We start from the raw sequence: 56,034 nt of genomic DNA on the forward strand, positions 1-56,034 counted from the left end.
CCTCCACCACGCACCCGCCACGAGGCAGGTGCGCCACCGCTTCCGGCTCGACGAATACGGTGCGCATTTTCACGTTGCCGCTCATGCGCACCGTGTGCTCCAGGCCGGCATCGAGCCAGACGCCGCGCGTGGGCGGCACCACCCAGCGTCCGGCGCGCGCCTCGATGATCATCACGCCCTCGATGGCATAGAGCAACTGGGCCCGGCGGTGGCGATGGCGCGGGATCCGAGCGCCCTGGGGATAGTCCGCGGCCAGCACCGCCACGGCGCGCGCGGTCTGCTCGAAAGGGAGATGGATATCGTCAGCGGGGCGCGGAATCATGCGGGGCCTGTCACTTTTACGACAATTCAAGGCATTCTAGCGTGAGACAGACGCCCCGGCAGGCGCGCAGCATGCGGTTTTCCCTCCGCTCGACTCGCCTCATGCCTACGCTTTCCTTTCTCTATCCGCTTGCCGCCATCCTGCTCTGGGCAGGCAATGTCATGGTGTCCAAACTCTCGGCCCGCAGCATCGACCCCCTGGCCATCACCTTCTGGCGCCTGGTGCTGGCCGTGGCGGTGATGACGCTGTTCGTGGCGGGCCCGGCCTGGCGCAACCGCGCGGCCATCCGCCCACAGTTGCACCGCCTGGCGTTCCTGGGTTTTCTGTCCATGGTGTTGTTCCAATGCCTGTCCTATGAGGCGGCCCACAGCACCACGGCGACCAATATGGCCATCATGACCTCGCTGGTGCCCTTGTTGACCATGTTGCTGTCGGTGCTGGTGCTGCGCGAGCCCCCTACCCTGGGCATGCTGGCCGGCGGCCTGCTGTCTTTCCTGGGCCTGGTCTACCTGATCAGCGGCGGCGACCCGGCCTCGCTGCTGGCCGGCGGCGCCCACATCGGCGACATCCTGATGCTGATCGCCAGCCTGGCCTATGCGCTCTACGGCGTCCTGCTCAAACGCTGGCAGGTCGGCCTGCCCGCCTGGCAATCCAACTACATACAGGGCATCGCCTCGCTCATCATGATGGGCCTGCTGACCTTGCGCCTGCCGCCCGGAGCCGCCCTGCCCACGCAGGCCAGCCTGCCGCTCATCGCCTATGCCGGCCTGTGCGCCTCGGTGCTGCTGCCCGTGCTCTGGATGCACGGCGTCAAGCTCCTGGGCCCGAACCGCTGCGCCATGTACATGAACTTCCTGCCCGTGTTCACCGCGGCCATCGCGGTCGGCTTCTTTGGCGAAACCCTGCACATCCACCACCTGATCGGCGGCGGGGCGGCCTTGGCGGGCGTCCTGATGGCGCAGATGTTGCGCCGCCCCCTGCGCGCGCGGCCCGTGCTGGGGGCCGACAGCGCCTGAAGGCCGGATGCCTCTACACTTGGAGGCATGCGCATCCAACTGCTCTCCGACCTCCACCTCGAAGCCAATCCGGACTTCGAGTTCTCGCCCGCCCCAGGCGCCGACGTCCTGGTGCTGGCGGGCGATATCGGCTCCTACCAGGCGGGCTCGCGCCTGCTGGACAATGATTTCGGCCTGGGCCGTTTCGCGCGGGCGCCGGGCCGCGCGCCCGAGATTCTGTTCGTGCCGGGCAATCACGAGTTCGATGCGCTGGGCTATACCGCCACCACCGCCAGGCTGCGCGCGCTGTGCGCGCAGCTGGGCATCCGCTGGCTGGAGCGCGAGACCCTGGTGCTCGATGGCGTGCGCTTTGTCGGCACGACCCTGTGGACCGATTTCGAAGCCCTGGCCAGCAGCCAGGCCACCGAGACCCTACGCCGCCAGCAGCTGGAGAAGGCCTATCGCGCGGCCAACTTCTACCTGAGCAAAAACACCACGCTGGATGACAACGGCCAGCCCATGCTGGCCGAAAGCCTGCGGGAGCTGGGCCTGCAATGCCAGCAATGGCTGCGCGCGGCGCTGGCCCAACCCTTTGACGGCCCCACGGTGGCCATCACGCACTTCGCGCCCAGCCTGCGCAGCGCCGACCCGCGCTATGGCCTGACGCCCGGCACGGCCGGCTTCTGCAACGCGCTGGACGATCTCTTCGCGCGGGCCGATGTCTGGATGCACGGCCATCTGCACTGCCCCAACGACTACGTGGTCCAGGATCCCGCCACGGGCCGCCGCTGCCATGTGATCGCCAACACGCTGGGCTATCAAAGAAAGGGCGAGCAAGAGGGTTTCCGGCCCCATTGCATCATCGACCTGGACCGACCCTAGTGGCCTGGGGCCTGGGCGCCCGGCTTGTCGTGGACGGCAAATCGGCCCACCAGGGTGGCACTGGCCTGGTTCAGGCCAATGACCGTCACCTTCCTGCCCTCGCGCCTGAGCTTGAGCACCGCCTTGTCCAGCGCGCCGACGGCCGAGATATCCCAGAAGTGGGCCGCGGACACATCGAGCACGACATGGTCGACGTCCTCCCTGAAATCAATGGCTCCGGCGAACCGCTCAGTGGAAGCAAAAAACACTTGGCCGCAATAGACATAGCTGCGCGTCCGTCCATCCGGCGACAGTCGCGAGGCGACCGACAATAGCCGCCTCACCTTCCCGGCGAAGAACAGCCCGCTCAGCAGCACGCCCACCAGCACTCCGCGAGCCAGGTCATGGGTCCAGACCACCACCACGACCGTGGCCATCATGACCGCCGACGACTGCCACGGATGCGTGCCCAGCTTGCGCAGGGATGCCCAGCTGAACGTGCCGATGGAGACCATGATCATGACGGCCACCAGGGCCGGCATCGGGATCCGCGCCACCCAGGGCCCCAGCGCAACGATCAGAAAGAGCAGAAAGGCGCCCGCCACAAAGGTGGACAGGCGGCCGGACCCGCCCGACTTCACATTGATCACCGACTGGCCGATCATGGCGCATCCGCCCATGCCGCCCAAAAAGCCCGTCACGAAATTGGCGATGCCCTGCCCTTTGCATTCGCGCCGCTTGTTGCTGGGCGTATCGGTCAGGTCGTCCACGATCTGCGCGGTCAACATCGATTCCAGCAAGCCCACCGCGGCCATGGTCAAAGAATAAGGAAAGATGATGCGCAAGGTCTCGAAGGTGAAAGGCACGTCCGGGAGCCGGAACACCGGCGGGGCGGAAGGCAGCGCGCCCATATCCCCGACGGTATTGACATGCAGTCCGCCCAGGATGGATAACGCAGTCAATACAACGATCGCCACCAGCGGAGACGGCACGGCCCGGGTCAGGCGCGGAAACAGATAGATAATCGCCAGCCCGGCGGCCACCATGGCGTAGGTCACCCCTGTGACCCCGACCAGCTGGGGCAACTGCGCCATGAAGATCAGGATCGCCAAGGCATTCACAAATCCTGTGATGACCGAACGCGATACATACTGCATCAGGAGATCGAGCCGGAGAAAACCGGCAATCACCTGGAAGACGCCCATCAGGATAGTGGCCGCGAACAGATAATCGACGCCATGGCTTTTGACCAGGGGTCCCACGAGCACGGCAACCGCGGCCGTGGCCGCCGAGATCATGCCGGGCCGCCCGCCCAGCAGGGAGATGATCACGGCAATGGAAAACGACGCATACAGGCCCACACGGGGATCGACCCCGGCGATGATCGAAAAACCGATGGCCTCGGGAATGAGCGCGAGCGCGACGACGATGCCGGCCAGAATATCGGCGCGAGGACGAAGCATCCATTCGCGGCGAAACGAAGCAAGAAAAGACATGGGAAAGCTAACTTGAAGTCAGCAAGCGATGCGCCGCGCCGGGGAGCGTTGGGTGTCGGTACCGGGGCGAAGCCAGATCCGCTTGGAGTTTCCGGGGGATAGGCGCCCGGCCGAGCCACCCGGCGCGGCCGGGTCCACCTGAGATCGCCGTCGAGGCGATGCGGCATCCCTTGCGGATGCCGCGGGCCGGATTTTACACAACAAAAAAAAGGCGCCCGACGGCGCCCGCGTGAGACTTGCCGATCCGGCGCCCACTCAAGATCCCGCACAGCCCGCACGGCTGCCGCGGGATATCAATCGATTTTGTAGTCCATCCAGGACGCGACCATTTCGCGCAGGCCGCCGCCTTCGGCGAAGGTCTCGCGGCCGCCTTCGGCCTTGTTGCGGCCCAGCTCCAGGATATACATATAGTCGGAAATCTCGGCGCAGCGGCGCACGTTCTGGTCCACCAGCACCACGGTCATGCCCTCATCGGCAAAGCCCCGGATCAGGGTGTAGATCTCCTTGGAAATCTTGGGTGCAAGCATGGCCGTGGGCTCATCGAGCAGGATGACGGAAGGCTCGATCAGCAGCGCCCGGCCGAACTCCACGAAGCGCTGCTGTCCGCCGCTCATGCTGGAGACCGGGTCATTGCGCTTTTGCGCAAGGATAGGGAAGCGGTCATAGACCGAATCGATCCGCGCGCGCACCCGGGCGCGGTCCTTGCGAAACGGCCAACAGCCCAGCAGCAGGTTGTCATGCACCGACAGCTCGCCGAACAGGCTGCGATGCTGGGGCACGAAGGCCACGCCATGACGGGCCCGCTCGAACGAAGGCTGGGCGCTGATGTCCTCGCCGCGCAGCGTGATGCGGCCCGTGCGCGGCGGCAGAAAGCCGAACAGCGTCTTCAAGACGGTGGACTTGCCCGCGCCATTCGGGCCGATCACGCCGGTGACCTGGCCCTGGCGGGCCTGGACGTTGACGCGGTTCAGGATGGTGATGTCGCCGTGGTAGGCCACGGTGACGTCTTCCAGTGCGAGTATCGCCTTGCTCATCTCAAGCTCCCAGATAGGCCTCGACCACCCGGGGGTCGGCGCGCACGTGATCGGCGTCGCCCTGGGTCAGGATGGCGCCTTCGTTCATGACGATGATGTGATCGGACAGCTGGTAGATGGAGGTCAGGTCATGCGAGACCAGGACCACGGAGCAATCGTGCTCCTGCGGCATCTCGCGGATGATGGAGATCAGCAGCTGGGCCAGGGCCGGATTGACGCCGGCAAACGGCTCATCGAGCAGCACGACCTTGGGGCGCGCCACCATGATGCGGGCCAGCTCCACCAGTTTCTGCTGGCCGCCGGACAGCTCCTCGGCGTAGTTGTGCCGCAGGCGATGCAGCTCGACCTTGTTCAGCCAATACTCGGACTGCGCATAGCGGTCCTCGGCGCTGCGGCCGGTCTGTTGCTGCGCGACCTCCAGGTTTTCCAGCAGGCTGAGCTGCCGGAAGATGCGCGGCACCTGGAAGGTGCGGCCTATGCCCAGGCGCGCCACTTCGTGCGTCTGCTTGCCGGCGATTTCCTGGCCGTCCAGCCTGATGCTGCCCTCGTCGGGCGTGTAGATGCCATTGATGCAATTGAGCATCGTGGTCTTGCCCGAGCCGTTCATCCCGATGACACCCAGGATGGAGCCGCGGGGCACGTCCACATCCACGCCTTGCAGCGCCACCAGCCCGCCAAAGCGTTTCTTGAGATTGCTGACTTTCAACATGGCCGGCTCCCTGTCAGCGCAAGGCCTGGCGGCCGAACAGGCCGCTGGGGCGGATGAAGATCATGGCGACCATGAGGGCGAAGCCGCAGATGGTGGCGATGGACGGATTGAAGAACACGACCGACACCTGTTCGGTGATGGCAAAGAGCAAGGCCCCGACCAGCGCTCCCACGGGATGGCCCAGGCCGCCCAGCACGATGACGATGAAGCCGATCAGCGTGTAGTCATTGCCCATGAAGGGCGAGAAGGCGGGAAACACCATGGCCACCAGCACGCCGCTTGCCGCGGCCAGGCCGATGCCCAGCCCGAAGGCCACCGCCGACAGGCGCTGGGCGTTGATGCCCACGATGCGCACGGCATCGCGGTTCATGATGATGGCGCGCAAGGCCTTGCCCACCTGGCTGCGATACAGGAAGAAGGTCAAGGCCGCGATGATCGCCAGCGCGATGCCCAGGGCCAGCAGGCGCACCGTGGGGATGAGCACCGGCCCGAACTTCAGGAACACGGGCTCCATCTCGAAAGGCAACGACCGCGCATCGGCATCGAAGGCCAGCAGCATGATCGCGCCCAGCATGATGGACACGCCGAACATCAGCAGCAGCGAGCTGATCTCGGGATCCTCGGCCTTGGACAGCCGCGGGATGAGCACGAAATACAGCAGATAGCCCGCCAGGAAGAAGGCGGCGAAAGACAGCGGCAGCGCAATCAGCGGGTTGATGCCCGCATACTCCATCAGGTAGTAGGCAAAGTAGGCGCCCAGCACCAGGAACTCGCCGTGGGCGAAGTTGACCACGCGCAGCACGCCGAAGATCACATTCAGCCCCACGCCGATCAAGCCATAGATGGCACCCAGGATCAGGCCATTGATCAGGCCTTGCATAATCAGTCCGGACATGGCGGTTTCCTCAGGCGATGTAGCGGCGCAATTCGGGCTTGCGCTTGATCAGGCTGCCGACGATGCCGCGCGGCAGGAAGAGCATCAGCAGGACGATGATCAAGCCCAGCAGCAGCAGGTTCACGACGGGAAACTTCTGCCAGATCATGTGGTCGATGCCCAGCAGCGCCAGGGTGCCCACGACCGGGCCGAGAATGGTGCCGAAGCCACCCGCCATCGCGTAGATGATGCTCTTGGCGGTGATGAGCACATGGAAGGCGTACTCGGGGTCGACCACATTGGTGTACCAGGCCTCGATGCCGCCGGCCAGGGCCGGAAACAGCGCCGCCAGCAACCAGGCCTTCAGGCGCGTGTTGGGCACATGGATGCCCACGACGGCGGCCGCGCCGTCATCGTCGCGGATCGCCTTGAGCGCGCGGCCCAGCCCGGATACCGATAGCCAGGTCACCACGGCCAGCGTGGCGGCCATCACGGCCAGCATGGCGTAATAGCTGTGCGTGGGGTTGTTGGCGTTGGACAGGATGATGCCCATGCTGCCGCCCGTGAAGGACTGCGGCAGGTTGGAGATCACCAGCTTGACGATGGTAGCCAGCGCCAGGCTGACGATGCCGAAGTACACCCCGCGCAGGCGCAGCGTGGGCGCCAGCAACATGGCGATGGCCAAGCCCACGCCGCCGGCGGCCAGCAGCGAGGGCACGATGGGCCAGCCCAGCACCTTGTAGCAGATGCCCGTGGCGTACGAACCCACCCCGTAGAACACCACATAGCCAAACGGCAGGTAGCCCGTGAAGCCCACGCAGATGTTCATGGCGCTGGCCATGGTGATCCACAGCATCAGGTAGAACGCGAAGGAAATATTCGACGTCGCCACGGGGACCAGGGCCAGGATTGCCGCCAGCGCGACAAAGACGGTGATGGCGATACGGGTGCGTAAGCGCGTGGCGCGCTGATCCTGCGCGCGGTGCGACGCCTCCGCCAGGGCGGGACTGCTGCTCATATGTCTACCTCCGGGCCGTGTCGGGTGAGATGGCCGCTTTATTTGGAGGCGATTATGACCAGTTAGACCCATAACTGCAAGTTAAGGACTAACCCTTAGCCTAGCCGTTTCCACCCTCCGGAAAGGCGTCGGCCAGCACGCCGCGCAGCTCGCGGATGAACTGCCGGGCGATGGGCGAGGGCTCGCGGTTATTGGCGTAGACGGCCGACACCGTGAGCGGAATCCGCTCCACGAGGGGGACGATCGCCACCTCCGGCAGCGCACCCGGCATCACGGTGAACTCGTCCACGATGGCAATGCCCACGCCCGCGCTGACCAGAGCGCAGGCCAGCTGGCTCCAGGGCACATCGGCGACCATGCGGCAAGGCAGGCCAGCCTGCTCGAAGGCGCCCAGCACCAGCATGCCGTAGGGCATGCGCGTGCCCACGACGATATGCGGATGCGGGGACAGATCCGCCAGCGTCACGCTCGCGCGCGCGGCCAGCGGGTGCGACTTGGGGATGGCCGCCACCATGCGGCCCACGTGCAGTTGCTCCGACACCAGGAAGGGATGCTCGGCCTGCATCACCACCAGCCCCAGCTCGGCCTCGCCCTGCAGCACATCGGCGATCAGGACGGGCAAGGCCGTTGTGTTCAGGCGCAACAGCAGATCGGGCCGCTGCTGTTGGAAGCGTGCGACAGCGCGCGGCACCAGAAACTGGGCCAGGCTGGGGATAGACGCCAGCCGGAGCACCCCGGTGCCATGCTCGGCCAGCGCATCGGCCAGATCATTGACGCGCTGCATCATCCGCTGGGTTTTCTCGATTTCCTCAAACAGGCTCTGCACTTGCGAGGTCGGACGCAGCCTGCCGCGCACCCGCTCGAACAACGCCACCCCCACCGCCTTCTCTGTATGGGCCAGCATCCGGCTGACCGCAGGCTGCGAGATATTGAGCAGCCGGGCGGCGCCGCTGATGGATCCGGCCATGACGATGGCCCAGAGCATTTCAGTTTGTCGGTAGTTCAATTTATTCAAGGCGTGCACTCCATGCCTATTTGTTATACGCTTTGTCGGGTTTTGGGCAATTATGGCTCAAGACCGGGTCCCCGGCTCGTGCTCCGGCAAGTCGACGGCCCGCATAGTTATAACGATTGGAGACCTCCCATGCTTGCCAAATCCTGGCTGTTACGCCTCCCTGCCCTGGCTCTCGCCCTCGCCGCCATGGCGCCCGCCACCTCCCAGACCGCCGACAAGATCCGTGTCGGCATGACGGTATCGTCGACCGGCAGCTTCGCGCTCGCATCGCAATCGGGCGTGCGCGGCGTCGAGCTGTGGGTCAATGACGTCAACAGCCGCGGCGGCATCGAGATCAAGGGCAAGAAGTATCCCGTCGAACTGGTCAAGCTGGATGACCGCAGCGACAAGCAGATGGTCACGCGCGTCTACGAACGCCTGATTGTCGACGAGAAAGTGGACCTGGTGTTCGCGCCTTTCGGCTCGACGCTGACCGCCGCGGCCGCCACGGTGACCGAACGCCTGGGCAAGTACATGATGGTCTGGTCGGCCGCCAGCGACGATCTCTACAAGCAGGGCTTCAAGAACATGGTCTCCGGCACGCAGATGCCGGTGTCGGCCATGCTGCGCGCCAGCATGGAGCAGGCCGCCAAGCTGGGCGTGAAGAAGGTCGCGCTGCTGTATTCCGACGAACCCTTCCCCGCCGGCCTGGCCGAAGGCGGCCGCGAGCAGGCCACCAAGAACGGCATGCAAGTCGTGATGTTCGAAAAATACCCCAAGGGCCAGAAGGACTTCAGCACCATTCTGCAGAAGGCCCGCGCCGCGGGCGCCGAAGCGCTCGTGCCGACTTCCTATGAGGGCGACCTGATCAGCATGACGCGCCAGCTCAAGCAGCTGGACATCAACTTCCCGTACATCTTCATGGTCTATGCCTCGACGCCCCAGTTCCAGGCCATCGGCGCGGACTCCAACTACATCTACAGCCACACCAACTACCATCCCGCCATCAACTGGAAGGTCAACGCCGGCCTGACGCGCGAACAGTTCGCCGCGGCCTATGACAAGCAATTCCCCAAGGCCGAATTCCCGCCCGACTTCCAGACCGCCCTGGCCTATGGCGCCGGCGCGCTCACCGAGGAAATCGTCAAGCAGGCCGGCTCCACCGACGCGGCCGCGCTCAAGAAGGCCTCGCTGGATCTTTCCGGCAAGCTCACCGTCATGGCCGGGCCCTACGCCATCGACGAAACCGGCAAGCAGCTGCAGATGCCTTTCCCCGTGGTGCAACTGCAGCCCGGCAAGGGCATGGTCCCCGTCTGGCCGCTGGATGTCGCCACCGACAAGCCGATCTTCCCCGCCCCTGATTGGAACAAGCGCTGAGCCCGCGGACACCGGCCGCGCGGCGCGCGGCCGGATCATCAACTTGAGGAAAACATGTCTGAAATCGCATTCGCCACGCTGAGCGAACTGGCACTCGGCTTGGCGGCCGGCCAATACAGCTCGGTGGAGTTGGCGCGGCACTTCCTGGACCGCATCGAGCGGGCCAATCCGGCGCTGGGCGCCTATGTCAGCGTGGATCGCGAAGGCGCGCTGCGGCTGGCCGAAGCCGCCGATGCCCGCCGCCGCTCCGGCTATGGGAGCCTGGGGCCGCTAGACGGCCTGCCGATCGCGGTCAAGGATCTGTGCGACATCGAAGGCCAGATCACGACCGGCGGCTCGCAGGCCTGGCGGCAACGGCGCAGCACCGTGACCGCCACCGCCGTCACACGCCTGCTGGACGCCGGCATGGTCATCCTGGGCAAAACCCACATGGTCGAATTCGCCTTTGGCGGCTGGGGCACGAATCCCGTCATGGGAACCCCCCGCAATCCCTGGGATCTGCGGCAGGCACGCATTCCCGGCGGCTCGTCCAGCGGCTCGGGCGTCGCCGTGGCCGCGGGCCTGGCGCCGGCCGCGGTCGGCTCCGACACCGGCGGCTCGGTGCGCATCCCGGCGGCCCTGAACGGCATCACGGGCCTGAAGACCACGCGCGGCCTGATCAGCCTGTATGGTTCCATCCCGTTGTCCACCTCGCTGGACTCCATCGGCCCGCTGACGCGCGACACGCGCGACGCCCTCATGCTGACCGCCGCGCTGGCGGGCCCGGACCCCAAGGACCCGCTGACCCTGCACCAGCCCGCGCCGGACTACCCGGCACGCGCCGGCTCCCTGCGCGGCATGCGCATCGCCGTGATGCCCGCGGCGCAATATCCTATCGACGTCGATCCTGCCACGCTCAAGGTGCTGGAGGACACGCGCCGCACGCTGGCCGGCCTGGGCGCGGACGTGGTCGAAGCGCCCATGCCCTTCGACTTCCACGACATGATGCTGCGCAACGGCCAGATCATCGCCGCCGAAGCCTACGCCCTGCACCGCGACTACATCGAAGACCCCGGCCTGCCCCTGGGCCCCTATGTGCGGGCGCGCGTGCTGGGCGGCAAATCCATCAGCGCGGCCGACTACATCCGCGCGCTCGAGGCGCAGGCCCAGGCCTGCCGGGCCTGGCAAGCCTGGATCGCGGATTTCGACGCCCTGCTCACCCCTTGCCTGCCCATGCCGCCCTGCCGCCTGGAAGAAGTCGATGAAACCGCCACACCGCTGGCGGCCTTCACCCGGCCCGGCAACTATATGAATGCCTCCGGCCTCGCCCTGCCGGCCGGCTTCACGGATACAGGCTTGCCCATCGGCATGCAGCTGATGGGCGCGCCCCACGCCGAAGACCGCCTGGGCCGCATCGGCATGGCCTTCCAGGCCGAGACCCATTGGCATCAGCGCCACCCCGACCTGTCGGCGGCCGGCCTCTAGGCTTTACCCGCCCCTCTCGCCGCGCGGCCCGGCCGCGCGGCGGCCTCATCCAGCCCCAGGTGCGCCAGCACGCTGCGCGCCACCTCATCGCGTTCGTTGTCCACGCAGATCATGTGATAGCTGTCCTCCAGCACTTGCACGCGACAGGGCGCCGCCGTGATACCGGAGGCCAGGAAGCGCGCCGACCTCAGCGAGGTCAGCTCATCCTGCCGGGCGTGAATGATGAGCGTCGGGCAGACAATGCGGTCCAGCCCGCGCTTGACCCAGCCGCGCAGGCGATCGACCTGCTTGACGGCCGCCAGGGGCACCCATTGATAATGGAAGTTCTCGCCGCGCTCGAACTTGGCCTTGATCATGGCGCGCAGCAGGCCGTTCTTGATGCCGAAGGGCTCTTCTTCCATGATGCGTATGCGCCGCGCAAAATAATCGAAGGGATACAGCAAGTGGCGCACGGCGCGATACCAGGGCGTGGACCAGCCATCGAGAAACACCGGCGGCGCCAGCGCGACCAGGCGGCCACGATCATGCCTGACCTGCTTGGCCAGCTCGACGGCCAGCAAGGCGCCCATGCACATGCCGACGATGTGCACGACATCAAACTCCTTGAGCATCTCGAAATACTGCGCCCGGACCGCATCGCACCAATGTTCGGCGCGCACCGGCAGCAGGTCCTCGGGCTGACCGCCATGGCCCGGCAGCGTCAGGGCGCGCGTCGGCACGCCCGCGCGCAGCAGCGCCTTGTGCAGGGATCCCAGGTCGTATCGGGTTCCCCCCAGACCATGCACGAGCAGGATGCCCGTGGAAACCGTCGTCATCGATAGGCTCACAAACCTCGTTCGACATACCTGCGCAACAGACCGGTCACCAGGTAAACCGTGTCGCTGGTATCGGCGATGGCCGACCCGGTATCGGCGACCGTGAGCCATTCATCCTGCCCAAGGCCGAGCCGGTAGATCAGCGCCCCTTCCGCATCGGCTTCGCCGCTGGCGCGCAAGGCCAGCCCCGCCCTGAGCGCTTCCCTGTCCTCAGGATGCACGCAGGACAACAAGCCTTCGAGACTGCCCATCCCGGTGCTCGGACGCCCGAGCACCGAGGCGACCTCGCCCTCCCAGGCGATCCGGCCCGATGCGGGGTCGTAGACATACATGACATGGCGGCTGCCCAGCAGCGCGGCCTCGAAACGCACGCGGCTCTCGCGCGCCTCTTCGACCACGCGCCGGTTATCAGCCATCAGGGTCGACATCAGCAGGCTCAGGATGGCCGCCGCCCCGACATAGCCCTGCACTTCCAGCAGGCCCGTGCGCTGAAAGGCAAACATGCTGCCGAAAGGCCCTTCGCCCTGGCTGGTCTGCACGGCGGCAATCAGCGCCAAGGCCAGCGTCGCCAGGGTCGCGCCTCGCTGATCCCAGGTCAGGGCCACGCACACGACAAACAGCAGGGGCAGATAGGAGAGTTCGTAGCGCGTGCTGCCCAGCACCGCCACCGCCGTGGGGCCATCGAAGGCAATGGTCGCGGACGCCAGCAACAGCGCGAACCACAGCGCGCCACTCAGGAAATTGCGGGTATTGGAGCCCCCGGAACGCTTGGCGCGGAAGCCGGACCAGGCCACCACCAGCGGGGCGCCGACCAGCCCGCCGATGACTTCCGCCGTCATCCAGGCCTGCCAAGTCGACGGCGCGCCCGGATGCAGTAGCGCCAGGCCCAGCGTGCACAGCAGCGCGCCCGCCACCCCGATCACGGCCAGTGACACCAGAAACCAGGCCAGGCCGCGTCCGGTGTCAAGGCCGTGCGGCCCGGGCTTGCCGCGCCGGCGCCACAACAGCGCGCCTAGCGGCAGTACGATGACATCGGTCAGCACATATACCGCGGAGATACCCGCCGAACGGTCGCTATAGATGCCGGCAGCGGCATGCAGCACGGCGGCCACCACGATCAAGAGCGGCCAGTCCCGCAAGCGGCTCACCATGAGGGTGCCCAGCAGGATGCCTGCGGCGGGCCAAAGCAGGCTGGAGTACTCGCCATGGTCCAGCTGCGCCAGGCCATAGAAGGCCAGCACCCCATAGACGGCGGCAAACAGCATCATCCGAAGCAGGCGTGTTTCGTTCATACAGGGCGCGGTGGGGATTGGGGACTGGGCACAAGGCCACGACGGCGGCCCGCCCCGATGGCGGCAGTATATCGCCGGCGCAGGCGGCGGCTCCAACGCCTAAGAAACCTCCAGGAGCGCGAGAAAACGCGCCAGGCCACCCTCTTCTTTGACCACGGTGCGCAGCAGTGCGTCCAGCGGCAGCTCGCCCCAGGCGGCCGCCTGCCTCAGGAGATAGGGAGTCGGGCTATGGGGCTCGATTTCTGCCAGATAGGCGGCGATAAGCCGCAGCTGCGCATAGGCCTGCGCCCTGTCGGCCGGATAGGGCGTCAATGGCGCCGTGGGCACCGCCGGCGCGCTTTCCGGCACCGCCCCATCCGGCACCGCCTCATCCGGCGCCGCCTCATCCGGCGCCGTAGCGGCCGGCCACAGCATGGCCAGGGCGGCCTGCACGCCGCGCCCGGCCTCGCGCAGCGGCTCCAGGCTGGGCGCGGCCGGACCCAGCCTGGCATCGAGCAGACGGCCCAGGCCTTCCCAGGCCTCCAAGGCCTGCGCCAATTCGACGCGCAGCTTGTCCCCGCGCCCCGGATCCGCCGCCGCCAGCGCAACGGCCTGGCTCATATCGTGCGCCGTCTCTTGTGGCGCATCCGGCCCGGACGGCTTGGCCAGGCGCCGCAGCGCATCGACCGTCAGCCAAGCCTCGTCCCGCGACGCAAGCAAGGGCATACGCGCCACGATGACGAGCGGCAGATGCGCCACCAGCCACACAAAGGGCGCCAGGCGGGGCTCCAACTCGCCGTCCTCGATCCGGGGCCAGGCATCGTCCCAGAAGCGCTGTACCAGCCCGGCCAGCAACCCGGCGCCGCGCCCCAAGCCCGCCAGGCCATGCATTTGTGTCCAGGCCTCGCACAGCCAGGCGGCGATCTGGAAATCCTTGCCCTGCTGGCACAAAGCCTGCTCGCACAGCGCGGCCACCTCTTTCCAGTCGGCGCGCCGCAGTGGGTGCTGCCATTCCCCCTGGGGCAGCGAAGCATCGTCCTCCCGCCGCAGGGCGCCGATGCGGGCCGTCACCGCGTCGTAGCGCAACGGGCGTCCGGCACGCTCACCGGGCAGATCCTGCAGCAGCGGGTCGATCATGGCTGCCCCCAGGCGGGCGCGGCCTGCGGCAACACGCCAGGCCATTTGAGTGGCTGGCCATCGGCGGCCGAATAAAGGCTCAGGCCGGCAAAGAAACGCAGCTGCTGCGCCGCGGGCAACTGCCCCAGGTCGTTCAGGCTGCCCACCATCACTGGGACATCAAAGCGCAGCGGCGTGATGTCGCCACCCGTCCCGTGGCCCTGCCACCCCAGCAGGGAGAACAGCGCCCACGGGTCGTTGAATGTCCAGCGCACCTGCGGCCCTTCCACGGCCATACGGGGCTGCCTGGGATCCGGGCGCGGGATCAGGGGCGCGTCCTTGGCCAGGCGCACCGTCAGGGTGATGGGCTGGCCCACATTCCAATGCAGGCGTTCGCTTGGCGTGCCGCTGCCGATGGACGCCGAACCCACGGACAAAGTCCAGTCGATGATCTGGTTACCCGCCACCTCGGCTTGCCGGTTGATGCGGAAACGCCATGCGATGGTGTAACCCGCCTGCCCCGAGGCCGGCCAGAGCGCCTGCAGCATGTCCGCCCAGGCGGAGAAGCGGCGCGCGAAACCCGCCACGGCCCCCTCCCCCGCGATGGGCTCCCCTTTGGCCGGCCACACTGCCCGGAAGGCATCAACCAGCTCTCGCACGGTCTGCGGCGCGGCGGCGGACCGGGGCAAGGCCCCGCGCGAGGGCGCCACGGGGTCGCCGACCGGCAAACGCCCGGCCAGCCGCGCGTTGTAGTCCCCGGCGAACGTCTTCCAGCCCGTCTCCAGCTGGACGCTGCCCTGCCCCTGACAATAGCCCCGCAGCGTGGCCGCCAGCCTGGATTGCTGCAAGCCGAAGTACTCCGACGCACCACCCGGAGCCAGGCGCAGGGAGGAACAATCCGGCGCCTGCACCACCCCGCGCAGCCATTGCTCCAGCCGCAACAGGCCGCTGTTGGGATTGCGCAGGGCATAACGTTCCAGGTCGTGGCCAATGGCGCGCCAGCGCTGTGCCACCACCGACCGCGCATCGTCGCGATCCAAGGCGGCCAGGTAGATGGCGGCCTGGCCGGCCAGCTCCTGGATCCTGGACGCCTGCTGCGCCAGGTACTCGTCGAAACCCGCCAGATCCGCCACGCCGAAAGCCCCCAGCAGCGATACGCCGCCCATGGGCAGATCCGTCTGGACGCCATAGAGATCCGCGGTGCGCAGGGCCTCGTCGAGCCGCCTCAAGGCGGCCAGCGCGCTTTGGGACAACAGGTCCAGCAGGCCGCGCTGCAGCGGCGCGGCGCCCTGCTCTCCCAGGGCGTCGGCGATGCGCCTGACGCGCCCCGCGACCCCATCGAAGTCCGGCAACGGCGCGGCCGGCCCGGATTCCACCCGGATGGCCATCACGGCCCGGCGATAAAGCGCCTGCGCCGCCTCGGCATCCATGGCGCGCAGCACGGCCGGACGGTAGTTGGCCGGTATTGCGTTCAGCCCTTGGGCCAGGAAGGCGGTGCGCGCCGAGACCTGCGCCAAGGCCTGGTCCAGCACGGCCACATCCCAGCGCGCCAGGCGCGTGGGGCCGAGGTCCGGCATATTGACCGGCGGGGGCACCTGCATGAAGGGCTGGGCCAGCAGCCCGACCAGGCTGTCACGCAAGGCTAGCCTGGCGTCGGAGAGAACATAGCGGTTCTCCTGCTGTTGCCATCGGAGGCCAGCCCCCGAAGTGTACTGGGCCAGCTGCGTGCGTAGGACGCGAAATGCCTCCCGAAGCGTCTGCCGGCTCTGCTCGGCCACGGCATCGCCCAGCAGGGGAAGGCCAGCCGCCACGGTCAAAATCCGCGTGACGGTCGCGTCCGGCTCAAACACCGCCTCATGCAACCACGCCGACGGCCCGCTGGACAGCAGCTCCTGCTGGGCCGAAATGGCGCCGACCACTGCGCGCAAGTCGTCGGCGCGGTTGTCTCCTTCGCCGATCGAGCTCAAGGCGCTCACCACGGCCCGCTCGGACTGCAACAGCGGATTATCGATGAACAAGGCGTCGGCCAACTGCCGGATCCCCTTGTCATAGCTACACCGGAAGGCTTCCGCATAGACGTGCTGCCGGGCCGCGTCGCGCGGCGCCGGCAATCCGGTCAGCAGGCGCAAGGCGCCCTCCCCGGCCTCGGCGCCCAGCGCATACTGGACCACATCCCGCATCGACGACAACTCCCCCGCTTGCTGCCAGCCCTGCCAGGCTCGCGAAAAGCGCTCGACATGCAGAACATAGGCCAACATGGCCCGCACATCGGCGCGGCCCTCCAGGGCCAGCCCGCTGGCCGCCTGGGCCACGCCTTGCGGCGCGGCGCAAGCCGCGCTGGCCGTATCGACGCCGCCCGCGCCCAATGGCGCCGAGGTCAGGGCCGCCGCGCGCTCGGCGAAAGCCTGGTCGATCGCGGGCACCACGATGGCGGCGAATTCGCGTGCCAGCGTCTGGCGCAATGTCGTATTCAGATCGTCGAACACGGACCAGGACCCCGGCAGGAAAACCGCCAGGCCCGGGCTGGCACGCAGGACATGCTCCAGTTTCAGCAAGCTCAACGCCTGGCGCCGGTACCACTGCGCAGGAGGATCCTCGGCGCGATCCTGGAATTCCGCCCGGCCGCGCTCCATTTCGTGGATGTCGCGCAAGGCCGCCACCTGCCTGGGCGCGCCGCGCCCGGTCTCCGCGGCCACCAGCACCATGCCCAGGGTCCATCCCCCCAGCACGGCCACCGCCGCCACCCGCAGGCTTTTATGCAGGAAGGGCCGCGCCAGCGAAGCGTTGCGCGCGGGGCGGGTCAGGCCATACTCCAGGAAGATCTTGCGCTCGAAGACATCGCGCAGAAAGGCCGGCTGTAACAACGGTGTCAGGCGAGCATCCTCGTCCTGCGCCGCTTCGCCATGCAGCGCGCTCAGCTCGCCGCTGTCGCCGGTCAGGTAGATACCGCGCAGCAGAAACGGCTCGTGGTAGACATTCGGCCGCATAAGTTCATCCAGATAAATCTGGAGTTGCGGGGCCAGCTCCCTGACCCGGGCCGTGAGCGCCAGCATGTCGGCCGCTGCCACGTTGCGCGACACCAGCACCTCGGCCACGGTATCGTCCACCGTGGCCGCGATTTCGCCCACCGCCATCGGCACCCACGCCGACTGGTAGGCAATCGAGGGTTCGTAGGGCGAAGACCAGCCCAGCATGCCGGCGCGCATGGCATCAGGCAGGGCCCGCGCGAACGCGCTGAAGCCGTCCATGGCCTCGCATTCGGTCACCAACACATAGACCGCCAGCCGCATGGCGAAGCGATTCTGCGCCAACCACAGGCGGCGGTGCATGGCGCCTGCGCGCCGAGCGATCTCGTGACGCGCCTGGGGATCGAGCAGCATGGCCGCCGGGATGGTGAGCACCACGCCGTCAAACGGACGCTGGGGCCGGTAGCCGCGGCACAAAGCCAGGAACTGGTCCCAGGGGCGCTCCGAGCCCTGCGCCTCGCCCTCCAGGCCCTCGACGTCAATATCGACCACCACGCCGCGCTCGAAGAACTCCCAGCGCAACTGCTTGGACAACGCCGGGCCGCTGCCATGCACGCCAGGCATGCCCGTGTGCGCCAGTGGCAGGCGGCCGTGGCCGCCTTCGTCCATGACCAAGATCCAGGGAATGCTGTAGCGCTCGGCGCGCGAGATGAGGTTGGCCTCTATCGTGTCCACGGCTTGGTGGAAGCCGGCGCGCATCGCATCGGCCGACCAGGTGGATACCGCCGGCTTGTGCTGTGCGGCTTCGCCCGCCGGCCGGGTCGCGAAGTACAGGACCACGCCGATCCCCAGTGCCGCAGCGGCGAGCAGGACCAGGATGGAGACCAGGAAGAAGCTATTGCTCAACAACATCGTGCCTGTCCTGATCAGTGTCCCAACAGCCTGAGCTCGGTGCGGATCGGCCACGATTGCCACAGCCAGGCAATCTCGGAGACGGCCAGCAAGGCCGCCGCAGCCAGGATGAACAATAGGGACCAGCGACTGAACGTCACCAGGCGGCGCGGCGAAAAATGCGCGAGCAGATTCGCATAGGCCCTGGGTGCGACGACCCGTCCCAAGCTGTCGAGATCCGGCCTGCGCTGGAACACGAACTCGAAAAGCTCGGCGCGATACTCCCGCAACCTGGCCTCGGATTGCGTGCCACGGTACTTGCCCTCGTAGCCCATGGCGAGCGCGTACAGGAACAAACGCGCCAATCCGCGCCGCGATGGCTCGCGATCGCGCAGTATCTGCTCGATCTGCTCGAATATCCGGTCGCCGGCGATATTGCTGCGAAACAGCGCCGACTCCAGCAGATACTCGGTCCAGCAAGCCTGGCCCGGCCACACGGTATGCAGCAGCAGTTCATCAGCCAGCGCGGCCTTCAGGTAGCGCGCATCCGCCAGGTTCTCGATGTCAAAGCGCGTGCTCCCGCGCCGGGCCTCCAGCGTCTGGACCTCCAGCGCATCCAGCAGGCGAGCGCTCAGACGCCGGGCTGCCTCGCAGGGATCCTCCTGGGTTTCGGCGCGCATGCCATGCAGCAGCATTTCCACATAGTTCACGAACTGGCCGAGCATGACATCGTCCGTGGACGGTCCCAGGTCGTCGTGCGCGGCGGGCAAGGATTCAGCAATCATGATTCTCCCTTCACGAACAAAACGATCTCGTGCGGACGGCTGGCGGATTCGCCTTCATTGGGATTGGCGATCTTGAGCAGATCGCCCGCCTTGAAAGTCGAGGCGTCGATCTCGAACAGGCTATAGCCGCCGCCCAGACCGCCCTCGGCTACGGCGCGTCGCTCGGCGCCCAGCACCCTGCGCCCGCGCAGTGACGCGAACTCGGCTTCCGTGCCGATGATGGCGCCCGCGATCCAGCTGCGCGCATCTCGTTCCGAAGGCCCGCTGACGCCGATAATCAGCCTCCCTTCGAGAAACCCGGATTCCATGCCGAGCACGAAGGCCCCATCGACCAGCAGGAACTTGCTCAAGCGATAGCTCTCGTTGACCTCGACGGCCATCTCGCGGAGAAATCCCAGCAGCGACTCCAGGGCCTGCTGCGGCCGCTCCTGGGAATAATCCGGCGGCATAGGTGCCACCTGGCCGGGACGCAGCAACGCCATGGCACCGGACAGCCGGACCAGCGCCAGGTAGAGATCCCAGGGATGGACCCGGGGCCCGCGCATCAACGCCTCGGCCTCGGGCAAGCTGGTCATCAGCGCCGCTAGCCGGGCCCGCAGTTCAAGTTGCGCCAGGCGGCCCTCGAGGTCAGAGACCGGCAGTACCACCTGCCTGGCCAGATAGACCGCCTTGGCACGCATCAACGCCAACAGCTGCATGGCCTGGTTCCACAGGCCGCTATCGCGCGGAAGGCACAACAGCGGTCCCAACCGATTGCCGCGCTTGACGGTGCTGCCCTCCTGGATAAAGTCGCCCAACAGCAGGCTGATGCGCTCCGGGCCGGGATAATCGCCGGCCGCCAACTGCAAAGCGGGCAAGGACTGCGGGATCTCCACGGCCGGCGCATCGGACACCATGTCCTCCACCAGCCGGACACCGGCCGCCACGAAACGTCCGGCGCCCACGGCCAGTGTCAGGTAGACGTCCAGGCCACCGTCCTGCAGCGCATCCTGGAACGGCAGGAGGTCGAGCTCCAGGGCGGCCGCGCCGGTTCGCTGCGCCTCGTAGCTGACCAGGGTGCCATCGGGCAGGATGGCATCCAGCGCCAGTACGCGCAGCCGTCCGGCCGGCAGCAGATGCTCGTCCAGCACCAGGCGCCCCAGGCCCCAGGCCACGGGCCTGGCCGCCAGGACCTGCGCGGCGACCAGGCTGTCCATCCTGGCGCAGAGCTGCTGCAAGTGCTGCGGCACCAGCAACATACCCTCGTGCCAGGCAATCCGCTCCACGGGCGGGCTATCGAATCCCATTGATGATGCTCCGGATGATACGGACGATGAACAGCCTCAGCGCGGCGGCAACACGCTGGCCTGCTGGCTGTCGAAATACAGACGCAGACGGCCGTCGCGCTGCACGATACGCAAGCGATGCGGGCCTTGGCGCCAATAATGCGCAAACAGATAAACGGCCACCGCGCGCCCCGAAGGCAGCGCCGCGGCCGACACCTCGACCTGCTGCCCTGGAACGATTTCCCAGCCCGCCACCTTGAGCTCGGACCCATACGCAGCCATCAGCTCGGCGCGCTTGTCGAACCACTGGACCGCGCTCATCGAGGCCAGCTGGCGAGCTAGGATGGGCTCCTGCACGAGCAGCAGGTCCACGGCCAGTGCGCTGTTGTCGTTCATGTCGGCCGATGCCGTCAGCACCGCGCCCTGCCAGCGGACGCGCTCGCCGGGAACACCCACGCAAGCTGCGGCCAGACCCGACAAGGCGATCGCAACGAGCAGTAAACGCAACTTCCTCATCCCTGCCCTCCGAGACCCAACCCCAGAAGAAAAACCAAGCCGCCACAAAGCAGCACGCCCACCGCGACCACCCCCAACTGCACGGCCGACAGCCGCAGCACCCATGGGCCGCCCCCGGCCTCCTGTTCCACCGCCTCGAAGGTCTCGCACATCCAGGCCACGAGCGCGCACACGCCGATCAGGTTCAGCAGATTGCGTATCCCATCGCACAGCGGGTCCAACGTCAGCGCCACGATCAAAGCCATCTCGATGGGCAGCCCGAGGTAGAACACCGCCAGGCGGAACTGCCAGGGTGCGAAGTTTCCCTGAGTGTCTGCCGACATCAGGGCCGACAGCGCGAATACGCCCACCACCCCGACGATCTGCCAGGCCGATAGAGATAGGCCATACAGGGCGACGACAAAGATGCTCACCATGGCCAGATAGACCGCCATGCCAGGCCGCAGGCCAATGGCGCCCAGCGGCAAGGTCAACTCGGTGATACCGCGCTGGCAACCCAGCTTGGCGCTCATGGCCTCGATCGCCAAGGACACCGATGCAATGGGATTGCCCGTCACCAATGCCACCACGGCCGGCTCCTTGAGGGCTGCCAGCACGCGCAACAGGGGCTGGCGGGTTCTCCAGGCGATGAATTGCAGCGCCACCAGGATCAATAGGGCCGCCACCGCCGTGAAGGCGGCCAGCAAACCGCCCAGTGCGCGTATCCCGGCGCTGCCCACCAGCGGCGCCAAGGACATTGCCACGCCGAAGACCACCAGCGGCAGCAAGAGGTTCAGCGCATCAATCACGCGCGACAGGGCGCGATACGTGGCTTCGACGACGGTATCGAAAGTGTGCGTCGATTCGCGCTCCAGCCTGGCCACCGCCAGCCCGACCAGCAACATGGCCAGCATTCCTGGCAGCAACAGGCCGTCGGCCAGGGCACCGTAGACACTGGCGGGCAGGCGAGGCCCGTCCGGGTCGGCGGGTAGGCGCATGGCATCAAGCAGGCTGCCAAGCCCGGCTTGTTGCTCCGGCGTGAGCATCTGCGCCGGGAACAGCAGAAAAGCCAGCACCAGCCCCGCCAGGGACGCCAGCAGCATCATGCAAAAAGCATAGGCCAACAGGCGCCCGAGCCGCCTGGCGGGCGCGGCGAACTGGCTCCACTGCCGCAGCGAGAACAGGATGACCATCAGCACCAGCGGCATCGCCGTTGCGTGGACCAGGGAGAAATAGGCATCGCGCACATAGGCCAGGAACAGAAAGGCTCGAGGTGTCCATGCACCTGCCATCCAGCCCAGGACAGCCGCGATCAGCAACGACGGCCAGCCCAGCATCCACCGGCGGCTGCGCATGATGGCTCCCGGCCGGACCGGCATGGCTAGATGCGCAAGGGTCGTGGACATATGGCGGCGACGACGGCGGTGTTCCCGATCACCAGCAGCTGCGTGCGCAAGATGTCGCAAACGGGATCGATGGCCAGGAACAGGAGAAAGGCCGCCTCGAAAGGCAGACCCAGATAACTGCAGGCGATGCCGATCAGCGAGACCGTCAGGATGCCGGTGGAACCGGCCGACGCCAGTCCTGCCAGGATGGAGGCCGTGATCACCACCGCCAGATCGCCAAGGGACAGGGCGGTGCCGTAGAGCTGGGCAATGAATAGCGTGGCGCAGACGTAGTAGGCGGTAGGGCCCAGCCTCAGCAGGGAAATCGTCAGCGGCACCAGCAGCTCGACCATCAGCCTCGAATAGCCCAGACGTTCGGACAGTCCCTCGATCATGGCGGGCATGGCCGCGGCGCTGTTGCGGGTCGCCAGCGCCATGGAGAAAGGGTCGCGCAACGCCCGTAGCGTACTAGCCAGGTCGACTCCTGAACGCCGCCAGATGATAATCACCGCCAGCACCAGCAGCAACACGCTCACCAGACCGAATACCGCCAGAAAGCGCAGCATCGCCAGCATGGGCTCCAGGCCCGACGCGGCGATCTGCGCGGCGCTCATGCAGAAGAGGATGATAGGCAACGGCAGGCTCAGGGCCTGGATGATCTTCTGGCAGGCGTGATACACCGTCTCCAGCACCATGCTCAGGCCGGCGGCGGTGCGCTCCGGCACGCACCCAACCGCCACGCCGAAAAGCAAGGCGAAAATCAGCGCCTTAAGCGAGTCGCCGGCGGCCAGCGCGGCGAAAATATTGGTCGGGATCAGGTCGCTCAGCAGGCTGGAAAGGCTAGGGCCCGAGGCCTCGACATCGGGACCGTACATCATCACGTGCGTATCGCTGCTGGCGCCGCCATCGACATAGCTGCCCAGCGAGTGCAGCACCGCGCTGGGCAGCTCGCTGCCTGGCCGGGCGAGCACGGTAACGACGGTGCCCAACGCCGAGACCATGGCCAGCGCCACAACGAACAGCAACAGCAGGCGCAAGAACAGCAAGGGCGTGCTTCCGACACGGAACAAGCGCTGCAGGCTGAAGATGACAGCCGAAATCATGAAAGGCAGGGTGGTCATCTTCAGCAGGTCGACATATACGTCGCCGACCACGGCCAGATGCTTGCCAAATACCGGAAAGGCCGTCCCCACGGCACTGCCGGCCAGCAGGCAGAAAATCATCACCGAGGGCCTGAGAGAGAAGGCCTGCACGGATTTGATGAAACGGCTGTTCATGCCAAGACGCCTATCGGGAGGCTTGGATGACGTCATTGATGTCGAGAGGCTCACCGCGCATTTCCAGATAGAGATTGACGTAGTTCAAGAGGGCCGGCGCATTCAGGTTGATGGCCACCGAAAACCGGTCGAAGACATCGTCCAGCGTGATCATGCGCAGGCGCAAGGCTTTGGCCGGTTCGGCGGCGAGTATCTTCTTGATCTCGTACTCGTCGCGATAGGCGGCTTCGATCTCCCCGGCCTCCAGGGCGTCGATGACCGCGTCCCAGGAGGCGTAGCGGCGCACCTCGGCATGAGGAAACTGCTTGGCGACATAGTTGGCATAGGAGGACTGCTCCCACACGCCTATCTTTCCCTTGTAGCCGCGCACGGCCTCGCCCACGGATTGCCTCTGCGTGCGCTTGGCGAAGGCAACGCGGTCGACCAGCAAGGCCTGGTTCAGGCTGAGATAGGGCTGGCTGAAAACGACAAACCCCGCGCGGCGCAACGTGCGGGAAAGCTTGCTGATCGCCAGGTCGGCCTTGCCTTCAGCCAGCACGTCGAGCACCTGGTCGAAGGTCCTGGCGCTGCGATCGACTTCCAGGCGCACGCCGAGCCCGGCCGCCAGCTCCCGGGCCAGGCCCACGTCCAGGCCGGCAAGCGTGCCGTTCTTCTCAAAGAAATAAGGCGGCTGGTCGACCCCCAGGATGGCCACGATCAGCGCGCCGCGGCGCTTGATGACGTCTATCTCCGGGGCCAGCAGGCTGCCGTCGACCTGCCGGATCAGGCCTGTCGGGCTGCGCCCGGGCGCGATGCCGGCGGCCGCGCCCGGCGTCTGCGCCATGGCGGCGCTCACCGGCATGAGCAGGGCCAGGAGCCAATTCGCCAGCCGCATCCGGCTCATTGGGCCTCCTTTGCCTGGGCGGGCGGCGCCGCATACCGGCTGCCGACCTGCAGGCCCAGCACGAACAGCAATATGGAGACCACCGCCAGGCACACCACCAGCAAGGTCAGCATGCGGCGCGTCAACGTGAAAACCATGCTCATGGACAAACGCTCAATCCAATAATGTTTGAAATTGCGAAGGCACCACGATGCGTATGGCGCCGCCCCAGCTACAGTTAAGCAAGGCCGTCTCGGGCAGGCTGGGCCGTCCCGACAGCAGCACGGCGAAGGCGCCGGGCATCCAGGGCGCGGGCGTCACGGGAATGCAGGGTGCCGGCGTCAACACGCCCAGGGCGGCCGCGGTCGCGGCGGCCACCGCGGGGTTGCCCGGGCAGGCGCACATGCCAAAGGGCGGGATATTCAGACCGGGCACATGGTCCGTGATGGTCCCTGCCGGCATGCCGCCCACCAGGATCGAGGAGGGGCTGGCATTGAAGACCGATGGCGCAAGACCGAAAGAGCAAGCCAATGTCGCGCCCGTCGTGATCTGCCGTGTCACTTGCCCCCCCTTACCCAGCGCTCCAGACGCGAGGGCGGCTCCGCCGGGGGCGGGGCCGGCAGCGACGTCCAGGGCTGCTCCGCCCGGCCGTCGCGATAGATTCGCTCGGAGAGCAGCTGGCCATCGGGACCGTAGCGCCGCGCCACGCCATGCGGGCGGCCTGATACATAAGGCATGGACTCGATCAGGCCATCCGGACCGTAATGCCGCCATTCGCCCTGCGGCAGGCCGCGATGGAAAGCCCCCTCGCGCAGCAGCACACCCTCGTGAAACCATTGCCCCGGCCCCTCCAGGCGCCCGTTGACATAGACCGTGCGGCTGCTCAGCTGGCCACCGGCATCGAAGGTTTCGCAGACGCCGTGCAATTGCCCGGCCACATAATGGCGCAGTACCACCAGGCGTCCCTGCTCATACTGCCGGCACTCGCCGTCGAGCCGGCCATCGACGTACTGGGCTTCATAGAGGGGTTGGCCGTTTTCCGACAGGCGCAGCAGACCATGCAGGCGCCCGTTCGCCAGCATGGCTTCAACCTGCTCTTGCGGCGCAAGACCGTCGACCTCGCCATCCGCTTGCACCCGCTCCAACCATTGCATCAGTTCACCTTCACCAGACCACCCTTGACCCGCAACAGCCCGCCACCATCCAGGGTCTGTGTGGCCGTCGCGCTTTGTTCGATCGATAAGCCCTTGACGCTCACCGTGGCGGCGGACTCCAGGCTGTAACCTCCCATTGTCTTTATGGTGAGCCCGCCGCGCACATCTATCGTCAAGTTCCCGGACACAGTGAGCACGCAATCCCCGGAGACGTCGCGCCGGAACCGGGCGGCGTTCACATGGGCCTCATCGCCGCTGACCCGCACTTCGCGGCTGCCCTGGACCTCATGCCGCTCATTGCCTTCGGCCACGCGGACCAGGCGATCACCCTTCTCGATGCAATGGGTTTCGCCCTGTCCGGCGAGCGTGGACAGCAGCGCCTGGACTTCGACCTTCATGTCCTTCTGCGCCCGCAGATACAGCTCCTCTTCACCACTGCGGTCATCCATGCGCAATTCATTGCCGGCCTGGCCCTGGCGCGTCGAGCGGGAACGCAGCAGCGTCTGCGCCTGCTGCGCCGGCAGATCCAGCGGCAAGCCCTGCTTGAGGTTGTAGACGGTGCCTACGACCATGGGCCGGTCCGGGTCGCCATCGACGTAGGCTACGACCACCTCTTGGCCCACGCGCGGCAGGAACCACGCGCCCCAACCCTGGCCGGCCAGCGGCTGGGATACCCGCATCCAGCAAGACGCCTGCTCGTTCGCGCCAGGTCCATCATCCCAATGGAACTTGACCTTGACTCGGCCATGGTCATCGGTCCAGATCTCCTCGCCCGCCGGCCCGGCCACCACGGCGGTATGCACGCCTGACACCTTGGGCCAGGGCGTCGATGGCAAGGGACGGAAAGCCAGCGACTCCGGGAAGGCCTCGATACGATTGCCATACGCGCCCTGATGCAGATCGTGCTCGACCACTTTCACGACATAAGACTGATCATGACGGGCGTCCGGATGCCCCTGCAACCGGAACCTCACGCCTGCCCGCAGGTGTTCGCATTCGCTTTCGGCCGACACGGCCACGCTTTGCACGCGCAGGGCCGCAGCCAGGATGTCCGCCCTGCGCTTGCCGTCCGCAGGTTTCTGGTATTTCCCGGGGTAGCGATAGAAACGCCGCCCCGGCCCACCGCCCGTGTGCAGGCCGTTTGCATTCAGATCATCATGGTCGGCCAGCACGGGCGCGGGCGCTTCGATGTGCCACGCGGCCTCGAAACGCGAAAATGCCGCCCGTCCGGGATCCTGGCGGGCATACGTCAGTACCGGTGCCTGCTCACAATCCGGGTGCGCCGACGGCGCATCGGCCAGGACGAGCAAATGGCCTCGTTCCGAGAATTCGAAGAAGTAGAAGATCCCTTCTTCTTCCATGAGGCGGGAGACGAAATCGAAGCCGCTCTCGTCAAACTGCACGCAGTACTCGCGCACCGGATAGTCTCCCGCCGCCAAACGGCTCGACACCACGACACCTTGCTCGCGCAACAGAGCCAGCACGATGTCGGGCGCGCTCATGTCCTGGAAGATGCGCCGATCGCGTCCGGACGCCATGGCGCACATGCCCGGCTGCAGGCGCGCCTCATACCAGGCGTTGCGCGCATCGGCGCCCTGGCAGGAAAAAAAAGTCACCACGCCATGGAAGAATCGCGGCGCGCCACCCCGGCGCTGCACCCGCAGCGTCATGGCGCTGCCTATCATGGCGGCGGGGTCGACATCCCGCCGCGCCGAACGCAGGCACAACCGGAAATCAAACAGTTCAGACAAGGCCTCGCGGCCTCGCATGGACTCCAACAGCAGGACATCCCGACCCAGGGCGGAGTCCACCTTGCCCAGCCAGCCGTCCTGGCGGTCAGCATGCCGAGCCGTGTTCATGGCCGCTGCTCGCCGGGCAGATCGAACAGGAAACCCTGCCTGTCATCGACGCTCATACGTATCGCCGAGAACACGCGGCCCGTGGACAAATGGTCCAGCACGCGCTCGGCGATCTCGGGCAGAACAGCATGGGTCAGGATATGGTCGACATTGCGCGCGCCGCTGTCGACCTCGCGGCAGCGTCGGGCGATCTGGGCGACTACGTCCGGGGTCCACTGGAAAGCCACCGCGTGGTTGAGCCGGATACGCTCGGCGATCTTGTTCAGCTTGAGCTTGACGATGGTCTCGATTTGCGAGTCGCCGAGTGGGTAATAAGGCACCACCACTGTGCGGCCAAGAAATGCGGGGCTGAACTGACGCGCCAGAACGGGACGCAGCCGCTCGCGCAGACTCTCGGGATCCGGCCGGCCGCCCGACAGGCAAGCGTCCGTAATGACATCCTGGGCGGCATTCGTGGTCAGGATGATCAAGGTATTGCGAAAATCGATGGCCACCCCTTCGCCGTCTTCCATCTCGCCTTTGTCGAAGACCTGGAAGAACAACTCCAGCACATCGGGATGCGCCTTCTCGATTTCATCGAGCAGCACTACGCTGTAGGGCCGGCGCCTGACGGCTTCGGTCAGCACGCCGCCTTTGCCATACCCCACGTAACCCGGCGGCGCGCCCTTCAGGCCCGACACACTATGCGCCTCCTGGAACTCGGAAAGATTGACGGTGATCATGTTGCGCTCCCCGCCGTAGAGAATGTCGGCCAGCGCAGCCGCGGTCTCGGTCTTGCCCACGCCGCTGGGGCCCGCCAGCAGGAATACCCCCACCGGCTTGCGGGGATCGTCGAGATCGGCGCGGAAGGTGCGCACGCGGCGGGCGATCGCGTCCAGCGCGGCATCCTGGCCGACCACGCGCTCGCGCAAACGATCCTCCAGATTCAACACCGTATGCAATTCATCGGTCAGCATGCGACCGACGGGAATGCCCGTCCAGCTCGAGATGACGCGCGCCACCGTGGCCGAATCCACGCAGCTGGGCACCAGCGGCTCCTCGCCCTGCAGAACCTCCAGCCCTTTTTCCAGGCGGACCAGATTTTCCGTCATGCTGGCCAGGCCCGGCTCGTCCTGGCCAGACGCCACGGCTTCGTCGATGCGCGCGCGCCAGGCACGAATCTGTTGCACCGCCTGCCGCTCGGCCGTCAGCCGTTCCGCCAACTGCGCCTGCTCCTTCCCGAGCGCGGCAAGGTGCTGGTCCAGCGCCGCTTCCTGCGCCGGGTCGCCCTGGCCGTTAGCCGCCTCGCGCCGCAGCACGCGCCGGCGTTCGCGCGTCTGCGCGAGCCGGCGATCGAGTTGTTCCACGGCTTGCGGCGGCCCGTTCTGCGCCATGGCCACATAAGCGCAGGCCGTATCCAGCACGCTCACGGCCTTGTCCGGCAGCTGGCGCCCGGACAGATAGCGATGCGACAACCGCACCGCATCGCGCACCGCGCTGTCCGGGATGTCGACCCCGTGATGCTGCTGTAGACGCGGCACGACGCCACGCAACATCTCCACGGCCGTTTCCTCGGACGGCTCGTCCACCTTGACGACCTGGAACCTGCGCACCAGCGCCGGATCGCGCTCAACGTAACGTTTGTACTCGGCCCAGGTGGTGGCCGCGATGGTGCGCAGCTCGCCCCTGGCCAGCGCCGGTTTGAGCAAATTGGCCGCATCGCCCTGCCCTTCGGAACCGCCGGCGCCGATCAACTGATGCGCCTCATCGATGAACAGGATCACGGGCCGGGGCGAGGCCTTGACCTCGGCCATCACCCCCTTCAGACGATTCTCGAACTCGCCACGCACGCCGGCGCCAGCCTGCAACAAAGCCAGGTCCAGGGCGCAGATCTGCACATCCTTGAGCGCGGGCGGAATCGTGTCCAGCGCGATACGCTGGGCCAGGCCCTCGACGATGGCGGTCTTGCCCACGCCGGCCTCGCCCGTCAGGATGGGATTGTTCTGCCTGCGCCGCAGCAGAACGTCGATCAGTTGCCGGATCTCGGCATCCCTGCCGATGACCGGGTCCAATCGCCCCTGCCGGGCGAGCTCCGTCAGGTTGACCGTGTACTGTGCCAACGCCGCCGAACCGGCCGCGGCCTGGGGCAGGCCCCCTGCCGGCACGCTACCTTCCGGTCCGGCCGGCAGCAGCCGGGTCAATGCCTCCCGCAACGCGGGGCAACGGACATTGAACAACAGCGGCGCGCTCATCAGAATGCCCTGGCGCAGATCGTCTTTCTCCAGCAACGCCAGCAACAAAGTCCCGGAGCGGATCTGCTGCTCGCCCAGCAGCGAACTTTGCAGCAGCGCCTCTTCGAACCATGAAGAAAAATAAGGTGACAGCGCGGGCGTATGCGGGTTTCCCCGCTTGAAGCCATCGACGGACCGCTTGATCTGCGCCGTCAAAGCCTCGCTTGCCACGTTCGTCTCATCCAGTAAGACCGCCAGGTCCGGCGCCCCCACTTGCAGCAAGGCCAGCAAGAGGTGTTCGATTTCGACGCTCTGATGCGTCTGCCTGACGCACAACTGCGCCGCCTCTTCCATTGCCGTCTTGCAGACCGGGTTCAGACGACCCAGCAGTGCACGTATATCCGTGGTCATATCCCTTTCTCCAGCTAAGAAAAAACGGGGGGTTGTTCCGCGCGCAATCGGAACCTGGGCGATTGCCGAGACGCGCTGCCCAACCAGCTAGACCAGCCCAGGCGGCAGCGCGGGATGGGGCCGACAGTCGGCGCGAGCCGGACCTCGACCTCGAGCGCGGTCCCGGCATAGCTGTGCAGGCATCGCGCCAGCAAGCCATGCTGCTCGCCGCCCGGCACCAGCGCCTCGCGCCGCGCGTCGCTGAATCCACGGCCGTCTCGGGGAGCCAGCGACAAGGCAATGCCAGCCGCCGGATCCCAGGCGCGCGGGCCCAGTGACTGCTGTCCATCCAGGGTGGCCGCGCCCAGCCGGCATTGACGCCCCGTGCTCATCCAGCCGCCCCGCATAGCCTGGGCCGTCACGCGCAAGTCCAGGCGAGACGCGATCAAGGTCTGCAGGCCGGCCAGGGAACGATTGCGCATGATGAACAGCGCCGCGGCTTCCGGCCCCAAAGCCCTCGAACCGGCATCCAGCTCCAGATGGGTCAAGGCGCGCAGGACTTGCCACACGGGCCGGTCCGCGCCGCTGTCCAGCAGGGCGGGATGCAGTCGCCGGCGGGCCTGGAACAGCGCGGCCATGAGGCGATGGTTGAAAATATCGAGAAACGCCACCGCGGCGCCGTCGCCGCGCGCGCGTAGCTGGATCAGCAACTCCGTATAGGGCAAAGGCAGTGGACCACTGGCCCCCGCGATGGCCAGCACATTGCTGGTCAGACCATAGTGGCCCGAGCCCGCAGAGACCGCCAGCACATCGCTGGCGTCAAACGCCAGGTCCGGGCGGGTCCGGAACCGCAACGTCCCTTCCGGGCCCGCCGCTTTTTCGAGCAAGTACGCCGCCTGGAAGAAATCGAACTGTTGCGGCCGCGCCAGCAGGTCCGGTTTCAAAGGATGGCCTCATAGCCTGTCATTGCCGGCCAGCTGTGCCAGACCCCGTCGCCTTGCCGCACGGTCGTGCGCACGAAGGCATTGACCACGGTGGTCAGCGCGAAGTAGCGCGCCAGGACGGCAGCCAGGAGCAGTGGGGAGCTGCCCGCGTAGGCGTCCGGATCGAACTCCAGCACCACGTCGCTGCCCTGCAGATAGCCCCGCCAACTTCCCTGCCGCGCCGGCAGGCTGGTCCGGGTGGCCCGCGCATGGAGCAGCCCCTGTATCATGCCGATCTCGCGCGGTGAATCGCCCGCGAACAGGCGCAGGACTTCCTGCAGGCGGCGGCTGCTGCCGTCCGACTCGAACAGCGATTGCTGGTGCGTCGTCACAAAGCCCGCCAATTGCCAGAGTTGCTCACCGCCCAGCGGCGGATCGCGCTGTGCCGTAGGTTCGTATAGACACACCGCGTCCAGGTTCGCACGCACCTTGTCGAAGTAAAGCTTGGCGCCGGCGGGCACTTGCTCGGCCAGGCGGCGATTGCTACACCACAGGCGCGCATAGGCGACCGGCGCGCCAGGCCGCGCCAGGCGACTGGTGACATCCACAAAGCCGATTAAGGTGTCGGTGCCTCCATAAGGCCGCAGACTCGCCTGGCGGCGGCTGGTCCAGAACATGGGCGGTGCGACGGCCTGCTGGTGATGCACAGCCGCAAAGTGCGGAATGGGAATCGTGCGCTCGGCCATGGGATCGGAGAGATAGACCCGCTCGACGCTCAGGATCTCCACCGTTGCCGCATCCGGCCAGCTGGCGGCCAGGGGATACTCATAGGTTTTTCCGTCCAGCGTCAGGGGTTCGCTGGTCAAGGCGAAACGGTTGATGACGGGCACGCAGCCCAGGCGGAAACTCCCCTCGCCCACGCCCTTGTGGCCGCGCAAGGGCTGCCGCATGGTAAGCCGCATCTCACACCGTTCTTGAAGGAAAGGCAGCCCCTGGGGTAACTCCAGCTCGAAGAAATGGAATTTGCGCGGAAAGGCAAAGAGTTCGCGCAGCAGGGTATGGGCCGGATGTCCGTATCCCTCAAGGCGCAGGACATCCTCGTCCGCCTCGAAGCCCAATTCGCGCCAGTCGCCCGCCTCATGGCGCGAAGTCTCGCCGACCAAGCTGGTGCGCAACACGCCGGCGACCAGCCATTCGTAGAGGGGTGCGGCCTCCATCCAATCGCCACTGACGTGCACGCGCAAGCGCCGTATATCCAGCTCAGACAGCCGCGCGCCGGCCTCCGAGCACAATTCCAGCGATAGCGTCTGCTCGTCCAGCAGGCGCGCCTGACCCAGCCTCAAAGGCCAAAGCTCGCTGTCCCAGGCCGTCTGGAAGCGGCAGGTCTGCCCGCCGCTGGCGCGCGCCACCAGCTCGGTCCCCCGGGCTAGCGGAAAGCCCGCCGTCACCTTGCCCTGACTTGCGTCCAGCCGCAGCTGCACCACGGACATCGAAGGCACGGCTTGGGCCAGCGCGGGGCAGAGATTTTCCAGCAAGGCTGTCGCCAGCTGCGGAACGGCCTGGTCAATCTCGCGATGCACCCGGGCCGACAAAAAAGCAAAAGATTCCAGCAGCCGCTCGACGTGCGGATCAGGCGACTCGCCGCCGTGCAGCAGCAACCCGCCCGCCACCTTCGGGTAACGCTGCGCGAAGTCCGCCGCCTGCTGCCTAAGATAGGCCATTTCTCGCCGGTAGTACCTGAGGATGTCGTCACTCTGCATAGATCTGTAGGCCACGCCGCGTCACGCCACAGTGCTCAAGGCGATCTCGAACCTCACATGCGGCGCTTGCGACTGCGCGATCAACCGTCCGGAGACCACGAAATGGCCGCGCCGCACATCGTCATCCGGAAAGGAAAAAACGACCTCTACATCGGCCAGCCTGGGCTCGTAGCGGCGAACCGCGTGCGCCACCCGCGCCTCTATTGCCTCCCGCTCGTTCTGCGAGCGCAACATCTGGCTGGAAAAGTCCGGTATGCCATAAGCTTCCCAACCGTCGTCTGGCGCCATGTCGCTTTCCAGCGGGCGGGAGGAGCGCGTCGTGAACAGACGCTCGAGCTCCCTGACCAGAGAGGCATGCAAAGCTTCCTGCCCCACCGGATCAGGAGCGTCGGCCGAGAGCCGATCCAGCAAGGGAAGAAAGTAGCGCGACACCGCTTGGCGCACACCGTCAAAGCGGCTTGTTGGCGGCGAGGTCCCAGCCCATGGACGCATTGCCTAGCTTCTCGCCGGTGGGCCCCTGCTGCGTGTACTCGTACTTGATGCTGGTGAACGAGATGGTGAAGCTGTCGGTCTCCATGCCGCCGCCACCGCTGACGTCATAGCTGGAGATGATGCCGTTGCCCATTGTGATGATCATGCGCCCGAGGGATTTGTCATCGGCATTGCGCGAGACGATCAGCTCGATCTCGCCCAGCTTCTTCGCGCCAGCGCAGGCGCCCATCAGGGCGGGGCTGGATTGATCGGCCTGCTTGGCGCAGACCAACTGCCGGAAATCGGGTCGGCCCAGCGTGCGTTCGGAGTTGCCGACATCCAGTGTCATCGGCTGGGATACTCCAAGGGAGAAGCTTTCCAGGACGATGCACCCTTCGTACGGGTCGACCGAGCTGTTGCCCTTGATGTCCTTGATCTTCAGGTAAATGTTCATGGGGGGATTCCTAGGGGCCGTGCGAGGCCATCACGTAGTCTTTGAGATTAGGCCGCCGCGGCGGGCAGGTCGGCCACCAGGCGGATGGACGCGGTGAGCTCTTCCATCTGGTAATGCGGCTTGAGAAAGCAGGTCGCGCGATAGGCGCCGGGCCGCCCCGCGACTTCGGTGACATCCACCCGTGCTTCGCTCAACGGATAACTGGCCTTTTGCTCATGCGAGGCCGAAGGATTGATCAGGACGTAATCCGCGATCCAATTATTGAGGTAGCGCTCGACATCGGCGCGCGACTGGAAGCTGCCGATCTTGTCGCGCATGATGACCTTGATATAGTGCGCGAATCGCGACGCCGCCAACACATAGGGCAGCCGTGCGGACAGCTGGGCATTGGCGTTGGCCGCGGGCGTGTTGTAGACCTTGGGACGGTTGACAGTCTGGCTGCCGAAGAACGTCGCCTCGCCGCTTCCCTTGGCATTGACCAACGCGACGAAACCGAGGTCGCTCAGCTCTTTTTCGCGGCGATCCGTAATCGTGACTTCGGTGGGGCATTTGATCGCGACATCGCCCTCGCCGGTCTTGTAGGCATGGGCGGCCATGCCTTGCACGCGGCCGCCGCCTTCGACGCCGCGTATGGCGGTGGCCCAGCTGTACTGGGCAAAGGCCGAGGTAATTCGCAGACCGAGCTGGTAGGCCGCATTGGCCCACAAGTATTTGCCGTGTTCGGCATCCTGCACATCTTCCTCGAAATTGAAGGACTCGACCGGCTGCTGCGCTTGCCCATAGGGCAGCCTCGCTGCATAGGAAGGAAGGACGAGGCACACATAACGCGAGTCCTCGCTTTCGCGGAAGTGCCGCCAAGCGGCCAGCTCGGCGCTCTCGAACACCTTGGACAGGTCCCGCGTCACACCCATGTCCGTGAAGGACTTGAGGTCGAACAGGCTGGGCGACACGCCGGAGACAAAAGGCGCGTGCGCCGCCGAGGCCACGCGAGAGATCCGCTCCAGCAGCGCGATGTCCTTGGGGTGGCGGCCAAACTGGTAATCGCCGATCAGAAGGCTATAGGGAATGCCGCCGAAGGTGCCGTACTCGTCCTCGTATACCTTCTTGAACAGCACGCTCATATCGTGGTCGACCGCGTTCTCAAGATCCTTGAGCAGGTCTTTCTTGCTGACATTGAGCAGCCTCAGCTTCAGGCGTGAGCTGGTCTGCGTGCCGAACACGAAATCATGCAGGCCCGTCCATGCCGCCTCGAGCTGCTGGAAGGCCGGATCGTGCATGATGGCATTGAGCTGATCCGACAACAGCGCGTCGATTTCCGCGATGCGCTCGTGGATCATCGCCACAACGGATTTGTCCGGACTGGTACGCATGCCCTCGTCCAGGATCTGCGTGGCGAGTTGCCCGATCAACTGCTTGGCGTAGCCGCTCTGGGAAGGCTCGACCGCCATATTGCCTTCGAGGACGATGCGGTCCAGCAGGGGAAGCTCGGCTGTTGCGGGCGCTGCCGCGAGAGTCGGCGCATCGGCCGTGTCCGGCGTATTTTCAGTAGCCATGGATTTACCACCTTGATAGGAAACGGGGGACGGGGGTCGCCGTATCAGCTCGGTTCGGCGCCGCTGGCCGGCGCTTCGGCGGGCGAGGCAGCATCGGACTGCGCAACCTCGTCATGCAAGACCTTGAGCTCTTCGGTGCTGCGCACCACGCGGTCCAGGATGGAATCGAGCTCGTCATTGCCATCCAGCTTGGCCAGCAGGTCGCGCAGCTGGTGGCGGGCCTCCAGCAGGCGCTTCAGGCGCGGCACCTGCTGCACCAAGCTTTCAGGATGGAAGTCGGCAAACCGGGAGAATTCGAGCACCACCCGCAGATTGCCCTGCCCCTTGGCCGTATCCGGCACGCTCAGGTCCAGCCGGGGGCCGATGCGGGCAAGAATCTCGTCGAAGTTATCGCGGTCGATCTCGACGAAGCGCCGCTCCTTGAGTTTGGGCAGGGGCGAGGCGGGATGGCCGGACAGATCGGCCATGACGCCGACCACCATGGGCAACTCGCGTTTTTCGATGGCCCCGCCGTTTTCAACGTCGTAGGTGATCTGAACACGAGGCGCCCGATTGCGCCCCACCCACTTTTGTAAACTGCTCATCGGATCTCCCATGATCGCCAGATATCGATCAGCCGTTGCGGCTTGCGATCTAAGGTATCAATGAAAATCCGGGCCCACAGCCGTCAATGAATCCGAAAAGCGTGGCGCGGCCAGGCCCGCCCCGGCAGGCCGCTCACAAGCGCACAGGAAACACAGAAACGGCCTGCATGCCGCTACGCCAGCCCATGGGCTGGCCGCGCGGACGCAAAAAAGCCGGCAGCGCATGGGCGGTGCCGGCTCTTGCCGATGGGTGCGGCGGCGCCACACCCTGAAACTACTGAATTGACCGTTGAAGATTGGTCGGGGCGAGAGGATTCGAACCTCCGACTCCTGCGTCCCGAACGCAGTACTCTACCAGACTGAGCTACGCCCCGATTTTCTATCAACTCCTCGCTGAAGCGTCCACGGCTACCGCTAGGGCCACCGCCACTGCTTCAGCGACGCTTTCGCAATTTTCGCATGCGCCTCGGATCTAGCGATCTCTGTTCACCGCGAAAGCGCAGAATTCTAACAGAGATTTTTGATAAATGGAAACCGGGTAGACGGAAATCGCCTCGCGCGCTTTCTGGGCCTCGGCTTCGGCGGCCCGGCGGGCATGGGCCAGCGCGTCGGTTTCCTGGATGGCCACGGCCACCGCGGCGAAGTCGGCATCGCCGGTCTCGATGGCCTTGCGGATCAATTCCTGCTGCGCGGGCGTGCCAACCTCCATGACGCGGATCAGGGGCAGCGTGGGCTTGCCCTCGCGCAGGTCATCGCCCACGTTCTTGCCCAGCGCCAAGGCATCGCCGCTGTAGTCCAGGACGTCGTCGATGAGCTGGAAAGCCGTGCCCACATGGCGGCCGTAGGCCGCGGCGGCGGCCTCCTGCTCGGGGGTGGCGCCGGCCAGCACGGCGCCCACTTGGGCGGCGGCTTCAAACAGCTTGGCGGTTTTGTAGCGCACGACCTGCAGATAACGCTCCTGGGACACATCCGGATCGTGGACGTTGAGAAGCTGGAGCACTTCGCCCTCGGCGATGACGGTGGTGGCTTCCGAGAGGATCCGCATGATCCGCATGGAATCGGCCTCGACCATCATTTCGAAGGAGCGCGAGTACAGGTAGTCGCCCACCAGCACGCTGGCGGCATTGCCGAACACGGCATTGGCGGTCTGGCGCCCGCGGCGCAGGTCGGATTCGTCGACCACGTCGTCATGCAGCAAGGTGGCCGTGTGGATGAACTCGACCACGGCGGCCAGCAGTTGATGATGCGTACCCTGGTAGCCCAGGGCGCGGGCCACCATGAGCACCATGGCCGGCCGCATCCGCTTGCCCCCCGCACCGATGATGTAGTCACCGATGGTGCGGATCAGCACGACATCGGAGTTCAGCCGCTCGCGGATAACCGCATCGACGGCTTTCATATCGTCAACAATGGGGGCAATGAGCGCGGGGAGATTCAAGACGTATCCGGATTGTGAAACGAGCCGTTTGGAGGGCTCTTACCGCCAGGCCACCGCCAGGGGCAGTGGATTTCCGGGGGATTATACGGGCTGTCCGAGACGGGCCGCCCGAGCGGGAAGCGGCTCCCGAAAGCTGGGGACCGCCCCCATTTTATCGACGGTGTGCCCGGGACGCGACGCCTAAGCCCTTAAGCCAAAAGCGATTTTTTGACATCCCCTAGGTCACGGGCTAGAATCATGGGCTCGGCTTTGGAATTTCGAGGCCGATCAGGGATGGCTGACATCCTGCTCTTTCTTTTAAGGAAAACCCCATGTACGCGGTCGTAAAAACCGGTGGCAAGCAGTATCGCGTTGCCGCTGGCGAAAAACTCAAGGTAGAACAGATACCTGCTGACATTGGGCAAGAAATCACCCTGGACCAAGTGCTGTCCGTGGGCGAAGGCGACCAGCTGAAAGTTGGCACGCCTCTCGTCGCCGGCGCTGTGGTCAAGGCTACGGTTCTTGCGCATGGCCGGCACGACAAGGTCAAGATCTTCAAGATGCGCCGTCGCAAGCACTATCAGAAGCGTCAGGGCCACCGTCAGAACTACACCGAAATCCGCATCGAAGCCATCACGGCTTAATGGATTCACGGTTTTTTAGCAGGAGCTAAAACATGGCACAGAAAAAGGGCGGCGGCTCAACTCGCAACGGCCGCGACTCAGAATCGAAGCGCCTGGGCGTCAAGGTGTACGGCGGCCAGCAAATCCTGGCTGGCTCGATCATCGTGCGCCAGCGCGGCACCCGCTTTCACCCCGGCGTGAACGTGGGCGTGGGCAAGGACCACACCCTGTTCGCCCTGGCGGACGGCAAGGTCAAGTTCGGCACCAAGGGTGCGCTGAACAAAGCCACCGTCTGGGTGGAAGCCGCCAACTGATCGGCGCTCCGACCAGAACGCGAGGGCCCTGCCGCAACCCGGCAGGGCCTTTTGTTTTCAGGCAGAATATTCCCCATGCCGCGCGGCACCGCGCCGGCTTTCTATCCGTGTACACGCACCATGAAATTCGTTGACGAAGCCACCATCGAAGTGATCGCCGGCAAAGGCGGCAATGGCGTGGCGAGCTTTCGCCGCGAAAAATTCATCCCCCGCGGCGGCCCGGACGGCGGCGATGGCGGCCGCGGCGGCAGCATCTTTGCCGTGGCCGACCGCAATATCAATACCCTGATCGACTTCCGCTATGCGCGCCTGCATCGCGCCAAGAATGGCGAGAACGGCCGCGGCTCCGATCAGTATGGCGCGGCCGCGCCCGATATCACGCTGCGCGTCCCCGTGGGAACGGTGGTGCATGACGCCGATACCGGCGAAGTCCTGTTCGACCTGAACCGCCATGGCGAGCAGGTCACGCTGGCCGCCGGCGGCCAGGGCGGCCTGGGCAATATCCATTTCAAGTCCAGCGTCAACCGCGCGCCGCGCCAGTGGACCCCGGGCAAGGAAGGCGAGCAGCGCCGCCTGCGCCTGGAGTTGAAGGTCCTGGCCGACGTAGGCCTGCTGGGCCTGCCCAATGCGGGCAAATCGACCCTGATCAGCCGCATTTCCAATGCGCGCCCCAAGATCGCCGATTATCCCTTTACGACGCTGCATCCCAATCTGGGCGTGGTGCGCACCTCGCCGTCGCGCAGCTTCGTGGTTGCCGATATCCCGGGGCTGATCGAAGGCGCCTCCGAAGGCGCCGGCCTGGGCCATCTCTTTCTGCGCCACCTGGCGCGCACCCGCGTGCTGCTGCACCTGGTGGATGTCTCCAGCCCGGATCCCGATGCCGATCCCGTCGACGCCGCGGTGCACAATGCCCGCGCCATCGTCGAGGAACTGCGCCGCTACGATCCGGAACTGGCCGCCAAGCCGCGCTGGCTGGTCCTGAACAAGCTGGACATGGTCGCCGATCCGGTGTCCATGAAAAAGCGCTTCTGCGAGGCATTCGGCTGGACGGGACCGGTATTCGGCATTTCCGGTCTCAACGGTGAAGGCACCCAGGAATTGATCTGGGCATTGCAGGACTACCTGGACGCCGAGAAGCAGAAGGACCAGATCGACCAGGACAAGGCGGACGGCAGCTACGTGCACGAGGACCCGCGTTTCGATACGACGCGCGGCCTGCCGCCTGGCGGTGACGAATAAACTCCGTCCCGCGTCAACGGCCGCCGGCGCGGCCAGCCCTCGAAACCTCCCTGGTCATCACCATGACTGCCACCCCTATCTCGGTAATTGCCTCGGCCAACCGCCTGGTTGCCAAAGTCGGATCCTCTCTCGTCACCAATGAAGGCCGCGGCCTGGACCGCGCGGCGGTCAGCCACTGGGCGGCCCAGATCGCGGCCCTGCACAAGCAGGGCAAGCAGGTTGTGCTGGTTTCCAGCGGGGCCATCGCCGAAGGCATGGCCCGCCTGGGCTGGCGCAAGCGCCCGTCGGTCATGCACGAGCTGCAGGCTGCCGCCGCGGTGGGCCAGATGGGCCTGTGCCAGGCCTATGAAGCCGCCTTTGCCGAACACGGCCTGCGCACCGCGCAGATCCTGCTGACCCACGAAGACCTGGCGGACCGCCATCGCTATCTGAACGCGCGCTCCACGCTGTTTGCACTGCTGCGCATGGGCGTGGTGCCTATCGTCAACGAGAACGATACCGTGGTCACGGATGAAATCCGCCTGGGCGACAACGACACCCTGGGCGCGCTGGTCACCAACCTCATCGAGGCAGATTCCCTCATCATCCTGACCGACCAGCGCGGCCTTTATGAGGCCGATCCCCGCAAGAATCCCGACGCCCGTTTCATCTCGCATGCCCAGGCGGGCGATGCGACCCTGGAAGCCATGGCCGGCGGCGCCGGCAGCGGCGTGGGCACGGGCGGCATGTTGACCAAGATCCTGGCGGCCAAGCGCGCCGCCCATAGCGGCGCCCATACCGTGATCGCTTCAGGGCGGGAACGCAATGTCCTGACCCGCCTGGCGCAAGGCGAATGCATCGGCACCGAACTGCAGGCGGCCCTGCCGGTGTGGTCGGCGCGCAAACAATGGCTGGCCGATCACCTGCGCCTGCGCGGGCGCCTGGTGCTGGACGAAGGCGCCGTGCGCGCCCTGCTCAATGAAGGCAAGAGCCTGCTGCCCATCGGCGTGACCGAGGTGCAGGGCGAGTTCGAGCGCGGCGACGTCGTGGCCTGCGTGGACGCGGCGGGCCGGGAATGCGCGCGCGGACTGGTCAATTATTCGTCCTCGGATACGCGCCGCATCATGCGCCATCCGTCATCGCAGATCACGCACATCCTGGGCAGCATGACGGACCCGGAGCTGGTGCACCGTGACAACCTCGTAATCACCGAATAGCCCCGGTTCAGGGCTGTTCGGTCAGTTCGGACAGGAAGATATACCCCCAGTGGCGCACGGCGCGCAACGGCAGGTCCACGCCGGCCTGCCGCGCCTTGCTGCGCAGCCGCGAAACCAGCACGTCCAGGCGGCGGGATTGCATACCTTGAGCATTGGCGCTGCGCCGCACGCAACAGCCAGGCGAGGCAAACAGACCGGCCAGGAACTTGCCCTCGATGGGCGTCAGCGGCAACGTGACGCCCTCCGGCCCGAACAGCGTGCGCCGCGTGTCGCTCAGGCTCCAGCCCCGCGACAGACCCAGGCTGCGGGAGCGGCGCGCCGCCTGGACCACGGCCAGCAGTTCGGCCGCCAGCCATGGACCGCCCGTGTCGGTCAGGCTGAAGCAGAGGTCCGCCCCGGCCTTGAGGGCGGCGATGCGCAGGCCCGGCGCAACGTCGCCGTACTGCACTGCCACGCACACGCCCTGCCCTCGCTCTTTCACCAGTCTGATAATGTGCGTAACGCAGGCGGTCCCGGCGGCCCCGCTGCGCACCAGCAGCACGTCCGGCGTGAGTTCGCCGAGCTTGAGCTGCCAGTCGCCGTCGATGGCTATGCTGTGCACCAGCCAGCCGCCGCGCCGAAAGGCCGTCTCCAGGTAGTCTTGATCGCTGGTGGACAGTGCCGCTCCCTGGCAGTTGACCAGCGCCAGGACCGGGGTCCTCAGCACACGGCCATCCGCGCTGTCCACTTTCCAGAATGATGGCTGTCCTGCATCCATATCTCGAGAAGATTGCATCAGGGTGGGTAGGTTCAAGTGACGTTATCCAAACCACATAAGTGGTTTAATTAATCACCAAAGTAATTTAATCCCACGATTCAATCAGCCTGTGAAGACTTTTTCAGACCGATTGAGACAAGCGCGTGCATTGCGGGGTTACACCCAGCAGGATCTCGCACGCGCATGCGGTTTGTCGCAAAGCGCCATCGGGAGCTACGAAACCAGCCAGCGCCTGAGCAGCCGGTCTGTCCGACGCCTGGCGCTGGTGTTGAATGTCAGCCTGGACTGGCTCGAAATGGGCCGAGGCCCGATGGATCCCGGCGCCTCGCTGGCCGAGCCCCCGCCCGAGATGTCGGGCGGCAACGCGCCCTGGCCTTTCCGGACGGTGACGCCGGCGCACATCGCCGCGCTGTCCAAGCGCGACCAGCGCCTGCTGGAAAACACGGTGCGCAGCTTTATCGAGGCCTGCCAGGCCGAACCCAGCCAGCCTTCCCGCCCTGCCCGGCCCAGAAAAGCCCGCTGACCCTGCGGCCCGTCGACTGTCGCTACTACGCTGCGTCCGGCTCACCCGCGCTTCTACCCCCGCCAATCACGTAGGTGCTTGATTTGAACACCAAGGTAAGCGTGGCTCACGCTTCAATCCCGGCGTGAACACCTTTTCAGACAGATTGAGAGAAGCTCGCGTATTGCGGGGTTACACGCAGCAGGCCCTGGCGCGTGTGGCGGGCCTTTCACAAAGCGCCATCGCCAGCTATGAATGCGGACGCCGACATAGCAGCCGCGCGACGCGCCGGCTGGCGCGGGCGCTGCACGTCCACCTCGATTGGCTGGAGACGGGCGCCGGCCCGCGCGATCTCAGAGGGGTGGTGGAGCTGCAAGAGCCCGCCCCACAGGCGCCGGCCCTGCATCCCCGCGACCAGTTCATTCTGGACCGGCTGATCCACACCTACATCAGGGCCTGCCTGGAATGGCCGCCGGAGGAGGCCGCCATGAAAAAGCCCGCCGGCAAGGGCGGGCCTTGAGGCGATGACGCCTTGCCTTAGCGCTTGGGCGCGCCCGGCACGGAAGCCGGCGCCGGCGCCGCCGCGGGCGCGGCGTCGCCGCGGATCCTGGCGGCGATGGAAGTCGCGGCATTGGCCGTGGGCACGCCGAAGGCCAGCACGCCCTTGTTGAGAGGCTCGGCGATGCGCGGCGCGGCGATGAGTTCGCGGTCGATGACCAGCACCAGCATCTTGCCCACGTTCTGCGTGCTGACTTCGGTCAGCTTGCGCGTGCCGGCTTCGCTAAAGCGCAGGCCGACGAAGTTCTGGCCCTGGCGATCCACGAGGGCCTGGGCCTCGGTCAGGTCGGCGCGCGTGAGCACCGGCATACGCTGCAGATACAGCGTGCCATCGGAGACCTTGACCGGCGTCAGGGAGGGATCGGCGTCGGTCGTGGCGATATAGAACTCGACCACGGCGCTGGTGGCCGCCGGGGCCGGGGCGGCCGTCGTGCCCTGTTCGCTGCTCGCCGCCGTCTTGTCTCCCCCCTTCGGGGCCGCGCATCCCGCCAGCGCCAAGACCGCGATCAAGGCTGCCGGTGCAAGTTTTCGCATAGTCAGTTGCATGATGGATTCCTTCTGAGGTTGGCTTGCGTACCAGGAGGACTTGGCCTGGCCCATGGAGAAAGTTTACAGGGCCATATTACGTGGCTTCACGCCGGACTGCTTCCAGATGTAAAGACCCAATACGGCCTATACTGCGGGTCACGCAGGGGTACTCGCGCGCCGCAAGGCGCGCGTGTTGAGAGAGTCCCTTCGTACCAGTACGGATAATGCCGATGCTGGGAGCGTCTTTCCCGGGGGCAGTGCCCGCCGGGAAGGAGATCCCGATTCGGCTCCATTTTCTTTGGAGCTTTCCATGAATGCCAACCCGAAGTTCCTGGCCGCCACGGCCGAGGTCGACGCGGCAGCCGTCGCCCCGCTTCCCAAGTCCCGCAAGATCTACGAAGTCGGCTCCCGGCCCGATATCCGCGTGCCCTTCCGGGAAATCGAGCAGCAAGATACGCCGACGATGTTCGGCGGCGAGCACAATCCTCCCCTGACCGTCTACGACACCAGCGGCCCCTACACCGATCCGCAAGCCAAGATCGACATCCGCCGCGGCCTGCCGGAAGTGCGCCGGCAATGGATCGATGAGCGCGGCGACGTGGAGATCCTGGACGGCCCGACCAGCGAATACGGCCGCGCGCGCCTGGAGGATCCCAAGCTGACGGCCATGCGCTTTGACCTGCGCCGCCCGCCCCGGCGCGCCAAGGCCGGCGCCAACGTGACCCAGATGCACTATGCCCGCCGCGGCATCGTCACGCCGGAAATGGAATATGTCGCCATCCGCGAAAGCCTGCGCCGCGAGCAATACATCGAATCGCTGCGCGCCAGCGGTCCGGAGGGCGAGAAGCTGGCCCGCCGACTGCTGCGCCAGCACCCGGGCCAATCCTTCGGCGCGGCCATCCCGGCCGCCATCACGCCGGAATTCGTGCGTGATGAGATTGCGCGCGGCCGCGCCATCATTCCGGCCAACATCAATCACCCGGAAATCGAGCCGATGATCATCGGCCGCAACTTCCTGGTGAAGATCAATGCCAACATCGGCAATTCCGCCGTCAGCTCGGGCATCGGCGAAGAAGTCGAGAAGATGACCTGGGCCATCCGCTGGGGCGGCGATACCGTCATGGACCTGTCCACCGGCAAGCACATCCATGAAACGCGCGAATGGATCATCCGTAATTCTCCCGTGCCCATCGGCACCGTGCCGATCTACCAGGCGCTGGAGAAGGTCGACGGCAAGGCCGAAGAGCTGACCTGGGAGATCTTCCGCGACACGCTGATCGAGCAGGCCGAGCAGGGTGTGGACTATTTCACCATCCACGCCGGCGTGCGCCTGCCTTTCATCCCCATGACGGCCGACCGCATGACGGGCATTGTTTCGCGCGGCGGCTCCATCATGGCCAAGTGGTGCCTGGCGCACCACAAGGAGAGCTTCCTCTATGAGCGTTTCGAGGAAATCTGCGAGATCATGAAGGCCTATGACGTCAGCTTCTCGCTGGGCGACGGCTTGCGGCCCGGCTCGGGCTACGACGCCAACGACGAGGCCCAGTTCGCGGAGCTCAAGACCCTGGGCGAACTGACCCAGGTCGCCTGGAAGCACGATGTCCAAGTCATGATCGAAGGCCCGGGCCACGTGCCCATGCAGATGATCAAGGAAAACATGGAGTTGCAGCTGGAGCACTGTCATGAGGCGCCCTTCTATACCTTGGGGCCGCTGACCACCGACATCGCGCCCGGCTATGACCACATCACCTCGGGCATCGGGGCGGCGCTGATCGGCTGGTACGGCACCGCCATGCTGTGCTATGTCACGCCCAAGGAGCACCTGGGCCTGCCCAACAAGAAGGACGTCAAGGACGGCATCATCACGTACAAGATCGCCGCCCATGCCGCCGACCTGGCCAAGGGCCACCCCGGCGCCGCCGTGCGCGACAACGCGCTATCCAAGGCGCGCTTCGAGTTCCGCTGGGAAGACCAATTCAACCTCGGCCTGGACCCCGACACCGCGCGCGAGTTCCACGACGAGACCTTGCCCAAGGATTCGATGAAGGTGGCGCACTTCTGCTCGATGTGCGGCCCGCACTTCTGCAGCATGAAGATCACGCAGGACGTGCGTGACTATGCCGCCAGCCAAGGCCTGTCGGAACAGCAGGCCCTGACCCAGGGCATGCAGGAAAAGGCGGTCGAGTTCGTGAAAAAGGGCGCCGAGGTCTATCACCGCAGCTAAGCGGCCGGCCACGGTCCCCGGAGCCGCCCTGTCAAAGGGCGGCTTTTTTTCTGGCCGCCAGCCAATGCAGGCCGGCCGCCACGGCCAAGAGGGCCAGCATGATGCCGCCCCAGAAGATCCATCCCACGACGCCGATCACCGCCGACAGGCCGCCGGCCATGGGCAGCACGGCATTGACGGCCTGGGCCAGGTCCAGCAGCACCTGCTGCAGCATGGGCATCCAGGGGCCGTCCATCCAAGGCCCGGCCCAGTCCGGCACCTGCGCGGCGCCGCCGGGCAGGTTGGCCGAGGCGATCGCTCCCAGCATCCAGTCGCTCAGGCGCAGCAGCAGCCAGATGGTGAGGGTCCAAAGGCCGGCCAGCACGGCAAAGGACAGCCAGATGAGTTTTTTCATGACAGCTCCGCAAAAAAACCAGCATAGCGGCGCCGTGGCCGATGAAAAACCAGAACAAATAGAATGAAAGCTACGAAAAAACCGAAGTCCTGGCCTGTTCGAGTATCCGCCGCAGCAAGGGATGCTGCTGCCCGCGGCGGGTACGGATGGCGTGGATTTCTTCGTGGACGTCCTCGCAGCGGCCCAAGGGGCGCAGCCCATGGAGCAGGCGGACGTCCTCCCCGCCCATGCGGCTCAAGGGAAAGACGCCCAGACCGCGGGCCGCGAAGACAGCCATCAGGGCGCTGTCCTCGAATTCCGCCACGATCTGCGGCACGATGCCCTGCTCCTCGAACCAGCGGTCCAGTGTCTGGCGCAACACCGAATGTCCGGTCGGCAACAGGACCGGCACACGCGCCAGCGTGTGCGGAAAGGCCGCGACATCGCCGCGGCGCACCCAGCGCGCCGGCCCATACCAATCCACCGGGGCCGAGACCAGGCGCTCGCTGATCAGGCGCAGATTGGGATTGGGCGGCGCACCCTGCCCGGTCAGCACCAGGTCGAGATGATGGCGGGTGAGCTCGCCCAACAGCTCGTCGACCTCGCCCTCGTGGCAGGTCAGGCGCAGGTCGGGCGTGTCCAGGATGGGGCCCAACAGGGCATGGACGGCCAGCTTGGAAATACCATCGGACAGGCCGATAGCCAAGCGCATCATGGGCCGCGTGGCGGCCGCGCGCACATCGTTGGCCAGCTGCTGACCGATCTGGAAGATTTCCTCGGCGCGCGCGAAAGCCGCCTCGCCCGCCTCGGTCAGGGCCACGCCGCGGCCAGCGGGCTTGAGCAATTGATGTCCCAGATTGCGCTCGAGCTCGCGCACCTGGGCGCTGATGGTCTGGATGGCCATGTCCAGGCGCTCGGCCGCGCGCGCAAAGCCTCCCTCCTTGGCCACGGCCCAGAAATAGTAAAGATGCCGGTAATTGAGCATGGGATTTCACTTCGGTTTTTCCGAACCATAACTCAATTTCAGGCTGATTTATAGGGAAGCTCCACGGCCGGAAGATGGCAACCTTCCGAGACGAGGTAAAGCATGGACGCCTTGATGACTTTCTTTCTGAACGATTTCCTTGGCACGCCGGTGTGGAGCTGGCTGCTGTTTCTGGGCGTGGTCGTGGCCTTGCTGGCCTTCGACCTCGGCGTGCTGCACAAAGAGGAGCGCGAGATCGGCGTGCGCGAAAGCCTGCTGCTGTCGGCCGGCTATATCGCGGCCGCCCTGGCCTTTGGCGCCTGGATCTGGTGGCAGATGGGCGCCGAGAGCAGCATGGCCTACTACACGGGCTTTCTGATCGAAAAATCGCTGTCCATGGACAACGTTTTCGTGATCGCGCTGATCTTCACCTATTTCGCCATCCCCCGCCGCTACCAGCACCGGGTGCTGTTCTGGGGCATCCTCGGCGTCATCATCCTGCGCGCCATCATGATCGGCCTGGGCACGGCGCTGGTGAGCCAGTTCGGCTGGGTGATGTATCTGTTCGGCGCATTCCTGGTCTATACCGGCGTCAAGATGTGGCGCATGGTGGACGAAGCGCCCGATATCGAGAACAACGCCATCCTCAAGTTTCTCAAGCGCCGCATGCGCGTGACCGACGGCTTGCGCGGCAATGCCTTCACGGTGGTGGAAACCGACCCGGCGACCCAACGCAAGCTGCGCTTTGCCACGCCGCTGCTGCTGGCCCTGGTATTGATCGAATTCGTGGACCTGCTGTTCGCGGTGGACTCGGTGCCGGCCATTTTCGCCATCACGACCGACCCCTTCATCGTCTACACCAGCAATATCTTCGCGATCCTCGGCCTGCGCGCCCTGTACTTCGCGCTGTCGGCCCTGATACACCGCTTCCATTACCTGAAGTACGCCCTGGCCCTGGTGCTGGTGTTCATCGGCGGCAAGATCTTCCTGCACGGGCTGGTGGGCAAGGTGCCCGCCACCCTCTCGCTGTCGGTGACTTTCGGCCTGATCGCCGCCGGCATCCTGTACTCGCTGTGGAAGACCCGCGGCGAACCACAAGCCGGTTAAGGCTCCACATGGCAAAAGGCCGCCCCCAACGGGGGCGGCCTTTGCCCGCGCAAGCGCTCAGGCCTGCGTGTAGGCGGTCTTGACCGTGGTGTAGAACTCGGCGGCGTAGCGGCCCTGCTCACGCGGGCCGTAGCTCGAGCCCTTGCGGCCGCCAAACGGCACATGGTAGTCCACGCCTGCCGTCGCGCAATTGACCATGACCATGCCGGCCTGGGCTTCGCGCTTGAACTGCGTGGCGTACTTGAGCGAGGTGGTGCAGATGCCCGCCGACAGGCCGAACTCGGTGTCATTGGCCACGGCCAGGGCCTCCTCGAAGCTGTCGACCGGAATGACGGCGGCCACCGGCCCGAAGATTTCCTCGCGGCTGATGCGCATCTCGTTGCTGCAATCGGTGAATAGCGCCGGCGTGAGGAAGAAGCCCTCGGTGGCGCGCTTGACACGCACGCCGCCGGTGGCCAGGCGGGCGCCTTCGTCGCGGCCGATGGCGATGTAGTTCAGGTCCTGGTCGAGCTGGCTCTGGTCGACCACCGGGCCGATGTCGGTGCCGGGCAACAGCGCGTCATCGATCTTCAGGCCTTCCATGCGGGCTTGTACTGCCTCGACAAAGCGCGGATAGATGCCTTTCTGTACGATGAGGCGGCTCGACGCCGTGCAGCGCTGGCCGGTGGAGAAGAAGGCGCCGTTGACGGCGGCCTCGACGGCCACCTTGAGGTCCGCGTCGTCCAGCACGACCATGGGGTTCTTGCCGCCCATTTCGAGCTGCACCTTGGCCATGCGCGGCATGGCGGCCTCCAGCACCCGGCGGCCGGTGGATACCGAGCCGGTGAAGCTGATGGCATTGACCCGGGGGTCGCTCAGGATGGCCTGGCCCACCACGGTACCCCGGCCCATCACGAGGTTGAAGGCGCCGGCCGGCAGCCCGGCGCGGCTGAGGATCTCGGCCAAGGCCCAGGCGCTGGCCGGCACCAGGTCGGCGGGCTTGAACACCACGGTGTTGCCGTAGGCCAGGGCCGGCGCGATCTTCCAGGCCGGAATGGCGATGGGGAAGTTCCACGGGGCGATGATACCCACCACGCCCACGGGTTCGCGGGTGATTTCGGCATCGATGCCCGGGCGGCCCATGGGCAGCTTCTCGCCCGGAACGCGCATGGCTTCGCCGGCGAAGAATTTGAAGATATTGCCCGCGCGCACGACTTCGCCGATGGCTTCGGGCAGGGTCTTGCCCTCTTCACGGGCCAGCAGGCGGCCAAGCTCTTCGCGGCGCGCCAGGATCTCGCTGCCGGCGGCATCGAGCACGTCGGCGCGGCGCTGGCCGGTGGCATAGGCCCACTCGCGCGATGCGGCCACGGCGGCCTCGATGGCCTGGCGCGTCTGCGCGGCATCGGCCTGCGCGTAGTGGCCGATGACGTCGGCCAGATTGGAGGGATTGATATTCGGCCGGGCGTCGGTGCCTTCCACCCAGGCGCCACCGATGTAATTCGCATGCATGTTGTCTCTACCTCTGGAATGAGGCGGGCCCTGGCCCGCCGGGTTTATTATTGCCGCCACGGACGGCATGGCCCCGAGAGGCCTGCCTTGCCGTGGGGATTACAGCAGCTTGCCGGGATTCATGATCCCCGCCGGATCCACCAGTCGCTTGATGCCCGCCATCAGGCGCAGCTCCAGCGGATCCTTGGTATGCAGGAAGTGGTCGCGCTTGAGCTGCCCGATGCCGTGCTCGGCGCTGATGCTGCCGCCGTAGCGATGGACTTCGTCGAGCACCGCGTCGGTCACGCGCGCGCCGTCCCGGGCCGCCCAGTCACGCGGGGCGCCTTCCGGGCGTGACAGGTTGTAGTGCAGATTGCCGTCGCCGAAATGCCCGAAGATATAAAAGCGGATGCCGGGGTCCAGCTCCCGCACCCGTTGCTGGGCGCTGTGCATGAAGTCGGGGATTTTCTCGATGGGCAGCGACACATCGTGCTTCAGATGCGGACCGTCGGCGCGCTGCGCCTCGGAAATCTCTTCACGCAGCTTCCACAGGGCCTGCAATTGCGCCAGCGACGCCGATACCGCGGCATCCAGGCACAGGCCTTCTTCCAGCGCCCGGCCGATCACCTTCTCGAGCAGGGCCGTCAAGGCGGCTTCGTCTTCGGTGTCGGCCAGCTCCATCAGCACATAGCCCGGATAGCGCTGCGCGAACGGCTCCTGCACGCCTTCGGCGTGCCGCAGCACCAGATCCAGGCAATCTCCGGTGAAGAATTCATACGCCTGCAACCGCGCGCCGCAGGCCTGGAACAGGAGCTCGTAGAGCGAGAGCGCCTGCGCCGGCGAGTCCACCGCGGCCAGGACGACCGTACGCACGTCGGTGCGCGGAAATAGCCGCAGCGCCACGGCGGTAATCACGCCCAGCGTGCCTTCCGAGCCGATCAGCAGCTGCTTGAGGTCATAGCCGGTGTTGTCCTTGCGCAGCGTGCGCAGGCCGTGGAAGATCTCGCCGGTAGGCAGCACCGCCTCCAGGCCCAGGACCAGCTCCCGCGTCATGCCGTAGCGCACGACATTGACGCCGCCCGCATTGGTGGCGACGTTGCCGCCGATCTGGCTGGAGTCTTCGGCCGCCAGGCTCAGGGGCAGAAGCCGCCCGGCCTCCTGGGCGGCACGCCGCAGGTTGCCGAGTATGCAGCCGGCCTCGGCCACCATGGTGTTGGCGATGGTGTCGATGGAACGGATGGCGTTCATGCGGTCCAGGCTGAGGACCACGTTGGCGGGCGAGGCGTCCGGCGTGGCCGCGCCGCATAGACCGGTATTGCCGCCGCGCGGCACCACGGGCACGCTTTCGGCCTGGCACAAGGCCAAGGCGCGCGAGACCTCCCCGGTCGTGCGCGGGCGCAGCACGGCCTGGGCCTGGCCCTTGTACATGCCGCGCCAATCGGCCAGCCAGGGGGCAATATCGTCGGGCCGTGTGAGCACCACATCGGGGCCCAGGGCGGCGGTCAGGCGTTCGGCAAAAGTGTTTTGGCTCATGGCTTCAGGCGGTAAGGGAGAAATCGAGTTGCAGCCGGCCGGCGGCATTGTGCAAGTGGCGCAATGCCGCGCCGCGGGCGGCATCGGCGTCGCCCGCCTGGATGGCTTCGAAGACGGCGATGTGTTCGCCGTGCACGGCGCGGGCCAGGCCTTGCTGGCGGGCAGTATTGGCGCGCGCGGCGGTCACCGCCTGGCGCAATTGCAGATTGAGGTATTGCAGCAGGCGGCGATAGTGATCGTTGTGCGTGGCGCTGGCGATCGCCAGGTGAAAGGCCACGTCATGCTCGCTGCCCTGCACCGGGTCTTCGAGATGCTGCCCAAGCGCCGACAGCGCCGCTTGCATGGCCTGGAGGTCGGCCGCGTCGCGGCGCCGGGCCGCCAGCGCGGCCGCGCCGGCCTCCAGATCCATGCGCAACTCGTAAACGGCGCCCAGGGCCGCGCGATCCAGGCCGACGTCCGGCGGCACCTGGAAACCCTGCGCGCCCGTGCGGGCGATCACGGTGCACCCGGATCCCTGGCGCGTGCGCACCAGACCCTGGGTGCGCAGGCGCTCGGTCGCCTCGCGTATCACGGCCGCGCTCACGCCGTAGCGCTCGGCCAGCGCCCGGCCCGAAGGCAGTTTTTCGCCTACGGCATATCGCCCGCGGCCGATCTCGTCGGCCAGCTGGCGGGAGACCTGCTCGGTCAGTGTCCTGGTTTGCATGGGCGGATTATAGCCGGAAGATTTCAGGTTATCTGATAACTTTTGGCGATCCTGCCTGTCCAGGCCATCGGCTCAACGGTGGCGGCAGACGGGGCAGTCGGGGTCGCGGGGCACGTTGACGCTATGCCACTGCATGCTGCGCACATCCAGCTGCAGCAGGCGGCCGGCCAAGGTCTGGCCCAGGCCCGAGGCCAGTTTCAGCGCCTCGGCGGCCTGCGTGGTGCCGATGATGCCCACCAGCGGGGCCAGCACGCCCGTGGTGGCGCAGTTGATGTCTTCGGCCTCGTCAGACTCGGGAAAAAGACAGTGATAGCAGGGCGCGTCGTCGCGCCGCAGGTCATAGGTGCTGACCTGGCCGTCGTAGCGGATGGCCGCCCCCGAGACCAGGGGCTTGCGATGCCGCACGCAAGCCCGGTTGATGGCATGCCGGGTGGCGAAGTTGTCGCAGCAATCCAGCACGATATCGGCGGCGGCCACGGCCTGGGCCATGCTCTCGCCTTGCAGGCGCTCCACCCTGGCCTGGACTTCGACCTCGGGATTGAAGGCCGCCAGCATCTCGCGGCCGGACTCGGCCTTGGGACGGCCCAGGCTGGCGGTGGTGTGCAGGATCTGGCGCTGCAGATTGGACAGCTCGACGATGTCGTCGTCCACGAGCGTGATGTGGCCGATGCCGGCCGTGGCCAGATAGAGCGCCGCGGGCGAACCCAGCCCGCCCGCGCCGATGATCAGGACTTTTGCGGCCAGGAAGCGCTCCTGCCCTTCGATGCCGAGATCGTCGAGCAGGATGTGTCGGGCATAGCGCAGCAGTTGCTGATCGTTCATTTTTTGCCGGCGGGTTCGACTCCGGACGGCGTGATCGTCATGCGCTGCGTCGCCCCCGATGCATTGGGCTTGATATCGGCCTTGGCCTGGGCGCGGGCCGATCCTTTCTGCACCGCCTTGCCCTGCAGCAGGTTGATGGCCTGCAGCAGCTGGAAGTCGTCCTTGCCGCCGAACTCGAACACCTTGCCCGCGGGCGTGTCGGGGTTCTCGCTGGGATCGGACTTCACTTCGGCGTTCGGGCTTTGCTGGTTGGACAGATGGCGCTGCAGGTCGGCCTCGCGCGGCAGGCGGAACAGGTCGCCATCGGCCGTGTCGGCCACGACGTAGTCCGGCTCGATGCCGGTGGCCTGGATGGAGCGGCCGCTGGGCGTGAAGTAGCGCGACGTGGTGAGCTTGACCGCCGTGGTCTCGGACAGCGGCAGGATGACCTGGACCGAGCCCTTGCCGAAGGTGCGGTTGCCCAGCACCTTGGCGCGCTTGTGATCCTGCAACGCGCCGGCCACGATTTCGGAGGCCGAGGCCGAACCGACGTTGACCAGCACCACCATGGGCACGGTCTTGGTCCAGCCCGGGATGCCGCTCAGGTAATTGCCTTCGCCGCGCGCGTACTCCGACGGCGTCGCCAGGTACTTGTGGCGCGAATCCGGCGTGCGGCCATCGGTGGAGACCACCAGCGCGTCCGGCGGCAGGAAGGCGCCCGCCACGCCGATGGCGCTGGTCAGCAGGCCGCCCGGGTCGTTGCGCAGGTCGAGCACCAGGCCCTTGGGCGCGCCCTTGGCGCCGAGTTCATTCAGGTGGCGGGCCAGGTCCGGACCGGTTTTTTCCTGGAATTGCGCGATGCGCACATAGGCCACGCCGTCGTCCAGCATCTTGCTGCGCACGCTGCGCACCTTGATGATGTCGCGCACGATCTTGACCACGATGGGCTGCGGGCGATCCGCGCGCATGATGGTCAGCGTGATCGGAGACTTGGGCTTGCCGCGCATCAGCTTGACGGCGTCATTGAGCGACATGCCCTTGGTCGGGGTGTCGTCGATCTTGATGATGAGGTCTCCGGCCATGATGCCGGCGCGCGCGGCCGGCGTGTCTTCGATGGGAGAAATCACCTTGACGAAACCGTCCTCGGCGCCGACCTCGATGCCCAGGCCGCCGAACTCGCCTTGCGTGGCCGTCTGCATTTCGCGGAAGGCGTCGGCGTCGAGGTAGGCCGAATGCGGGTCGAGGTTGGACACCATGCCCGAGATCGCATTGCTGATCAGGGTCTTGTCGTCGACCTGCTCAACGTAGTTGTTCTTGATCGCGGCAAAGACATTGGTCAGCTGGCGCAATTCGTCCAGTGGCAAGGGGCTGCCCCGCTGTGCGACCGCGGTGACGCCCACGCTCAGCAGTATGCCTGCCACGATGCCCGTGGCGACCAGACCGAAACCGCGAAACTTGCGAGTGCTCATGCACACATCCTGATTTTGATGCCCGATTTATTGGGCCAGCCACTGAGCTGGGTCCACCGGGGCGCCACTGTGGCGAATTTCAAAGTATAGGCCCGATTCCACCTGGCCGCCGGTAGCCCCCACTGTAGCAATAGTATCTCCCGTTGCCACGCGGTCGCCCACCCGTTTGAGCAGGCTCTGGTTGTAAGCGTAGACCGTCAGGTATTGCTGGCCGTGATCCACGATGATCAGATTGCCAAAACCGCGCAGCCATTCCGCGTAGACCACGGTGCCGGGCGCCACGGATTTGACCGCCGTGCCCTCCGGGGCGCGCAGAACGATACCGCGCCAGACGCCGCCGTCGGGGCGGCTCACGCCGAATCGGCCTTGTACCTGCCCGCGCACCGGCGGCGGCAGGCCGCGGCGCAGGCCGCTGCCGCCGCCCACCAGGGGCCGCGCGTCTTCGCGCGCGACGGGCCGGGCGGGCGCTTCCGGTTCCGGCTTTACCGCTTGGACAGGCTTGGCCGCGGCAGGTTCGCGCGACTCGACCAGGCGCGGATGGGTGGTATCGGCCGGCCTGAGCCCGGCCCCTTCGGGATCGGCCACCACGGAGGGGCCGCGTCCGCGCTCGAGCGCCGCCTCGGCCTGTTCCCGCACACGCGAGGCCTCCTCGGCATCGCGGCTGCGCCGGGCCTCCTGGGCCTTGCGGGCGGCCTCGGCCCGGCGGGCTTCTTCAGCCTTGCGGGCTTCTTCGGCCTTGCGGGCCAGTTCGGCCTTGCGGGCCTCCTCGGCTTTGCGGGCTTCTTCGGCCTTGCGGGCCTCCTCGGCCTTGCGCCGGGCTTCCTCGGCGGCGCGGCGGCGGGCCTCTTCCTCGGCCTGCCGGGTGATGGCGACGCCCAGATCGTCGATCAGGCGGGACAGACGCTGGTCATCACGGCCCAGGCGGGTCGCCTCGGCGCGCTGCGCTTCTATCTGCCCCTCTAATTTCGCCAACAGGGTCGCGCGCTCTTTCTGCTGCGCCACGAGGGCCTGCTTCTCGTTGGCGGTCTCGGTGGTCAGGCGCTGGAGGTCCTCGCGCCGGGCGTCGGCACGCTTTTGCAGGGCGGTCAGGCGGTCGATGTCCTGCCGCACTTCGGTCACCGCCTGGGCGCGGGCCCGGGAGACGTATTCCAGGTAGCCCAGATTGCGGCCGAGCTCCTGGGGATCGCCGCCCGAGAGCAGTTCGGTCCAGGGAGACAGGCCGCTCGTATATTGGGCCTTGAGCTGGTCGGCGAGCTGGGTGCGCCGCTGCTGCAAGACTTCGGTCTGGTGGGCAATCTGCTTTTCGAGCGAGGCCAGGTCGCCTTCGGCCAGCCGGCTGCTGTCGGCCAGCTCACGCAGCCGCCGGTTGATGGAGGAGATCGCGGACTCGGATGCCTTGAGCGCGTCGGCCGCCTCCTTGCGGGCGGCTTCGCGTTCGTCAATCATTTTCTGCAAGGAATCGATGCGATTGCGCAGCGCCGCCTGCTGCCGTTCGGCCTCCGACTGGCGGTTGGCCAGATCGCCTGGCGCCGCCTGCGCCGCCAGCGGCACCCACGCCGCGACGGCCATACCCAGCAAACCCGCTGCGAACCGCATGCAATCAGTCCTTCTTTGCCTTACCTTGCGCGGCCACGGCGGCCATCGCCGCTTCGATTTCGGCCGCATCGCCCAGATAGTAATGGCGAATCGGGCGCAGGTTCTCGTCCAGTTCGTAGACCAGGGGCTGGCCGGTGGGGATGTTCACGCCGACGATGTCGTCATCCGAAATATTGTCCAGGTGCTTGATCAGGGCGCGCAGGCTGTTGCCGTGGGCGGCGATCAGGACGCGGCGGCCCGACCGGATGGCCGGCGCGATGGAGTCGTTCCAGAAGGGCAGCACGCGGGCCACGGTGTCCTGCAGGCACTCCGTGGCGGGCAGCTGCTCGGCCGGGATCTTGGCGTAGCGGCTGTCAAAGCGCGGATGGCGGGGATCGTCCAGGTCCAGGGGCTCGGGCGCGATCGCATAGGCGCGGCGCCAGATCAGCACCTGTTCGTCGCCGAACTTGGCGGCCGTCTCCGCCTTGTTCAAGCCCTGCAGCTGGCCGTAGTGGCGCTCGTTCAGGCGCCAGCTCACGCCGACCGGGGTGTACATGGCATCCATGGCGTCCAGGGCGATCCACAGGGTGCGGATGGCGCGCTTGAGCACCGAGGTGTAGGCGAGGTCGAACACATAACCTTCACGCTTGAGCAGTTCGCCGGCCTTGCGGGCCTGTTCGCGGCCGGTTTCGGTCAGGTCGACGTCGGTCCAGCCGGTGAAGCGGTTTTCCAGATTCCACTGGCTTTCACCGTGGCGCATGAGGACGAGTTTGTACATGGTCAAAGGCGCAAATCGCGCAGGTTGGAGGTGAACAATAGGCTCATTTTATAATTGAGTGATTTTGCCCCAGGCTTAGCCCCCCCGGCGCGGTATGCTGCCGGGCCGTCGCCATCTGGCCCCAAAGCCGCCCGACCCGACGCCGCGCGTCGGAAATCCGGGCGTCCAGGGCGCCGCACTTCAGGATGTCTCGTGGATTTTCTGCAATTTTTGATCGACAAGAACAATATCTTCATCGTCGTCGTGGCGCTGGCCTCGGGAGGCATGCTCCTGGTG

General features: G+C 66.2%; 53 protein-coding genes, 1 tRNA gene and 1 other annotated feature (1 of these 55 only partly in view). Of the genes, 13 read left to right on the forward strand and 41 right to left on the reverse strand.

What is annotated here, in order from left to right; all coding sequences use genetic code 11:
- Window positions 1–322: AraC family ligand binding domain-containing protein (locus AXA74_RS17780; RefSeq protein ID WP_155680889.1), on the reverse strand; the 322-nt coding region annotated here is incomplete at its 3' end.
- A 101-nt stretch (window positions 323–423) separates the two neighbouring features.
- On the opposite strand from AXA74_RS17780, the gene AXA74_RS17785 reads away from it, so the two are divergent.
- Together AXA74_RS17785 and AXA74_RS17790 are read left to right on the forward strand one after the other, a co-directional pair.
- Window positions 424–1,338 carry a DMT family transporter gene (locus AXA74_RS17785; protein WP_029577974.1) on the forward strand — a complete coding sequence of 305 codons (915 nt, stop codon included), beginning with the start codon at window positions 424–426 and terminating at the stop codon, window positions 1,336–1,338.
- A gap of 27 nt (window positions 1,339–1,365) precedes the next feature.
- Complete coding sequence (locus AXA74_RS17790; protein WP_032958446.1) at window positions 1,366–2,199, forward strand: metallophosphoesterase; 834 nt, start codon at window positions 1,366–1,368, stop codon at window positions 2,197–2,199.
- Here the strand turns inward: AXA74_RS17790 and AXA74_RS17795 are convergent.
- The 6 genes from AXA74_RS17795 to AXA74_RS17820 form a co-directional block, all read right to left on the reverse strand.
- Window positions 2,196–3,674 carry a SulP family inorganic anion transporter gene (locus AXA74_RS17795; protein WP_029577972.1) on the reverse strand — a complete coding sequence of 493 codons (1,479 nt, stop codon included), beginning with the start codon at window positions 3,672–3,674 and terminating at the stop codon, window positions 2,196–2,198. The genes AXA74_RS17790 and AXA74_RS17795 overlap by 4 nt on opposite strands.
- Before the next feature lie 85 nt (window positions 3,675–3,759).
- Window positions 3,760–3,813, reverse strand: a sequence feature (sul1 is cis-regulatory element that is thought to sense ions involved in sulfur or methionine metabolism; They are found in Alphaproteobacteria).
- 154 nt (window positions 3,814–3,967) lie between these two features.
- Window positions 3,968–4,708, reverse strand: coding sequence for a branched-chain amino acid ABC transporter ATP-binding protein (locus AXA74_RS17800; RefSeq protein ID WP_029577971.1), 741 nt, complete (start codon window positions 4,706–4,708; stop codon window positions 3,968–3,970).
- 1 nt (window position 4,709) lies between these two features.
- Window positions 4,710–5,417: an ABC transporter ATP-binding protein gene (locus AXA74_RS17805; RefSeq protein WP_032979519.1), complete on the reverse strand. Its 708-nt coding sequence runs from the start codon at window positions 5,415–5,417 to the stop codon at window positions 4,710–4,712.
- A gap of 13 nt (window positions 5,418–5,430) precedes the next feature.
- Entirely contained in the window at window positions 5,431–6,312 is an 882-nt protein-coding gene (locus tag AXA74_RS17810; protein WP_029577969.1) for a branched-chain amino acid ABC transporter permease, read from the reverse strand.
- Between the two features lie 10 nt (window positions 6,313–6,322).
- Window positions 6,323–7,309, reverse strand: coding sequence for a branched-chain amino acid ABC transporter permease (locus AXA74_RS17815; protein ID WP_032958450.1), 987 nt, complete (start codon window positions 7,307–7,309; stop codon window positions 6,323–6,325).
- Window positions 7,310–7,409: 100 nt separating this feature from the next.
- Window positions 7,410–8,333 carry a LysR family transcriptional regulator gene (locus tag AXA74_RS17820; RefSeq protein WP_029577967.1) on the reverse strand — a complete coding sequence of 308 codons (924 nt, stop codon included), beginning with the start codon at window positions 8,331–8,333 and terminating at the stop codon, window positions 7,410–7,412.
- Between the two features lie 120 nt (window positions 8,334–8,453).
- Here AXA74_RS17820 and AXA74_RS17825 point away from each other — a divergent pair, with 120 nt between their 5' ends.
- Entirely contained in the window at window positions 8,454–9,680 is a 1,227-nt protein-coding gene (locus tag AXA74_RS17825; RefSeq protein WP_029577966.1) for an amino acid ABC transporter substrate-binding protein, read from the forward strand.
- Window positions 9,681–9,734: 54 nt separating this feature from the next.
- Window positions 9,735–11,144, forward strand: a complete 1,410-nt coding sequence (locus tag AXA74_RS17830; protein ID WP_032958453.1) for an amidase — start codon at window positions 9,735–9,737, stop codon at window positions 11,142–11,144.
- Here AXA74_RS17830 and AXA74_RS17835 read toward each other — a convergent pair.
- The 23 genes from AXA74_RS17835 to ispB all read right to left on the reverse strand — a co-directional run bounded on the left by AXA74_RS17835 (window position 11,141) and on the right by ispB (window position 37,068).
- Complete coding sequence (locus tag AXA74_RS17835) at window positions 11,141–11,959, reverse strand: alpha/beta hydrolase (protein ID WP_032958455.1); 819 nt, start codon at window positions 11,957–11,959, stop codon at window positions 11,141–11,143. The two genes, AXA74_RS17830 and AXA74_RS17835, sit on opposite strands and share 4 nt — an antisense overlap.
- An 8-nt stretch (window positions 11,960–11,967) precedes the next feature.
- Complete coding sequence (locus tag AXA74_RS17840) at window positions 11,968–13,251, reverse strand: MASE1 domain-containing protein (RefSeq protein ID WP_080666493.1); 1,284 nt, start codon at window positions 13,249–13,251, stop codon at window positions 11,968–11,970.
- 99 nt (window positions 13,252–13,350) lie between these two features.
- Window positions 13,351–14,367 carry a type VI secretion system protein TssA gene (gene tssA, locus AXA74_RS17845; protein WP_032979536.1) on the reverse strand — a complete coding sequence of 339 codons (1,017 nt, stop codon included), beginning with the start codon at window positions 14,365–14,367 and terminating at the stop codon, window positions 13,351–13,353.
- Window positions 14,364–18,224 (reverse strand): type VI secretion system protein, encoded by a 3,861-nt coding sequence (locus AXA74_RS17850; protein WP_032979520.1) that lies wholly within the window; start codon window positions 18,222–18,224, stop codon window positions 14,364–14,366. Before AXA74_RS17850 ends, tssA begins: the two co-directional genes overlap by 4 nt.
- A 14-nt stretch (window positions 18,225–18,238) precedes the next feature.
- The gene (locus AXA74_RS17855; protein ID WP_029577960.1) at window positions 18,239–18,988 is read right to left on the reverse strand and encodes a DotU family type IV/VI secretion system protein; all 750 of its coding nucleotides are present in this window, start codon (window positions 18,986–18,988) and stop codon (window positions 18,239–18,241) included.
- On the reverse strand, window positions 18,985–20,274 hold the full coding sequence (tssK, locus tag AXA74_RS17860; protein ID WP_032979521.1) for a type VI secretion system baseplate subunit TssK: 1,290 nt from the start codon (window positions 20,272–20,274) through the stop codon (window positions 18,985–18,987). The genes AXA74_RS17855 and tssK overlap by 4 nt, the downstream gene beginning before the upstream one ends.
- Window positions 20,275–20,310: 36 nt before the next feature.
- Window positions 20,311–20,769: a hypothetical protein gene (locus AXA74_RS17865; RefSeq protein ID WP_032964172.1), complete on the reverse strand. Its 459-nt coding sequence runs from the start codon at window positions 20,767–20,769 to the stop codon at window positions 20,311–20,313.
- On the reverse strand, window positions 20,766–22,103 hold the full coding sequence (locus tag AXA74_RS17870) for a dicarboxylate/amino acid:cation symporter (protein ID WP_060833238.1): 1,338 nt from the start codon (window positions 22,101–22,103) through the stop codon (window positions 20,766–20,768). The genes AXA74_RS17865 and AXA74_RS17870 overlap by 4 nt, the downstream gene beginning before the upstream one ends.
- Window positions 22,104–22,129: 26 nt before the next feature.
- On the reverse strand, window positions 22,130–23,410 hold the full coding sequence (locus AXA74_RS17875) for a dicarboxylate/amino acid:cation symporter (protein WP_032959413.1): 1,281 nt from the start codon (window positions 23,408–23,410) through the stop codon (window positions 22,130–22,132).
- Window positions 23,411–23,420: 10 nt separating this feature from the next.
- Window positions 23,421–24,293: a substrate-binding periplasmic protein gene (locus tag AXA74_RS17880; RefSeq protein ID WP_029577954.1), complete on the reverse strand. Its 873-nt coding sequence runs from the start codon at window positions 24,291–24,293 to the stop codon at window positions 23,421–23,423.
- Complete coding sequence (locus AXA74_RS24270; protein ID WP_155271756.1) at window positions 24,290–24,436, reverse strand: hypothetical protein; 147 nt, start codon at window positions 24,434–24,436, stop codon at window positions 24,290–24,292. The genes AXA74_RS17880 and AXA74_RS24270 overlap by 4 nt, the downstream gene beginning before the upstream one ends.
- Before the next feature lie 10 nt (window positions 24,437–24,446).
- On the reverse strand, window positions 24,447–24,833 hold the full coding sequence (locus AXA74_RS24575; RefSeq protein ID WP_029577953.1) for a DUF4280 domain-containing protein: 387 nt from the start codon (window positions 24,831–24,833) through the stop codon (window positions 24,447–24,449).
- A complete protein-coding gene (locus AXA74_RS24580; RefSeq protein WP_051593995.1) occupies window positions 24,830–25,426 on the reverse strand; it encodes a toxin-antitoxin system YwqK family antitoxin in 597 nt (198 codons plus the stop codon). Before AXA74_RS24580 ends, AXA74_RS24575 begins: the two co-directional genes overlap by 4 nt.
- Window positions 25,426–27,285, reverse strand: coding sequence for a type VI secretion system Vgr family protein (locus AXA74_RS17895; protein ID WP_029577951.1), 1,860 nt, complete (start codon window positions 27,283–27,285; stop codon window positions 25,426–25,428). Before AXA74_RS17895 ends, AXA74_RS24580 begins: the two co-directional genes overlap by 1 nt.
- The gene (tssH, locus tag AXA74_RS17900) at window positions 27,282–29,906 is read right to left on the reverse strand and encodes a type VI secretion system ATPase TssH (protein ID WP_032979523.1); all 2,625 of its coding nucleotides are present in this window, start codon (window positions 29,904–29,906) and stop codon (window positions 27,282–27,284) included. Before tssH ends, AXA74_RS17895 begins: the two co-directional genes overlap by 4 nt.
- A gap of 14 nt (window positions 29,907–29,920) precedes the next feature.
- Window positions 29,921–30,829: a type VI secretion system baseplate subunit TssG gene (gene tssG / locus AXA74_RS17905; RefSeq protein ID WP_029577949.1), complete on the reverse strand. Its 909-nt coding sequence runs from the start codon at window positions 30,827–30,829 to the stop codon at window positions 29,921–29,923.
- Complete coding sequence (gene tssF, locus AXA74_RS17910) at window positions 30,826–32,568, reverse strand: type VI secretion system baseplate subunit TssF (protein ID WP_029577948.1); 1,743 nt, start codon at window positions 32,566–32,568, stop codon at window positions 30,826–30,828. Before tssF ends, tssG begins: the two co-directional genes overlap by 4 nt.
- 21 nt (window positions 32,569–32,589) lie before the next feature.
- On the reverse strand, window positions 32,590–33,060 hold the full coding sequence (gene tssE, locus AXA74_RS17915) for a type VI secretion system baseplate subunit TssE (protein ID WP_080700985.1): 471 nt from the start codon (window positions 33,058–33,060) through the stop codon (window positions 32,590–32,592).
- Window positions 33,017–33,493 (reverse strand): Hcp family type VI secretion system effector, encoded by a 477-nt coding sequence (locus AXA74_RS17920; RefSeq protein ID WP_029577946.1) that lies wholly within the window; start codon window positions 33,491–33,493, stop codon window positions 33,017–33,019. Before AXA74_RS17920 ends, tssE begins: the two co-directional genes overlap by 44 nt.
- Window positions 33,494–33,540: 47 nt before the next feature.
- Window positions 33,541–35,046 (reverse strand): type VI secretion system contractile sheath large subunit, encoded by a 1,506-nt coding sequence (tssC, locus tag AXA74_RS17925; RefSeq protein WP_032964163.1) that lies wholly within the window; start codon window positions 35,044–35,046, stop codon window positions 33,541–33,543.
- 44 nt (window positions 35,047–35,090) lie between these two features.
- Window positions 35,091–35,630 carry a type VI secretion system contractile sheath small subunit gene (tssB, locus tag AXA74_RS17930; RefSeq protein WP_029577944.1) on the reverse strand — a complete coding sequence of 180 codons (540 nt, stop codon included), beginning with the start codon at window positions 35,628–35,630 and terminating at the stop codon, window positions 35,091–35,093.
- 297 nt (window positions 35,631–35,927) lie between these two features.
- Window positions 35,928–36,004 (reverse strand) — tRNA-Pro (locus AXA74_RS17935).
- A gap of 98 nt (window positions 36,005–36,102) precedes the next feature.
- The gene (gene ispB, locus AXA74_RS17940; RefSeq protein WP_029577943.1) at window positions 36,103–37,068 is read right to left on the reverse strand and encodes an octaprenyl diphosphate synthase; all 966 of its coding nucleotides are present in this window, start codon (window positions 37,066–37,068) and stop codon (window positions 36,103–36,105) included.
- A 311-nt stretch (window positions 37,069–37,379) separates the two neighbouring features.
- On the opposite strand from ispB, the gene rplU reads away from it, so the two are divergent.
- The 4 genes from rplU (at window position 37,380) to proB (ending at window position 40,419) form a co-directional block, all read left to right on the forward strand.
- Window positions 37,380–37,691, forward strand: coding sequence for a 50S ribosomal protein L21 (rplU, locus tag AXA74_RS17945; RefSeq protein ID WP_005016713.1), 312 nt, complete (start codon window positions 37,380–37,382; stop codon window positions 37,689–37,691).
- Window positions 37,692–37,723: 32 nt separating this feature from the next.
- Window positions 37,724–37,984, forward strand: a complete 261-nt coding sequence (gene rpmA / locus AXA74_RS17950; protein WP_029577942.1) for a 50S ribosomal protein L27 — start codon at window positions 37,724–37,726, stop codon at window positions 37,982–37,984.
- Between the two features lie 120 nt (window positions 37,985–38,104).
- Window positions 38,105–39,223 (forward strand): GTPase ObgE, encoded by a 1,119-nt coding sequence (obgE, locus tag AXA74_RS17955; protein WP_029577941.1) that lies wholly within the window; start codon window positions 38,105–38,107, stop codon window positions 39,221–39,223.
- A 62-nt stretch (window positions 39,224–39,285) separates the two neighbouring features.
- Window positions 39,286–40,419 carry a glutamate 5-kinase gene (proB, locus tag AXA74_RS17960; protein WP_032979524.1) on the forward strand — a complete coding sequence of 378 codons (1,134 nt, stop codon included), beginning with the start codon at window positions 39,286–39,288 and terminating at the stop codon, window positions 40,417–40,419.
- 7 nt (window positions 40,420–40,426) lie between these two features.
- Here proB and AXA74_RS17965 read toward each other — a convergent pair whose 3' ends face one another.
- The gene (locus AXA74_RS17965) at window positions 40,427–41,125 is read right to left on the reverse strand and encodes a response regulator transcription factor (RefSeq protein WP_223850482.1); all 699 of its coding nucleotides are present in this window, start codon (window positions 41,123–41,125) and stop codon (window positions 40,427–40,429) included.
- 160 nt (window positions 41,126–41,285) lie between these two features.
- On the opposite strand from AXA74_RS17965, the gene AXA74_RS17970 reads away from it, so the two are divergent.
- Complete coding sequence (locus AXA74_RS17970) at window positions 41,286–41,699, forward strand: helix-turn-helix domain-containing protein (RefSeq protein ID WP_029577938.1); 414 nt, start codon at window positions 41,286–41,288, stop codon at window positions 41,697–41,699.
- A 124-nt stretch (window positions 41,700–41,823) separates the two neighbouring features.
- Window positions 41,824–42,198: a helix-turn-helix domain-containing protein gene (locus AXA74_RS17975; RefSeq protein ID WP_029577937.1), complete on the forward strand. Its 375-nt coding sequence runs from the start codon at window positions 41,824–41,826 to the stop codon at window positions 42,196–42,198.
- Between the two features lie 17 nt (window positions 42,199–42,215).
- On the opposite strand, the gene AXA74_RS17980 is transcribed toward AXA74_RS17975, so the two are convergent.
- Window positions 42,216–42,782 carry a SecDF P1 head subdomain-containing protein gene (locus tag AXA74_RS17980; protein ID WP_032958466.1) on the reverse strand — a complete coding sequence of 189 codons (567 nt, stop codon included), beginning with the start codon at window positions 42,780–42,782 and terminating at the stop codon, window positions 42,216–42,218.
- Between the two features lie 292 nt (window positions 42,783–43,074).
- Here AXA74_RS17980 and thiC point away from each other — a divergent pair, with 292 nt between their 5' ends.
- On the forward strand, window positions 43,075–44,988 hold the full coding sequence (gene thiC / locus AXA74_RS17985) for a phosphomethylpyrimidine synthase ThiC (RefSeq protein WP_029577935.1): 1,914 nt from the start codon (window positions 43,075–43,077) through the stop codon (window positions 44,986–44,988).
- A 31-nt stretch (window positions 44,989–45,019) separates the two neighbouring features.
- On the opposite strand, the gene AXA74_RS17990 is transcribed toward thiC, so the two are convergent.
- Together AXA74_RS17990 and AXA74_RS17995 are read right to left on the reverse strand one after the other, a co-directional pair.
- Window positions 45,020–45,382, reverse strand: coding sequence for a hypothetical protein (locus AXA74_RS17990; protein ID WP_029577934.1), 363 nt, complete (start codon window positions 45,380–45,382; stop codon window positions 45,020–45,022).
- Between the two features lie 70 nt (window positions 45,383–45,452).
- The gene (locus AXA74_RS17995; RefSeq protein ID WP_029577933.1) at window positions 45,453–46,346 is read right to left on the reverse strand and encodes a LysR family transcriptional regulator; all 894 of its coding nucleotides are present in this window, start codon (window positions 46,344–46,346) and stop codon (window positions 45,453–45,455) included.
- Between the two features lie 102 nt (window positions 46,347–46,448).
- On the opposite strand from AXA74_RS17995, the gene AXA74_RS18000 reads away from it, so the two are divergent.
- Window positions 46,449–47,432 (forward strand): TerC family protein, encoded by a 984-nt coding sequence (locus AXA74_RS18000; RefSeq protein WP_029577932.1) that lies wholly within the window; start codon window positions 46,449–46,451, stop codon window positions 47,430–47,432.
- Between the two features lie 57 nt (window positions 47,433–47,489).
- On the opposite strand, the gene AXA74_RS18005 is transcribed toward AXA74_RS18000, so the two are convergent.
- The 7 genes from AXA74_RS18005 to gpmA form a co-directional block, all read right to left on the reverse strand.
- Entirely contained in the window at window positions 47,490–48,920 is a 1,431-nt protein-coding gene (locus AXA74_RS18005) for an aldehyde dehydrogenase family protein (RefSeq protein WP_029577931.1), read from the reverse strand.
- Window positions 48,921–49,019: 99 nt separating this feature from the next.
- On the reverse strand, window positions 49,020–50,432 hold the full coding sequence (locus tag AXA74_RS18010) for an FAD-binding oxidoreductase (RefSeq protein ID WP_032979525.1): 1,413 nt from the start codon (window positions 50,430–50,432) through the stop codon (window positions 49,020–49,022).
- Window positions 50,433–50,436: 4 nt separating this feature from the next.
- On the reverse strand, window positions 50,437–51,135 hold the full coding sequence (locus tag AXA74_RS18015; RefSeq protein ID WP_032958468.1) for a FadR/GntR family transcriptional regulator: 699 nt from the start codon (window positions 51,133–51,135) through the stop codon (window positions 50,437–50,439).
- A 72-nt stretch (window positions 51,136–51,207) separates the two neighbouring features.
- On the reverse strand, window positions 51,208–51,957 hold the full coding sequence (locus tag AXA74_RS18020; protein ID WP_032979526.1) for a HesA/MoeB/ThiF family protein: 750 nt from the start codon (window positions 51,955–51,957) through the stop codon (window positions 51,208–51,210).
- The gene (locus tag AXA74_RS18025) at window positions 51,954–53,405 is read right to left on the reverse strand and encodes a S41 family peptidase (RefSeq protein ID WP_029577927.1); all 1,452 of its coding nucleotides are present in this window, start codon (window positions 53,403–53,405) and stop codon (window positions 51,954–51,956) included. Before AXA74_RS18025 ends, AXA74_RS18020 begins: the two co-directional genes overlap by 4 nt.
- Window positions 53,406–53,432: 27 nt before the next feature.
- On the reverse strand, window positions 53,433–55,001 hold the full coding sequence (locus AXA74_RS18030; protein ID WP_032979527.1) for a murein hydrolase activator EnvC family protein: 1,569 nt from the start codon (window positions 54,999–55,001) through the stop codon (window positions 53,433–53,435).
- A gap of 4 nt (window positions 55,002–55,005) precedes the next feature.
- Entirely contained in the window at window positions 55,006–55,758 is a 753-nt protein-coding gene (gene gpmA, locus AXA74_RS18035) for a 2,3-diphosphoglycerate-dependent phosphoglycerate mutase (RefSeq protein ID WP_029577925.1), read from the reverse strand.
- 192 nt (window positions 55,759–55,950) lie between these two features.
- Here gpmA and AXA74_RS18040 point away from each other — a divergent pair, with 192 nt between their 5' ends.
- A protein-coding gene (locus AXA74_RS18040; protein ID WP_032979528.1) for a rhodanese-like domain-containing protein crosses the window boundary here: on the forward strand, window positions 55,951–56,034 show its 5' end (the start). The gene runs 339 nt beyond the window's last position; 84 of the gene's 423 nt are visible here — the first part of the coding sequence; it begins with the start codon at window positions 55,951–55,953; the stop codon falls past the right edge of the window.

The sequence above is a fragment of the Bordetella hinzii LMG 13501 genome, assembly GCF_001548475.1.
GTDB classification, from domain to species: Bacteria; Pseudomonadota; Gammaproteobacteria; order Burkholderiales; family Burkholderiaceae_B; genus Bordetella; species Bordetella hinzii.

What these genes read in the sequence shown, in the direction of transcription:
- AXA74_RS17870 (WP_060833238.1), bottom strand. Translation starts at nt 22,103, where the DNA reads ATGCGCAGCCGCCGGTGGATGCTGGGCTGGCCGTCGTTGCTGATCGCG.
- thiC (WP_029577935.1), top strand. Translation starts at nt 43,075, where the DNA reads ATGAATGCCAACCCGAAGTTCCTGGCCGCCACGGCCGAGGTCGACGCG.
- AXA74_RS18010 (WP_032979525.1), bottom strand. Translation starts at nt 50,432, where the DNA reads ATGAGCCAAAACACTTTTGCCGAACGCCTGACCGCCGCCCTGGGCCCC.
- AXA74_RS24580 (WP_051593995.1), bottom strand. Translation starts at nt 25,426, where the DNA reads ATGCAATGGTTGGAGCGGGTGCAAGCGGATGGCGAGGTCGACGGTCTT.
- AXA74_RS17875 (WP_032959413.1), bottom strand. Translation starts at nt 23,410, where the DNA reads ATGAACAGCCGTTTCATCAAATCCGTGCAGGCCTTCTCTCTCAGGCCC.
- AXA74_RS17810 (WP_029577969.1), bottom strand. Translation starts at nt 6,312, where the DNA reads ATGTCCGGACTGATTATGCAAGGCCTGATCAATGGCCTGATCCTGGGT.
- AXA74_RS18005 (WP_029577931.1), bottom strand. Translation starts at nt 48,920, where the DNA reads ATGCATGCGAATTACATCGGTGGCGCCTGGGTGGAAGGCACCGACGCC.
- AXA74_RS18000 (WP_029577932.1), top strand. Translation starts at nt 46,449, where the DNA reads ATGGACGCCTTGATGACTTTCTTTCTGAACGATTTCCTTGGCACGCCG.
- AXA74_RS17785 (WP_029577974.1), top strand. Translation starts at nt 424, where the DNA reads ATGCCTACGCTTTCCTTTCTCTATCCGCTTGCCGCCATCCTGCTCTGG.
- rpmA (WP_029577942.1), top strand. Translation starts at nt 37,724, where the DNA reads ATGGCACAGAAAAAGGGCGGCGGCTCAACTCGCAACGGCCGCGACTCA.
- tssC (WP_032964163.1), bottom strand. Translation starts at nt 35,046, where the DNA reads ATGGCTACTGAAAATACGCCGGACACGGCCGATGCGCCGACTCTCGCG.
- AXA74_RS17815 (WP_032958450.1), bottom strand. Translation starts at nt 7,309, where the DNA reads ATGAGCAGCAGTCCCGCCCTGGCGGAGGCGTCGCACCGCGCGCAGGAT.
- AXA74_RS17990 (WP_029577934.1), bottom strand. Translation starts at nt 45,382, where the DNA reads ATGAAAAAACTCATCTGGCTGTCCTTTGCCGTGCTGGCCGGCCTTTGG.
- AXA74_RS17840 (WP_080666493.1), bottom strand. Translation starts at nt 13,251, where the DNA reads ATGAACGAAACACGCCTGCTTCGGATGATGCTGTTTGCCGCCGTCTAT.
- AXA74_RS17795 (WP_029577972.1), bottom strand. Translation starts at nt 3,674, where the DNA reads ATGTCTTTTCTTGCTTCGTTTCGCCGCGAATGGATGCTTCGTCCTCGC.
- AXA74_RS17835 (WP_032958455.1), bottom strand. Translation starts at nt 11,959, where the DNA reads ATGACGACGGTTTCCACGGGCATCCTGCTCGTGCATGGTCTGGGGGGA.
- obgE (WP_029577941.1), top strand. Translation starts at nt 38,105, where the DNA reads ATGAAATTCGTTGACGAAGCCACCATCGAAGTGATCGCCGGCAAAGGC.
- tssE (WP_080700985.1), bottom strand. Translation starts at nt 33,060, where the DNA reads ATGCGTCCATGGGCTGGGACCTCGCCGCCAACAAGCCGCTTTGACGGT.
- tssF (WP_029577948.1), bottom strand. Translation starts at nt 32,568, where the DNA reads ATGCAGAGTGACGACATCCTCAGGTACTACCGGCGAGAAATGGCCTAT.
- AXA74_RS17855 (WP_029577960.1), bottom strand. Translation starts at nt 18,988, where the DNA reads ATGATTGCTGAATCCTTGCCCGCCGCGCACGACGACCTGGGACCGTCC.
- AXA74_RS17850 (WP_032979520.1), bottom strand. Translation starts at nt 18,224, where the DNA reads ATGTTGTTGAGCAATAGCTTCTTCCTGGTCTCCATCCTGGTCCTGCTC.
- AXA74_RS17920 (WP_029577946.1), bottom strand. Translation starts at nt 33,493, where the DNA reads ATGAACATTTACCTGAAGATCAAGGACATCAAGGGCAACAGCTCGGTC.
- tssA (WP_032979536.1), bottom strand. Translation starts at nt 14,367, where the DNA reads ATGATCGACCCGCTGCTGCAGGATCTGCCCGGTGAGCGTGCCGGACGC.
- AXA74_RS17980 (WP_032958466.1), bottom strand. Translation starts at nt 42,782, where the DNA reads ATGCAACTGACTATGCGAAAACTTGCACCGGCAGCCTTGATCGCGGTC.
- AXA74_RS18025 (WP_029577927.1), bottom strand. Translation starts at nt 53,405, where the DNA reads ATGAGCACTCGCAAGTTTCGCGGTTTCGGTCTGGTCGCCACGGGCATC.
- AXA74_RS17865 (WP_032964172.1), bottom strand. Translation starts at nt 20,769, where the DNA reads ATGAGGAAGTTGCGTTTACTGCTCGTTGCGATCGCCTTGTCGGGTCTG.
- gpmA (WP_029577925.1), bottom strand. Translation starts at nt 55,758, where the DNA reads ATGTACAAACTCGTCCTCATGCGCCACGGTGAAAGCCAGTGGAATCTG.
- AXA74_RS17825 (WP_029577966.1), top strand. Translation starts at nt 8,454, where the DNA reads ATGCTTGCCAAATCCTGGCTGTTACGCCTCCCTGCCCTGGCTCTCGCC.
- AXA74_RS18030 (WP_032979527.1), bottom strand. Translation starts at nt 55,001, where the DNA reads ATGCGGTTCGCAGCGGGTTTGCTGGGTATGGCCGTCGCGGCGTGGGTG.
- AXA74_RS18015 (WP_032958468.1), bottom strand. Translation starts at nt 51,135, where the DNA reads ATGCAAACCAGGACACTGACCGAGCAGGTCTCCCGCCAGCTGGCCGAC.
- AXA74_RS17805 (WP_032979519.1), bottom strand. Translation starts at nt 5,417, where the DNA reads ATGTTGAAAGTCAGCAATCTCAAGAAACGCTTTGGCGGGCTGGTGGCG.
- proB (WP_032979524.1), top strand. Translation starts at nt 39,286, where the DNA reads ATGACTGCCACCCCTATCTCGGTAATTGCCTCGGCCAACCGCCTGGTT.
- AXA74_RS18020 (WP_032979526.1), bottom strand. Translation starts at nt 51,957, where the DNA reads ATGAACGATCAGCAACTGCTGCGCTATGCCCGACACATCCTGCTCGAC.
- tssB (WP_029577944.1), bottom strand. Translation starts at nt 35,630, where the DNA reads ATGAGCAGTTTACAAAAGTGGGTGGGGCGCAATCGGGCGCCTCGTGTT.
- rplU (WP_005016713.1), top strand. Translation starts at nt 37,380, where the DNA reads ATGTACGCGGTCGTAAAAACCGGTGGCAAGCAGTATCGCGTTGCCGCT.
- AXA74_RS17830 (WP_032958453.1), top strand. Translation starts at nt 9,735, where the DNA reads ATGTCTGAAATCGCATTCGCCACGCTGAGCGAACTGGCACTCGGCTTG.
- tssK (WP_032979521.1), bottom strand. Translation starts at nt 20,274, where the DNA reads ATGGGATTCGATAGCCCGCCCGTGGAGCGGATTGCCTGGCACGAGGGT.
- AXA74_RS17790 (WP_032958446.1), top strand. Translation starts at nt 1,366, where the DNA reads ATGCGCATCCAACTGCTCTCCGACCTCCACCTCGAAGCCAATCCGGAC.
- AXA74_RS17995 (WP_029577933.1), bottom strand. Translation starts at nt 46,346, where the DNA reads ATGCTCAATTACCGGCATCTTTACTATTTCTGGGCCGTGGCCAAGGAG.
- AXA74_RS24270 (WP_155271756.1), bottom strand. Translation starts at nt 24,436, where the DNA reads ATGAGCATGGTTTTCACGTTGACGCGCCGCATGCTGACCTTGCTGGTG.
- AXA74_RS17895 (WP_029577951.1), bottom strand. Translation starts at nt 27,285, where the DNA reads ATGAACACGGCTCGGCATGCTGACCGCCAGGACGGCTGGCTGGGCAAG.
- AXA74_RS17800 (WP_029577971.1), bottom strand. Translation starts at nt 4,708, where the DNA reads ATGAGCAAGGCGATACTCGCACTGGAAGACGTCACCGTGGCCTACCAC.
- AXA74_RS17880 (WP_029577954.1), bottom strand. Translation starts at nt 24,293, where the DNA reads ATGAGCCGGATGCGGCTGGCGAATTGGCTCCTGGCCCTGCTCATGCCG.
- tssH (WP_032979523.1), bottom strand. Translation starts at nt 29,906, where the DNA reads ATGACCACGGATATACGTGCACTGCTGGGTCGTCTGAACCCGGTCTGC.